The sequence below is a fragment of the Streptomyces cellostaticus genome (assembly GCF_023630175.1).
GTDB lineage: Bacteria > Actinomycetota > Actinomycetes > Streptomycetales > Streptomycetaceae > Streptomyces > Streptomyces cellostaticus_A.
In genome coordinates this window covers 56,716-103,297 of record NZ_JALLIN010000028.1, presented here as the reverse complement: position 1 = coordinate 103,297, position 46,582 = coordinate 56,716, and the positions used below count along the sequence as shown (strand labels likewise).

General features: G+C 73.5%; 47 protein-coding genes, 1 other RNA gene and 1 pseudogene (1 of these 49 cut by a window edge). 25 read left to right on the top strand and 24 right to left on the bottom strand.

Going from position 1 to position 46,582, the window contains the following annotated elements; translation table 11 throughout:
* The first annotated feature begins 612 nt into the window (after positions 1-612).
* Positions 613-963: a type II toxin-antitoxin system Phd/YefM family antitoxin gene (locus MXD57_RS19350; protein ID WP_250402785.1), complete on the top strand. Its 351-nt coding sequence runs from the start codon at positions 613-615 to the stop codon at positions 961-963.
* A gap of 58 nt (positions 964-1,021) precedes the next feature.
* Here the strand turns inward: MXD57_RS19350 and MXD57_RS19345 are convergent, their stop codons facing one another.
* The 5 genes from MXD57_RS19345 to MXD57_RS19325 form a co-directional block, all read right to left on the bottom strand.
* The gene (locus tag MXD57_RS19345; RefSeq protein WP_250402784.1) at positions 1,022-1,207 is read right to left on the bottom strand and encodes a DUF4190 domain-containing protein; all 186 of its coding nucleotides are present in this window, start codon (positions 1,205-1,207) and stop codon (positions 1,022-1,024) included.
* A 411-nt stretch (positions 1,208-1,618) separates the two neighbouring features.
* Complete coding sequence (locus MXD57_RS19340) at positions 1,619-1,987, bottom strand: hypothetical protein (RefSeq protein WP_250402783.1); 369 nt, start codon at positions 1,985-1,987, stop codon at positions 1,619-1,621.
* Positions 1,988-2,287: 300 nt separating this feature from the next.
* The gene (locus MXD57_RS19335) at positions 2,288-2,638 is read right to left on the bottom strand and encodes a hypothetical protein (protein WP_250402782.1); all 351 of its coding nucleotides are present in this window, start codon (positions 2,636-2,638) and stop codon (positions 2,288-2,290) included.
* Between the two features lie 90 nt (positions 2,639-2,728).
* A complete protein-coding gene (locus tag MXD57_RS19330) occupies positions 2,729-3,385 on the bottom strand; it encodes a hypothetical protein (protein WP_250402781.1) in 657 nt (218 codons plus the stop codon).
* Between the two features lie 30 nt (positions 3,386-3,415).
* A complete protein-coding gene (locus MXD57_RS19325) occupies positions 3,416-3,967 on the bottom strand; it encodes an ATP-binding protein (RefSeq protein ID WP_250402780.1) in 552 nt (183 codons plus the stop codon).
* A gap of 406 nt (positions 3,968-4,373) precedes the next feature.
* Here MXD57_RS19325 and MXD57_RS19320 point away from each other — a divergent pair, with 406 nt between their 5' ends.
* On the top strand, positions 4,374-5,357 hold the full coding sequence (locus MXD57_RS19320; RefSeq protein ID WP_250402779.1) for a hypothetical protein: 984 nt from the start codon (positions 4,374-4,376) through the stop codon (positions 5,355-5,357).
* A gap of 321 nt (positions 5,358-5,678) precedes the next feature.
* Here MXD57_RS19320 and rnpB read toward each other — a convergent pair.
* The 3 genes from rnpB to MXD57_RS19305 all read right to left on the bottom strand — a co-directional run bounded on the left by rnpB (position 5,679) and on the right by MXD57_RS19305 (position 7,899).
* Positions 5,679-6,083: RNase P RNA component class A (rnpB, locus tag MXD57_RS19315), an RNA gene on the bottom strand.
* Positions 6,084-6,146: 63 nt separating this feature from the next.
* Positions 6,147-6,404: a Uma2 family endonuclease gene (locus MXD57_RS19310; protein WP_374114725.1), complete on the bottom strand. Its 258-nt coding sequence runs from the start codon at positions 6,402-6,404 to the stop codon at positions 6,147-6,149.
* 64 nt (positions 6,405-6,468) lie between these two features.
* Complete coding sequence (locus MXD57_RS19305; protein ID WP_250402778.1) at positions 6,469-7,899, bottom strand: RNB domain-containing ribonuclease; 1,431 nt, start codon at positions 7,897-7,899, stop codon at positions 6,469-6,471.
* 73 nt (positions 7,900-7,972) lie between these two features.
* Here MXD57_RS19305 and yaaA point away from each other — a divergent pair, with 73 nt between their 5' ends.
* Together yaaA and MXD57_RS19295 are read left to right on the top strand one after the other, a co-directional pair.
* Entirely contained in the window at positions 7,973-8,755 is a 783-nt protein-coding gene (yaaA, locus tag MXD57_RS19300) for a peroxide stress protein YaaA (RefSeq protein WP_250402777.1), read from the top strand.
* Between the two features lie 22 nt (positions 8,756-8,777).
* Positions 8,778-9,128: pseudogene (locus MXD57_RS19295) on the top strand (hypothetical protein); the annotation flags it as partial.
* On the opposite strand, the gene MXD57_RS19290 reads toward MXD57_RS19295, so the two are convergent.
* From MXD57_RS19290 to MXD57_RS19280, 3 genes are read right to left on the bottom strand one after another with little or no spacing between them, the layout of a single operon-like run.
* The gene (locus MXD57_RS19290; protein ID WP_250402776.1) at positions 9,068-10,339 is read right to left on the bottom strand and encodes a bifunctional RNase H/acid phosphatase; all 1,272 of its coding nucleotides are present in this window, start codon (positions 10,337-10,339) and stop codon (positions 9,068-9,070) included. The pseudogene MXD57_RS19295 and the gene MXD57_RS19290 overlap by 61 nt on opposite strands.
* An 11-nt stretch (positions 10,340-10,350) precedes the next feature.
* Positions 10,351-11,094: a zinc ribbon domain-containing protein gene (locus tag MXD57_RS19285; protein ID WP_250402791.1), complete on the bottom strand. Its 744-nt coding sequence runs from the start codon at positions 11,092-11,094 to the stop codon at positions 10,351-10,353.
* Positions 11,091-12,008 carry a Nif3-like dinuclear metal center hexameric protein gene (locus MXD57_RS19280; protein ID WP_250402775.1) on the bottom strand — a complete coding sequence of 306 codons (918 nt, stop codon included), beginning with the start codon at positions 12,006-12,008 and terminating at the stop codon, positions 11,091-11,093. The genes MXD57_RS19285 and MXD57_RS19280 overlap by 4 nt, the downstream gene beginning before the upstream one ends.
* Before the next feature lie 187 nt (positions 12,009-12,195).
* On the opposite strand from MXD57_RS19280, the gene MXD57_RS19275 reads away from it, so the two are divergent.
* Complete coding sequence (locus MXD57_RS19275; RefSeq protein WP_250402774.1) at positions 12,196-13,413, top strand: hypothetical protein; 1,218 nt, start codon at positions 12,196-12,198, stop codon at positions 13,411-13,413.
* Positions 13,414-13,508: 95 nt separating this feature from the next.
* Positions 13,509-13,667: a hypothetical protein gene (locus tag MXD57_RS19270; protein ID WP_250402773.1), complete on the top strand. Its 159-nt coding sequence runs from the start codon at positions 13,509-13,511 to the stop codon at positions 13,665-13,667.
* A 361-nt stretch (positions 13,668-14,028) separates the two neighbouring features.
* Here MXD57_RS19270 and MXD57_RS19265 read toward each other — a convergent pair whose 3' ends face one another.
* Both MXD57_RS19265 and MXD57_RS19260 read right to left on the bottom strand, forming a co-directional pair.
* Complete coding sequence (locus MXD57_RS19265; protein ID WP_250402772.1) at positions 14,029-14,943, bottom strand: NADP-dependent oxidoreductase; 915 nt, start codon at positions 14,941-14,943, stop codon at positions 14,029-14,031.
* A 41-nt stretch (positions 14,944-14,984) separates the two neighbouring features.
* Entirely contained in the window at positions 14,985-16,055 is a 1,071-nt protein-coding gene (locus tag MXD57_RS19260) for an alkene reductase (protein ID WP_250402771.1), read from the bottom strand.
* A 247-nt stretch (positions 16,056-16,302) separates the two neighbouring features.
* On the opposite strand from MXD57_RS19260, the gene MXD57_RS19255 reads away from it, so the two are divergent.
* The 5 genes from MXD57_RS19255 to MXD57_RS19235 all read left to right on the top strand — a co-directional run bounded on the left by MXD57_RS19255 (position 16,303) and on the right by MXD57_RS19235 (position 21,688).
* On the top strand, positions 16,303-16,839 hold the full coding sequence (locus MXD57_RS19255) for a MarR family winged helix-turn-helix transcriptional regulator (RefSeq protein ID WP_250402770.1): 537 nt from the start codon (positions 16,303-16,305) through the stop codon (positions 16,837-16,839).
* Between the two features lie 180 nt (positions 16,840-17,019).
* On the top strand, positions 17,020-18,753 hold the full coding sequence (locus tag MXD57_RS19250) for an MFS transporter (RefSeq protein WP_250402769.1): 1,734 nt from the start codon (positions 17,020-17,022) through the stop codon (positions 18,751-18,753).
* A 181-nt stretch (positions 18,754-18,934) separates the two neighbouring features.
* Positions 18,935-19,585, top strand: coding sequence for a class I SAM-dependent methyltransferase (locus tag MXD57_RS19245; protein WP_250402768.1), 651 nt, complete (start codon positions 18,935-18,937; stop codon positions 19,583-19,585).
* Between the two features lie 166 nt (positions 19,586-19,751).
* On the top strand, positions 19,752-20,720 hold the full coding sequence (locus MXD57_RS19240; protein ID WP_250402767.1) for an N-acetylmuramoyl-L-alanine amidase: 969 nt from the start codon (positions 19,752-19,754) through the stop codon (positions 20,718-20,720).
* Between the two features lie 161 nt (positions 20,721-20,881).
* Positions 20,882-21,688, top strand: a complete 807-nt coding sequence (locus tag MXD57_RS19235) for a hypothetical protein (protein ID WP_250402766.1) — start codon at positions 20,882-20,884, stop codon at positions 21,686-21,688.
* 333 nt (positions 21,689-22,021) lie between these two features.
* Here the strand turns inward: MXD57_RS19235 and MXD57_RS19230 are convergent, their stop codons facing one another.
* The 3 genes from MXD57_RS19230 to MXD57_RS19220 are packed head-to-tail and all read right to left on the bottom strand — an operon-like array spanning position 22,022 to position 25,238.
* On the bottom strand, positions 22,022-23,092 hold the full coding sequence (locus tag MXD57_RS19230) for a prenyltransferase (protein ID WP_250402765.1): 1,071 nt from the start codon (positions 23,090-23,092) through the stop codon (positions 22,022-22,024).
* A complete protein-coding gene (locus tag MXD57_RS19225; protein ID WP_250402764.1) occupies positions 23,089-23,841 on the bottom strand; it encodes a class I SAM-dependent methyltransferase in 753 nt (250 codons plus the stop codon). The genes MXD57_RS19230 and MXD57_RS19225 overlap by 4 nt, the downstream gene beginning before the upstream one ends.
* The gene (locus MXD57_RS19220; protein ID WP_250402763.1) at positions 23,835-25,238 is read right to left on the bottom strand and encodes a glycosyltransferase family 4 protein; all 1,404 of its coding nucleotides are present in this window, start codon (positions 25,236-25,238) and stop codon (positions 23,835-23,837) included. The genes MXD57_RS19225 and MXD57_RS19220 overlap by 7 nt, the downstream gene beginning before the upstream one ends.
* Before the next feature lie 220 nt (positions 25,239-25,458).
* Between MXD57_RS19220 and MXD57_RS19215 the strand changes: the two genes are divergently transcribed.
* The 10 genes from MXD57_RS19215 to MXD57_RS19170 all read left to right on the top strand — a co-directional run bounded on the left by MXD57_RS19215 (position 25,459) and on the right by MXD57_RS19170 (position 36,448).
* The gene (locus MXD57_RS19215; protein WP_250402762.1) at positions 25,459-26,142 is read left to right on the top strand and encodes a TetR family transcriptional regulator; all 684 of its coding nucleotides are present in this window, start codon (positions 25,459-25,461) and stop codon (positions 26,140-26,142) included.
* Between the two features lie 334 nt (positions 26,143-26,476).
* Positions 26,477-27,706, top strand: coding sequence for a prenyltransferase/squalene oxidase repeat-containing protein (locus MXD57_RS19210; RefSeq protein ID WP_250402761.1), 1,230 nt, complete (start codon positions 26,477-26,479; stop codon positions 27,704-27,706).
* Positions 27,703-28,359 (top strand): SCO2322 family protein, encoded by a 657-nt coding sequence (locus MXD57_RS19205; RefSeq protein WP_250402760.1) that lies wholly within the window; start codon positions 27,703-27,705, stop codon positions 28,357-28,359. The genes MXD57_RS19210 and MXD57_RS19205 overlap by 4 nt, the downstream gene beginning before the upstream one ends.
* A gap of 244 nt (positions 28,360-28,603) precedes the next feature.
* Positions 28,604-29,641, top strand: coding sequence for an energy-coupling factor transporter transmembrane component T (locus MXD57_RS19200; RefSeq protein WP_374114726.1), 1,038 nt, complete (start codon positions 28,604-28,606; stop codon positions 29,639-29,641).
* A complete protein-coding gene (locus tag MXD57_RS19195) occupies positions 29,638-31,476 on the top strand; it encodes an ABC transporter ATP-binding protein (RefSeq protein ID WP_250402758.1) in 1,839 nt (612 codons plus the stop codon). The genes MXD57_RS19200 and MXD57_RS19195 overlap by 4 nt, the downstream gene beginning before the upstream one ends.
* Complete coding sequence (locus MXD57_RS19190; RefSeq protein WP_250402757.1) at positions 31,473-32,324, top strand: ECF transporter S component; 852 nt, start codon at positions 31,473-31,475, stop codon at positions 32,322-32,324. Before MXD57_RS19195 ends, MXD57_RS19190 begins: the two co-directional genes overlap by 4 nt.
* A gap of 337 nt (positions 32,325-32,661) precedes the next feature.
* Positions 32,662-33,075 (top strand): transglycosylase SLT domain-containing protein, encoded by a 414-nt coding sequence (locus MXD57_RS19185; RefSeq protein WP_250402756.1) that lies wholly within the window; start codon positions 32,662-32,664, stop codon positions 33,073-33,075.
* 157 nt (positions 33,076-33,232) lie between these two features.
* Positions 33,233-33,919, top strand: a complete 687-nt coding sequence (locus MXD57_RS19180) for a YoaK family protein (RefSeq protein ID WP_250402755.1) — start codon at positions 33,233-33,235, stop codon at positions 33,917-33,919.
* Between the two features lie 306 nt (positions 33,920-34,225).
* Entirely contained in the window at positions 34,226-35,599 is a 1,374-nt protein-coding gene (gene proP / locus MXD57_RS19175; protein ID WP_284505801.1) for a glycine betaine/L-proline transporter ProP, read from the top strand.
* Positions 35,600-35,779: 180 nt separating this feature from the next.
* Complete coding sequence (locus MXD57_RS19170) at positions 35,780-36,448, top strand: O-methyltransferase (RefSeq protein ID WP_250402753.1); 669 nt, start codon at positions 35,780-35,782, stop codon at positions 36,446-36,448.
* A 31-nt stretch (positions 36,449-36,479) separates the two neighbouring features.
* On the opposite strand, the gene MXD57_RS19165 is transcribed toward MXD57_RS19170, so the two are convergent.
* Entirely contained in the window at positions 36,480-36,872 is a 393-nt protein-coding gene (locus MXD57_RS19165; RefSeq protein ID WP_250402752.1) for a hypothetical protein, read from the bottom strand.
* Positions 36,873-37,006: 134 nt separating this feature from the next.
* On the opposite strand from MXD57_RS19165, the gene MXD57_RS19160 reads away from it, so the two are divergent.
* On the top strand, positions 37,007-37,441 hold the full coding sequence (locus tag MXD57_RS19160; protein ID WP_250402751.1) for a J-domain-containing protein: 435 nt from the start codon (positions 37,007-37,009) through the stop codon (positions 37,439-37,441).
* 254 nt (positions 37,442-37,695) lie between these two features.
* Here the strand turns inward: MXD57_RS19160 and MXD57_RS19155 are convergent, their stop codons facing one another.
* Positions 37,696-38,664, bottom strand: a complete 969-nt coding sequence (locus MXD57_RS19155) for a hypothetical protein (protein ID WP_250402750.1) — start codon at positions 38,662-38,664, stop codon at positions 37,696-37,698.
* Positions 38,665-38,666: 2 nt separating this feature from the next.
* On the bottom strand, positions 38,667-39,338 hold the full coding sequence (locus MXD57_RS19150) for a hypothetical protein (protein ID WP_250402749.1): 672 nt from the start codon (positions 39,336-39,338) through the stop codon (positions 38,667-38,669).
* Positions 39,339-39,486: 148 nt separating this feature from the next.
* Between MXD57_RS19150 and MXD57_RS19145 the strand changes: the two genes are divergently transcribed.
* Positions 39,487-40,059, top strand: coding sequence for a GNAT family N-acetyltransferase (locus tag MXD57_RS19145; RefSeq protein ID WP_250402748.1), 573 nt, complete (start codon positions 39,487-39,489; stop codon positions 40,057-40,059).
* Here MXD57_RS19145 and MXD57_RS19140 read toward each other — a convergent pair.
* Complete coding sequence (locus tag MXD57_RS19140) at positions 39,983-42,022, bottom strand: MFS transporter (protein ID WP_250402747.1); 2,040 nt, start codon at positions 42,020-42,022, stop codon at positions 39,983-39,985. The genes MXD57_RS19145 and MXD57_RS19140 overlap by 77 nt on opposite strands.
* A 149-nt stretch (positions 42,023-42,171) precedes the next feature.
* Here MXD57_RS19140 and MXD57_RS19135 point away from each other — a divergent pair, with 149 nt between their 5' ends.
* Positions 42,172-43,101, top strand: a complete 930-nt coding sequence (locus MXD57_RS19135; RefSeq protein WP_250402746.1) for a peptidoglycan-binding domain-containing protein — start codon at positions 42,172-42,174, stop codon at positions 43,099-43,101.
* Between the two features lie 53 nt (positions 43,102-43,154).
* On the opposite strand, the gene MXD57_RS19130 is transcribed toward MXD57_RS19135, so the two are convergent.
* Both MXD57_RS19130 and MXD57_RS19125 read right to left on the bottom strand, forming a co-directional pair.
* Positions 43,155-43,823 carry an HAD-IA family hydrolase gene (locus MXD57_RS19130; protein ID WP_250402745.1) on the bottom strand — a complete coding sequence of 223 codons (669 nt, stop codon included), beginning with the start codon at positions 43,821-43,823 and terminating at the stop codon, positions 43,155-43,157.
* A gap of 181 nt (positions 43,824-44,004) precedes the next feature.
* The gene (locus MXD57_RS19125) at positions 44,005-44,586 is read right to left on the bottom strand and encodes a TMEM165/GDT1 family protein (RefSeq protein WP_250402744.1); all 582 of its coding nucleotides are present in this window, start codon (positions 44,584-44,586) and stop codon (positions 44,005-44,007) included.
* 373 nt (positions 44,587-44,959) lie between these two features.
* On the opposite strand from MXD57_RS19125, the gene MXD57_RS19120 reads away from it, so the two are divergent.
* Entirely contained in the window at positions 44,960-45,604 is a 645-nt protein-coding gene (locus MXD57_RS19120; RefSeq protein WP_250402743.1) for an HNH endonuclease family protein, read from the top strand.
* A 107-nt stretch (positions 45,605-45,711) separates the two neighbouring features.
* Here the strand turns inward: MXD57_RS19120 and MXD57_RS19115 are convergent, their stop codons facing one another.
* Both MXD57_RS19115 and MXD57_RS19110 read right to left on the bottom strand, forming a co-directional pair.
* A complete protein-coding gene (locus MXD57_RS19115) occupies positions 45,712-46,323 on the bottom strand; it encodes a DedA family protein (RefSeq protein WP_250402742.1) in 612 nt (203 codons plus the stop codon).
* Positions 46,324-46,545: 222 nt separating this feature from the next.
* Positions 46,546-46,582 carry the 3' end of a DoxX family protein gene (locus MXD57_RS19110; protein WP_250402741.1) on the bottom strand. The gene runs 416 nt beyond the window's last position, so the window shows 37 of its 453 coding nt (coding positions 417-453); its start codon lies off the right edge, out of view; the stop codon is at positions 46,546-46,548.

Sequence of the window (46,582 nt, the reverse complement as noted above, 5' to 3'; positions counted from 1 at the left end):
CCATGTCCTTGTTGCACCCAGAACGGGGCAGGGGCGGCGCCCGCCGTCATACGCAGGGGCGTGTCGCGAATGGCTGGTACGGGATGGCTTCGGCCCCGGCCTCGGCCTTGGAAGGAGCTCTGCTGTGCCGCCGTTCGAGCAGCCCGGCCAGCGCGTGACGGGCCTAGACCGCCGAAAGATCAGAGAGGGCCTCCGACGCAGGTCAGAGGCCCTTTCCAAGGCAAAGCCGCTGGTGGCGGCAGACGAGTCGGGCTGTACGCCGGGGAGAGCCACCGCGACGCTATGACCTGCACAAACGTACAGAGAGGGCGTTGCCGTGGCTACCTTGATGGCTCCGCACGGGGGCTTCGTCGTTCTCGGAGAGGCAGGTTCCGGTGGCCACTGAGGCGGACAACATCACCGCCGACAGGGAGATCACCGAACTCAACCGGCGCGATCTGCCGGTAGTCCGCCTCGACCCGCCGACATCGGAGAGGACGTCGCAGTCTCGGTTGGTGGCAGCCTCCGGGACGGGGGTGAAGATACCTCCCAGGCCGCCCGACGCGGGACACTCACCGGAATCCGTACTAGAATCTGTACAGAATCAAGCCTCTATATGGGTACGGTGACAACATGGTGATCCCTGAGGTCGTGACCGTCAGCGACGCGCGCGCGGGACTGTCGCAGATCCTGGCTGACCTGTCGGAGTCCGGCGCGGATGCCGACCCGGTCCTGATCGGCGCCCACCGCAAGCCCCAGGGCGTCCTGCTGTCCGTCGAGGCCTACGAGGCGCTGAGCGGCCGGGCGGCACGACGTGCGGCCGTCGCCTCGGCCACCGGCTCCATCGAGGCCGAAGGGCTCCACGCCTCCGAGGCCTCCGACCGCGATACCGAGGCGTACGTGAAGGGCGACGTCGACGCGGACACCCTGGTCGCCCGCGCGATCGCCCGCCACCGACAGGCTTCGGAGCGGCGGGCAGGGTGAACGATCCATACGCCATGCCCAACGGCGTGCTGCGCAACAAGCTCGGCATCACCGACCATCAGCTGCTCGCGGCAGCACCGGAAACCGAGATCCCGGCAATCGCGAGACCCTTGCCCCGCTGCCCTTTTCTAGAAATCTGCAGCAACGCGACGATGCCGAATATCAGCCCCAGCGGAGCGAGGCACAGCAGCGACGTCACCAACGCGGTGACCGCGAACGGATTCAGAGCTGGAGGCGCAGGCATGGGATTCCACTGCTGCCCCGGCCCCGGTGGCTGATACGGATACGGTGGCGGCGGAGGAACTGACACGGGATCTCAACCTCTTTCTCAACGTTTTAGGTGTCCTGACGGGACGAAGCCCGGTAGATCGGATAGAGAGTTGAACCGACGATGACGAGGAGTGCCGCAACAGCCTGGGACACCACCCCATTACCGCCGCCCTCGCTATGGACGCGCGGATAGGACCCGATACGCTTCTTCACCTGGGAAGTGCCTGCGACGGTGGCAGGAACAAGGACCTCGACAATCCTAATTGTTGCTGGGCAGAGGCACTTTTCGCTTACCTGGCCACCCGTCGGACAACCGGTTCATGAAAGCGCGAGGCCAACCGGTAACCCCCAACGCGCCCCCGTCGGAGGCTGTGCCCAGCCCGATTCAGCGGACAGTGGATCGCCCACGACGTGAGCGCACGACGGCGATGCAGAAGGCCGCGGTCAGAGCCAGTGCGCCTCCCGCCGTGAGCGCCGTCGGCTCGAACGCGGAGCCCGGTACGCGCCGGTCCGTCGGGGCGACCTTGCCGGCCGGGTCGAAGAGCATGGTGAACCGGTCGCCTTCCCTGCTGGAGGCGTCGCAGCTCGCCCAGACCTCGACGGCGACCGGCGTACCGTCCGGGAGGGCCACCGAACAGGAGTAGTTGGAGTAGTTCCGGCTTTCGTAGGCATGCTCGTGCACGGCGGAGACGACCACGGTCCGGTGCTCGCCACGCACTGCGAGCACGGCCTCGGCGTGAAACTCGGCACCCACCAGGCGAGGATCCCGCCAAGGACCGCGACGGTACCCACCAGCGCGCCCCCTGCCTTCAGCCCGAGCAGATACACCACGAGCAGCAGCGTCACCGCAGCACCTCCCCACAGACCCGCCGCCCGGTGACCGGTCAGCACCCCGCCGACCGCGCAGGCCACCACGAGCCCAGCGCCCTGGGCTCCCAGCAGAGCCCCGCGCGCTACCAGGGTTTTCGGCGCATCGGTGAGGTTCTCCGGCCCCCACAGCCCGGCTATTGACACGATGCCGCCCTTCGCCATGCGGGCACCTCATAGCCGGAAGTCACCTGTCTCGTGCCTTCATCCATCGCTTCACCGTGTCATAGATCGTGTACAGGGCCAGCGCCACAGCGCAGGGAATCGCAACCACCGCAAACCCCACCAGCACCTGCCGACTCACGCCGAGATCGAGCAACAGGAACCAGATCAGCAGACCGAAGCCGCCAAGGGTGACCGTCCGTCCGAGCACGAAGGTCTGCCGCCGGATTTCCTCCGGCGAGTATGCGACTTTTGGATATATGTTCTGCAGCCGAAATATGGAGTCTCCGATACCCCATGGATTGAACACGCCCAGCAAGCCGCCAAGGATGAGGAGGGCTGGCACCAGGGGAAAAGGCCCGAGATGAAGCGACATTTGCATTCCTCGTAATCATGTCCGCGGGGCGGGCAGACAGGATTCCCGCCCGCCCCGCGAAGGTTCACAACGTGTGCTTACCCACCCGTATCAGTGCACGCGCGAGCAGCTCAAAGAGCCACCGACGTCCAGCCCAGGAGTCGTCACACCGAAGGAGAAGGAGCCAACGGGATCACCGTTGCTGTTCCTCACGACGCTCAGCACCAGAAGGCTGGTGCCATCCTCGCGGCAGTCACTATAGGTGTTGACGGCCTGGCTATAGCCACCGGTGAAGATGGCGACCGAGCCGTCTATACCCAGGCCCGAACCGCGAACCTGGTCCCAGCTGTCAGCATTGCTGGTTTCCGTTGTCAGCGAGACACCCCACCCCGGCGAGGTGACGTCGACGCTGTCCGATCCGATCCAGGCCAAGTCGAACCCGCCGTCGGTCCGCATGACGCCCAAGCAACCGGAAACGCTCCCGCCGAAGCCGGCTCCGGCCCCTCCACCGACACACACGGACTTCGTGTTTCCGTATCCCGTCATGTCGTAAATCAAGTCGGAGCCCGGAGTTCCACCGCCCAAGGCCTGGTCGAGCAGACCGCCGAGGACCCGCCCGAGGACTGAGCGATCTGCCCCCGATCCTGCCTTGGTGGGGAGATCGACGTCACAGCTGAACTTCACGCTGTGTAGCTGAAATGGCAGGACAGTGGGAATCGAAGTGGCCACGGCGAACTGGCCGCCCGAGCACCAGAGGTTCGGAAACATCCCCTCCGAATGTCCGGCATCGATACGCCTTCAGGCCGCTTGGTACTCGGCTCGTGCTCGTGCACCCACTATCGGCAAGGGCTTCGCCAGCACCGGAGGGACGTTGCCTGTGCAGCTGGCCATCGCCTGCTCAGGCGGGACTTCACAACGCGAGGTCGCCATGGTCATGGTCGCTTCTGCTGAGGATGGCACTTCCAGTTCGAACCAGATCGTCTTCCCCGCAACGCAGGATTGCGAGCCCCACTCTGTTGCCAGTGCAGCAACAAGGCAGGGACCACGCCCGTGCTCGTCCGCAGGCAGAGCCTGTGAGAGAGCCACCGGCGTGGGATCGATATCGGTGACTTCCACACGGAGCCGCTCTCCGGTCCACCGTACGCGCACCGCGCACGCGGCCTTCGTGTGCGTGACCGAGTTCGCGACCAGCTCTCCGGTGAGCAGCTTCAAGTCGTCGGTCAGTTCCTCGCCCAATTCCAGCCCAAGCCGCCGAGCACGGTCCGCGACGCGGTCTCCTGCTGCCGACACCTCCTCGACCCGAGGCGGGACGGTGAACGCGTAGGGCGATTCCTCAAACGGGCGCGACATAGCTGGAACCTCTCAACGGGCAGGAGCTAGGGCGTCAACGCGATCTCCTGTAAGTGAACGGATCGCTCGCCGACCTCACCGGGCAGCCCTGCAGGGCAACCGGGAGATCAGGTAAAGCCCGGACTGGCGGATGACCACCATGAGCCACAGACCGTCCGACTCCCTATTCCTCCGGTGATATCACCGTCGCGATGTCAATGAGACTGCGCCAGCCATTCGCCCAAGGCCGCGACGACCGAACTCTTTCCCCACTCGTCGAACGCACGGATCTGCTCGTCCTCCGGTAGCGCGGCCAGCGTCGTGGCTACGCCGTTCGGCGAGGTAGTGGCTGCTACCAGTTGGACTGGCCCGGACCCGTACTAGAAATCTGTCGCACAGGGAGGATGGGTTCCCCCACTCTTGCAGAATGCCGAACATCGTCACCCCGCGCCTGCAGTACAACTCCACAGCGGTACGTCCGCGCTGGGGCGACCTTCCACATGCCGTCCGGCAGCTGATCTCACGGCACTTGGGTGGTGTGGTGGACGCAGAGCCAAGTGCGGGGAGCGGCTTCACCAGTGGGTTTGCCGCGGTTGCCCACGGAAGCAGCGGCACGCAGTTCATCAAGGCGGTCAACGGCGGAGAGAACGCTGTGATCGCCGACTGTTACCGGAGGGAGGCGTTGATCAACCAGGCACTGCCCCCGGAGGTTCCGGCTCCCCGCTTGCAGTGGATCGAGGAGCAGGACGAATGGGTTGTCCTTGGCTTCGACGCGGTCGATGGCGGGCACATGCCCGCCGAACCCTGGCAGTCCAACGACCTGAACGCCACCCTGGACACCTACGCCGCCGCGGCGGAGGCGCTCGCCGTGGCTTCGCCACAAATACTGGAACTCGGTCTCAAGCCGATCGACGCCGAGGGCGACTTCACCGACTGGCGCGACCTGCAAGCCGGCAGGACCAGGCCGGAGCTTCTGCCTGCATGGACGCCGCTCGGGCTCACGCCGCAGCTGGCTGAGCTGGAGGGCCAATGGCGAATGGCCACAGCGGGCACCGCCGTCTTGCACCACGACCTGCGCCAGGACAACGTACTCAGCGATACCCGCGGCGGCGCGTGGATCTGCGACTGGAACTGGCCGTGTGTCGGGGCCAGTTGGTTCGACCTGGTCCTCCTCTTGGCCACCGCGTTCGCTGACGGTCACGACGCCACGACTCTGTTCGCGGCGCATCCTACCGCCCTCGGGGTCGCCGACGAGCAGCTCGATGCCGCCCTCGCCGCGCTCTCTGGCTTCTTCCTGGTCTCCGGTGCACAGCCTCCGGCGGACTGGTCACCGCATCTTCGCCAGCATCAGACATGGTGCGGCGAAGTCACTCTGCGATGGCTGTCCGACCGGCGCAGCTGGTCGTTCTGACTGCGTCCATAAACCCGATGTGGGGTCTGTACGGTGTCCGGCTCCGCTGCCGCCCGTCCGTCGACTCCCCGTAGGCGCGCGCTCGGCTAGGCACGCAGCTGCCCGCGCTCGGCCTCCTGCTCCGGACCTACGCCGAGGATTCGGTGCAGCTCAGAGGCTTCGCCCGCCCCTCCGCTCCAGGGACTTTTCAGGGACTTTCAGCGCTGTCTGAGGGACTCCCGAGGGACTTTTCGCGGCCTAACACGGCAAGCCCTTGAAAGATCGGAAAGGGCCTCCGACGCAGGTCGGAGGCCCTTTCCGAGGCAAAGCCGCAGGTAGCGGCAGACGAGTCGGGCTGTACGCCGGGTTCTGTTCCCCGGGGTCCTCGCGGGCCCCGGGGCGACGGCCATCCATCTAGGGCCGGTGTTGCCACCGGCCTCGTGCGGTCTACCCGCGGACTCGGGCGGGCAGCCCTCGAACGTCCGCGCAGAGCGCTTTTCACGGCGCTCCTTTTGACCTTGCTCCAGGTGGGGTTTACCTAGCTGCCCAGGTCACCCTGGGCACTGGTGGTCTCTTACACCACCGTTTCACCCTTACCGAGGGCCGAGGCCCCCGGCGGTCTGCTTTCTGTGGCACTGTCCCGCGGGTCACCCCGGGTGGCCGTTAGCCACCACCCTGCCCTGTGGAGCCCGGACGTTCCTCGGGAAGCCCCTCGCGGGAACTTCACGCGGCCGCCCGCCCGGCTCGTCTGCCGTGCCGACCATGGTACCGGGCGTGTGGGGGCACCCGGTCCCGCCCATGGCTCTCCGGTCAGAGGAACTCCGAGGTCTCGAGGTCGAGCGCGAAGGACTCCGGGAGGGCCGGGGGCCTGCCGAACGGCAGCGTGCAGTGCCGGCGGTAGTCGTCGCTCCCCGGCTCGCCGAACAGGGTGAGCGAGGAGGCCTCACGGTCGACCAGCAGGTACAGGGGGATGCCGGCGCGCGCAGGGCGGCGGCGCCGCGCCCCGCGGTCGGTCCCGGGTCTGGTGGACGTCACCTCCAGGACCATGGCGACACCGTCACAGCGCATCCACGGTTCCGCGCCCCGGTACAGGCGCAGGCCCGTTCGCCCGGCGAGCAGGTTCGGCGGGTGCTCACGCGGGAGCGAAGAGGACCTTCCCCCGGCCCGGTTCCGCCCGGGTGAGGCGGACCCGGAGCCGCTCGCCGAGGGGGAGGCCGGCGCCCTCGACGCGGCCGGTGACGGCCGGGGACTCCAGTTGCACGGTGCCGGCGTCCGGGTGGTCGGCCAGGTCGATCACCACGCCCTCGAAGACGTCTCCGACGCGGTCCTCCAGCAGGGCGGCCTCGACGAGGTCGACGCACTCGCGTTTGACCGCGGCCGCGCGGCGGGCGCCGTCGGCCATCCGCCGGGGCAGGGTGCCGAGTGCCTCGCGCACCCAGGCGGGCGGGGCTTCCCCGGCGACCGCCGAGAGGCAGATCTCCGAGGCGTAGCGGTCGGCCAGGCGGTGCAGCGGGGCCGTGCAGTGGGCGTAGGGGGCGGCCACCGCGGCGTGGCTGGTGATCGGGGGCAGGTCGCCGTTCCGGAACACCGTGTAGCCGGCGCCGCGCAGCAGGGTGGTGCACTCCTGGAGGAAGGCCGCGTCGTGCGGTTGACGCGGGTCGAGGGTGCGCAGCAGCGCCGCGTACGAGACGTGGTGCGGCCAGTCCACGCGCAGGGCGGTGGCGGTACGGCGCAGCCTGGCCGCCGCGCCGTCCGGCGCGGCGGGGACGGTGCGCAGGACTCCGGTGCCGGTGGCGAGCATCAGGTCGGCGGCGGCCATTCCGGCCAGCAGGGAGAGCTGGGCGTTCCAGCCCTCGGCGGGCAGCGGGGCGCGGTAGGTCAGCAGGCGGGTGTGGTCCCGCTCGGTGATCTCCTGCTCGGGGACGTGGAGCGAGATGCCGCCGCGCTCGGCCTCCAGCCGTTGCCTGGCCCGGCCGATCTCCCTGAGCAGGGCCACCGGTTCCTCCGCCGTGCCGCCGTCGATCTGCCGCTGGACGCCGGCGGGGTCGAGCCCGGCGCGGCTGCGGACCAGGGCCCGGTGCACGTCGACGGCGACGGTCCGGCCCTCCGCGTCCAGGTCGACCGTCCACAGCACGGCCGGCCGGGTCCGGTCGGGCAGCAGGCTCGCGGCGCCCTCGCCGAGCACGGTGGGGTGCAGCGGGACCCTCACGTCGGGGAAGCAGAGGGTGTTCACCCGCCGGTGCGTCTCCGCGTCCAGCCCTCCGCCGGGTACGACGAAGGCGGCGACGTCGGCGATGGCGTACCTGACCCGGTATCCGGTGCCCCGCCGGGACAGGTGCACCGCCTGGTCCAGGTCGGTGGAGGAGGCCGGGGCGAGGGTGAAGAAGGGCAGCTCCGTGGCGTCGTGCCAGGGCGGCAAGGGGTTCTTCGCCGCGCGCTCGGCCTCCTCCCCCACCTCGGGCGGGAAGTCCTCCGGTACGCCGAGTTCGGCGCGGAGGGCGACGAGGGCGGCCCGCAGCGGGGCCTCGGCGGCGCCGGTCAGCCGGATCGTGCGGCGGGGCATGTGACGAGCGTAGGGCGAGGGGGCGTGCGCAGCACCCCGTACGCTGGCGCTGAACCGATGCGAAGGAGTACGCGTGCTTGTCCTGCTGCCGCCCTCGGAGGGAAAGGCGCCCTCGGGCCGTGGCGCCCCGCTGAAGCCCGAGTCGCTGTCCCTGCCGGGGCTGACCGGGGCACGGGAGGCGGTGCTGGCGGAACTCGTGGAGCTGTGTGCCGCCGACGAGGAGAAGGCACGCGAGGTGCTCGGGCTCAGCGAGGGGCTGCGCGGCGAGGTGGCGAAGAACGCCGGGTTGCGCACGGCCGGCGCCCGGCCCGCCGGGGAGATCTACACCGGTGTGCTGTACGACGCCCTCGACCTGGCCTCGCTCGACGCGGCGGCGAAGAAGCGGGCGGCGCGCTCGCTGCTGGTCTTCTCGGGGCTGTGGGGAGCGGTGCGGGTGACGGACCGCATCCCCTCCTACCGCTGCTCGATGGGCGTGAAGCTGCCGGGGCTCGGCGCGCTGGCGGGGCACTGGCGGGCGCCGATGGCCGAGGTGCTGCCCGAGGCGGCCGGCCGGGGCCTGGTGCTCGACCTGCGTTCCGCGGCGTACGCGGCGGCCTGGAAGCCGAGGGGTGAGGTCGCCGGGCGGACCGCGACCGTGCGGGTGCTGCACGCGCCGACCCGGAAGGTGGTCAGCCACTTCAACAAGGCCACGAAGGGCCGGATCGTGCGGAGCCTGCTGTCGGCAGGGGCCGCGCCGAAGGACCCCGCCGAGCTGGTGGCGGCGCTGCGGGACCTCGGGTACGCGGTGGAGGCGGAGGCTCCGGGCGGCGCGGGGAAGCCGTGGGCGCTGGACGTGCTGGTGGACGAGGTCCACTGAGCGCACCCCACTCCTGAGATCGTTGCCCGGCGTGTCCACCGCGTCGGAGGTCGTGGCGCTGCTGGAACACGGGGTGCGGGGGATGGAGTTCTTCCCGGCCCGGGCCGCAGGGGGCACCGCCTATCCCGGGTCGCCGGCCGGGCCGTTGCCGCAGGCCCGGTTCTGCCCGACGGGCGGGACGGGTCCGGCGACCGCGCCCGGGTACCCGTCCCTGCCCGACGTCGGCCGTGTGGGCGGGAGCCGGACGGTCCCGGCGGACGCGGTGGCCGCCGGGGACCGGGGGCGGGTGGAGGACCCGGGGCGCGGCGGGGCTCAGGGACGCAGGTGCGACGTGTCGTTGAACAGCCGCACGCTCGCGTTGCCGTCCGCGTAGTAGGCCACCGCGGACAGGGACGCGGCGGAGAGTTCCATGCGGAACAGCGACTTCGGCGGGGCGCCCAGCGCGAGCCGGATCAGCGTCTTGATGGGCGTGACGTGGGTGACCAGCAGGACGGTGCGGCCGGCGTGGGCCGCGGCCAGCCTGTCCCGGGTGGCCGCGATCCGGGTGGCGGTCTCCGCGAAGCTCTCGCCGCCGCCGGTGGGACGGGCCTCGGGGTCCCCGAGCCAGGCGTTCAGGTCGTCCGGGTGACGCTCGCGGACCTCACCGAAGGTGAGGCCCTCCCAGGCCCCGAAGTCCGTCTCCCTGAGCCCTTCGTCGACCGACACCTCCAGGCCGAGGCGGGCGGCGACGACGCGCGCGGTCTCCCGGGTGCGGGCGAGCGGTGAGGCCACGACGGCCTGGACGGTGCCGCGCCTCGCCAGCGCGGCGGCGACCCGCTGGGCCTGCTCCCTCCCGACGCCGGAGAGGGAGGGGTCGGTGCCGCCGCTGCCGGAGAAGCGCTTCTGGGGGGTGAGGGGTGTTTCGCCGTGCCGGAGGAGGACGAACGTCGCGGGGGTGCCGAGATCGGGGGCGGCGCTCCAGCCGGGTGCCTGCGACTGCGCGGCGGGGCCGGAAGGCTCACGGCCGGTGGAGCCGGGGGGCTGCCCGGAGTCGGGAGGCCGCCGCTCGGAACCGGGGGGCTGCTGCCCGGCGGTGCCGGACGGCGCGGCCGTGCCCGCCGCTGGCTCCGCGGGACCCGTCGCCCCGCGCATCGCCTCGGCTTCGACGTCGTCGCCGGCCGCGGACCACTGCTCGCCTCGCGCGCCCGCGTCCATGGCCTCGTTGGCAAGGCGGTCGGCGTGGGTGTTCCGGGCACGGGGGATCCACTCGTAGGTGACCCGGCCGGGCGGGAAGACACGGTTCGCCTCCGCCGCCAGGGGCTTCATGTCCGGGTGCTTGACCTTCCAGCGGCCCGACATCTGCTCGACGACCAGCTTGGAGTCCATCCGGACGTGCACCCGGGCGGCGGGGTCCAGGGCGTGCGCGGCGCGGAGGCCGGCGAGGAGGCCCCGGTACTCGGCGACGTTGTTCGTGGCGACGCCGAGGTACTCGGCCGTCTCGGCCAGGGTCTCCCCCGTCACCGCGTCGCTCACCACGGCGCCGTACCCGGCGGGCCCCGGGTTGCCCCGCGACCCGCCGTCCGCCTCGACGATGAACTCCCGCACCGCGCCGGCTCCTACAGACCCGACTCGGCGGTGCGCACCAGGATCCGGCGGCAGTTCTCGCAGCGGACCACCGTGTCCGCGGCCGCGCCGCGGATCTCGTTCAGTTCGGTGATCGCCAGCTCCTGGCGGCAGCCCTGGCAGGTGCGGGCGTACAGCTTGGCCGCGCCGATGCCGCCCTGCTGCTCGCGCAGCTTGTCGTAGAGCTTCAGCAGGTCGGCGGGGACGGACCCGGCGACGACCTCGCGCTCCTTGGTGACGGAGGCGGCCTCGCCGTCGATCTCCTCGAAGGCGGCGTCCCGGCGGCCGGTCGCGTCGTCGATCTTCGCCTGGACGGAGCCGGCCCGCTCGGACAGCTCAGCGACCCGCTCCTGCGCGGACTCGCGGCGCTCCATGACCTCCAGGACGACGTCCTCCAGGTCCCCCTGGCGCTTGGCGAGGGAGACGATCTCGTGCTGGAGGTTGGACAGGTCCTTGGGCGAGGTGACCGCGCCGGAGTCCAGGCGCTGCTGGTCGCGGGCGGCGCGCTGGCGCACCTGGTCCACGTCCTGCTCGGCCTTGGTCTGCTCGCGGGCGGTGTCGCTCTCCTCGGTCTGCGCGGCCACCAGCAGGTCGCGCACCTGCGTGAGGTCCTTGTTCAGCGACTCGATCTCGGCGTGCTCGGGCAGCGACTTCCGCTTGTGCGCGAGCTGCTGGAGGCGGACGTCCAGGGCCTGGACGTCGAGGAGTCGGATCTGGTCGGCGGGCGCGGCGTTCAGTTGGGGGCTCCCGTGGAATCGGAAGGGGCGCGGGAAGCGCTCGGTGGAAGGGTGGTGGTGGGCGACGGGTGGGCGGTGACGGTGGACGCCGCGTGGGCGGTCCAGGGGTCGGTGACCGTCCTGGAGACGTGGACCCTGAGGTCCCAGCCGTGACGGTCGGAGATCTCGTCGAGCTGGGCTGCGGCCAGCTCGCACCAGGGCCACTCGGTGGCCCAGTGCGCCGCGTCGAGCAGCGCGAGAGGACTGTGGGCGACGGACGCCGTGAATTCCGAGGCCGGGTGGTGGCGCAGGTCCGCGGTGAGGAAGGCGTCCACGCCGGCGGCGCGGACCTGGTCGAAGAGGCTGTCGCCGGAACCACCGCTGACGGCGACGGCGCGGACGACGGCCTCGGGGTCGCCGGCCACCCGGATGCCCTGCGCGGTGGCCGGCAGCCGCTCGGCGGCCAGCGCGGCCAGCTCGCGCACGGTGAGCGGGCGGTCGGGTTCGCAGACCCGGCCCAGGCCCCGGCGGCCCGCCGGGTCGGTCGGGTCCGGCACGAGGGGGCGTACGACCCGCAGGCCGAGCGCGCCGGCCAGGGCGTCGGAGACACCGGGGTCGGCGGTGTCCGCGTTGGTGTGCGCCACGTGCAGCGCGATGTCGTTCTTGATCAGCGTGTGCACGACGCGGCCCTTGAAGGTGGACGCCGCGACCGTGGTCGTCCCGCGCAGATAGAGCGGGTGATGGGTGACCAGCAGGTCGGCGCCGAGCCTCACCGCCTCGTCGACGGTCTCCCGCACGGGGTCGACGGCGAACAGGACCCGGGTGACCTCCTGATCGGGGTCGCCCACCACCGTGCCGACCGCGTCCCAGGACTCGGCCCGCTCGGCGGGCCACAGGTTCTCCAGCGCGGCGATGACTTCAGACAGACGGGGCACGGGGAAAAGGCTACCTGGCCCTTCCGCGCGGACGTACCGCCTCCGCCCCGGCCGGACCGCTCAGCACAGAGGCCGCCGCACCCTCGGCTGAATCGCTTCTGCGCCACCCGTATGTGTGAAGCCGCTGTCCAGCGGCTCCCCGCCCGCGCGTACGAAAACTAGCTTCGTCGCCGGAGGTGACCGAACGATGACGGCCTGTGCGATCGAACTCCCCTCGACCGACCTGTCCGGCGAGGACGACGGTGCGCCGCGGACGGGGTGCGCCATCACGGCGGACGGCATGTACGCCGCCCGCCTCGCGCCGGACGGTGACTCCTGGTTCCCGGAGCGCTGGACACTGGACGGCCCGGAGCCGTACGCGGTGCCGCTGCCCGGCCACCAGCCGGAGGAGCCCGGTACCCAGGTGCAGCCGATGGGCGACGGACGGGTGCTGGTCCACCGGCGGGTGGCGGAGTACCGGCACACCTTCTGCCTGGTGTACCCGACCGGACCGGGCACCGGCGAGCTGCCGCTGGGCGCGGTGGAGTGCCCGGAGCCCGGCACCCGGCTCACCCTGCTGCCCCCGGCGCCGGGCGGCGCCCGGGCGTACGCCCTGGCCGTCGGCCCCCGGGCCACGGCGGTGTGGCTGGTGGCGGGGGGCGCGCTGGGGCCCGAGCGGCTGGCCGAGGTCCCCGGGCGCTGCTCGGGCGGGGTCTGGCTGGACCGTGCCGGACGGCTGCTCGCGCTGGACCGGGAACTGGACGGACGCACCAAGACGGTCGTGGTGGACCTGGGGCGCGACGGTGAGGTGTGGCCCCTGCTGCAGATCACGGACGGCAGCGACGACCGGCTGCTGCTGGCCGATCCGGACAGCGGGCTGCTGGTCATCTCCTCGGACGCGCCCTCCCCGGGGCGGGAACGGCTGGGCTGGGGTGTCCTGGGCAGCACGCTGCCGGTGCGCTTCCCGAACTGCCTGCGTGTCCCGGACTGCTCGGTGACGCCGTTCGCGATCCAGCCGGGGCAGGTGCTGATGCCGGAGAGCTGCGCGGTGGCGCTGCGCTTCGAGGGGCCGCGCGGCGGCTGGGTCGGGACCTGGCGGCCGGCCGAGCGGCGGGTAAGTCATCTCCCGGCCCCGCGGGGGTGGTTGACCGGGTGCGGGCTGTGGACGCCGGCCGGGGTGCTGCGGCTTCCGTACGCCACGGGAGAGGTCCCGTGCGGCGTGGCGGAGCTGACGGCGCCCCGGGGGGAGGCGCGGGCGACGGTCCCCGGGACGCCGGTCCGGGACGGCACGGCCGCCGGGGTGCCGGAGGCGCCGGAGACGCTGGAGGCGACCCCGCGGACGCCGGTACCGGAACCCCCGGAACCGGTGGCGGTCCGTCCGGTGCCGTTGCGGGAGGCACCGCTCGGACGTCATGTAACGAACTAGTGCCGGTCGGCGTGCCCGTCTGGATCCGGCCGTGGGTGGGTTGGTTACACTCGCCCGGCTGAAAAAAGATCATGTTGACGGGGTGAATTCTTCCGATGAGCGACACCAGCACGACTCAGCCGCTGTCTGCCGACTCTCAGGACGCGGCCGGCCATGGCCGGCACCGGGGCCCGGTCGCGGCCCAGGACGGGGACACCGCTCCGCGCGGGCGTCACCGCAAGCCGGCCGAGGAGACCGCCGAGGCGGCTGCCTGACGGCAACGGATGAAGAGAGGGGCTCCCCGCCGGACGGCGGGGAGCCCCTCTCTTCGTTCCTCGGGGATGCCCGGCTCTCGTTCGCTCCTCGGGGATGCCCGGGCCTCCGGGATGCTCGGCGTACGACCGCATGCGGGTCGCCGCGACGCCGAGCAGGCGGTCGGCCGCCGTGCCGGGCGAGGAAGCCGGTGATGGGGTCCTGCCATTCCTCGGGGCGTTCCACGGGTGGTGGAGACGACCGGGGTGGGCGCCCTGATGTGCGGCAGGTCGTCGCGGACGCCGGTCGTGGGTGACGGGACCGGCATCGCACGGTGCGCGCTGCCGCCTCGCCCGCCCGGGCGGGCGAGGCGGCAGCGGGGAGTCAGGGCAGCAGGACGGCCTTGCCCCGGTTGCGGTGGGCTTCGAGGTCGGCGTGCGCGGCGGCGGCCTGCTCGAGCGGGTAGGTCCGCCAGACGGGCAGGGTGAGGGTGCCGTCGGCGGCCGACCGGGCCAGCCGCGGCAGAGCCTCATCCGCCTGACCGGCGGCGTCGGCGCCGCCGGCGCTGAAGCGGACGCCGTACCGCTCGGCGGACAGGTCGGCGATGGTGACGACGCGGGCGCTGTCCCCGGTCAGGTCGACGGAGTCGGCGAGGACGCCGGCGCCGGAGGCGTCGAGGACGAAGTCGACGCCCTGGGGCGCGGCCGCCCTCACCCGCGGCGCCCAGCCGTCGCCGTAGCGCACGGTGGTGGCTCCGAGCGCGGTGACCCGCTCGATGTCGTGCTCGCCGGCCGTCGCGACGACGGTGACGCCGCGGGCGACGGCCAACTGCACCGCGATCACGCCCACGCTGCCGCCGGCACCGTGGACGAGCAGAGTCCGCCCCTCGCCCACGCCCAGCTCGGCGAGGACGCGGAACGCGGTCCGGCCCACCGTCACCAGGGATGCGGCGACCTCCCAGGACAGCGCCGCGGGCTTGGCGACCGGCCGCTCCAGCAGCGCGTACTCGCTGTAGCCGCCGCCCGTGGTGGCGCCCAGGACCTCATCGCCGACGGCCGCGTCGGCTCCCTCGCCGACCGCGTCGACGACACCGGCCGCGTCCAGCCCGAGGATCGCGGGGAAGCGCACCGGCATGGCGCCGGCCATCAGGCCGGAGCGGATCTTCGTGTCGAGCGGGTTCACGGAGGCGGCGCGCACCCGGATCCGGACCTGGCCCGGGCCGGGCTCCGGGACGGTGACCTCGGACAGACGCAGCACCTCGGGCGCGCCGTACTCGGAGAGAGTGATCGCTTTGGACATCGGGGACTCCCAAGGCAGAAGGGGGTTGACGGGGTCGCCGTTCAGGCGGTGAGGGTGGGGTAGTCGGTGTAGCCGCGGTGGTCGCCGCCGTAGAAGGTGGACTGGTCCGGGGCGTTGAAGGGGCCGCCGGCGGCGAGACGCCGGGGCAGGTCGGGATTGGCGAGGAACAGGGCCCCGTAGGCCACCATGTCCGCGCTCCCGTCCTCGATCAGCTTCAGCGCGTCCGGGCCGGTGGCGTCGGGGTGGGTGAACGGATTGAGGACGAACGTGCCGGGCCATGCCGTGCGCAGCCGCGACGTCAGCTCGGCGTCGGGGCCCTCCATCAGGTGCAGGTAGGCGAGATCCAGACCGGCGATCCGGTCCAGCAGCGCCCCGTGGACCTCGCCCGGGTCGTCCTCGACGATGTCGTTGTACGGGTTCCCGGGCGAGATCCGCAGACCGACCCGCCGACCGCCGATCGCCTCGGCCACGGCCGTGACGACCTCGACGGCGAACCGGATCCGGCCCTCGGTGCCGGCGCCCCAGGCGTCGGTGCGCAGGTTGGTGTTGTCCGCGAGGAACTGGTGGATCAGGTAGCCGTTGGCGCCGTGGATCTCCACCCCGTCGAACCCGGCCTCGACGGCGTTGCGCGCGGCGTTCGCGAAGTCGGCGACGGTCCGCCGGATCTCCGCCTCGTCCAGTTCCCTCGGCGTCACGAAGTCCTTCGGACCCTGGTGGGTGAAGACCCGGCCCCGGGCGGCCACCGCCGACGGCGCCACCGGCACCAGGCCGTCGGGCAGCAGGCTCGGGTGACCGATCCGGCCGGTGTGCATCAACTGGGCGAACATCACCCCGCCCGCACGGTGCACGGCGTCGGTCACCGTCCGCCATGCCCGCACCTGCCCGGGCGTGTGCAGACCGGGGGTGTCGGGGTAGCCCTGGCCGACCACCGAGGGCTGGACGCCCTCGGTGACGATCAGCCCCGCGCCGGCCCGCTGCGCGTAGTACCTCGCCATCAGCTCCGTCGGCTCCGCATCGGGCCCGAAGGCGCGGCTGCGGGTCATCGGCGCCATCACGACGCGGTTCGCGAGGCGGGTGCCGCCCAGGACGATCGGATCGAAAGCAGTGGTCATGAGTCGCTCCCTCGGACAAGTGGCGCTCCCGGGCCGGTCGCCCCGGCCCGCGCTCAAGGTTTTCCTGTCTGAACAAGTAAATCACTTGTCCGAACAGTAAACGCCACCGATCCGCCTTCCGGGCCGGAAAGTGAAGCAAGTAACAGCTTCTCTGGCTGGTGCAACGCACCAATCGACAGAGGAGGCGATCACCGGAGCCCTACCGAGAGGTAGAGTTCTCCTGTCCAAGCAGGAGAGTGAGGAAGCGATGACCGAGCCCGCAGCCGAAGCCGAGCAGGACCCCGAGGTGACGGCGCAGGAAGCCACCGTGCCGGTACCGGGCGCGGCCCGCGGCGGACCGATCAGCCACGCGATCTTCCGGCTGGCCCGCCTGCACCGCATGTTCGCGGGACAGCTGCTGCGCCGCATCGGCCTGCACCCGGGCCAGGAGCTGGTCATGATGCACCTGTGGGAACTCGGCCCCCAGCGCCAGATCGACCTGGTGCGGCTCATGGACTCCGACGCCGCCACCATGACCCGCACGGTCCGCCGCCTCGAACAGGCCGGCTTCGTGCGCCGCCGCCCCTCGCCCACCGACAGGCGCGCCTCACTGATCGAACCCACCACGGCCAGCCATGCCCTGCGCCGGGAGGTGGAACAGGTCTGGAGCCGGCTCGAGGACATCTCGACCGCCGGTCTCTCCGGCGCCGAGTGCGCCGACGCCCTCGCCACCCTGGAACGCCTGGAGCAGAACCTCGTACGAGCCGCCACCCCGCCCCCGGAGCCGGACGCGCGGCCCCAGTAGGACGCCCACGCCCACGCCCACCCCCACCCCCACGCCGCCGAAGCGTCCACCCGGACCCTTGACGGCAGGTCAGAAACCCATGGGTGGGTCAAGAATTCATTAGAGGCCCGAAGCAACGGAATAGTTGCCCGCGCATACGAGGTTTACCCGGCACTCATGTCACCCGGGAGGCCGAACTCAATGACGCACACGACGACCGACCAGCCCGGCCGGAGGGCGAGCGGGGCCCTGGTCCCGGTGCTCGCCTTCGCGGGCATCGTGGTCGCGGTGATGCAGACCCTGCTGGTGCCGGTCATCAAGGACCTGCCGCAACTGCTGGCCACCGCACCCAGCAACGCCACCTGGGTCCTCACCTCGACCCTGCTGTCCGGCGCCGTGGCCACCCCGATCATGGGCCGGCTCGGCGACCTCTACGGCAAGCGCCGCATGCTGGTGCTCAGCCTCGCCGTGATGGTGGCGGGCGCCCTGGTCAGCGCGGTCACCAGCACACTGCTCACCATGATCGTCGGCCGGACCCTGCAGGGCTTCGCCATGGGCGCGATCCCGCTGGGCATCGGTCTCATGCGGGACATGCTGCCGCGCGAGCGGCTCGGCTCGGCCATGGCGCTGATGAGCTCCTCGATCGGCGTCGGCGGCGGCCTCGCCCTGCCCGCCGCCGCCCTGGTCGCGCAGCACACCGACTGGCACGCCCTGTTCTACGGCGCGGCCGGGCTCGGCGCGCTCGCCATCGCCCTCACCCTGCTCGTCGTGCCCGAGTCCCCGGTGCGCGCCAAGGGCTCCTTCGACCTGCTCGGCGCGCTCGGCCTGTCCGCCGGCCTGGTGCTGCTCCTGCTGCCCGTCACCAAGGGCAGCGACTGGGGCTGGTCCTCCGGTACGACGCTCGGCCTGTTCGGATCCTCCGTCGCCGTGTTCGTCCTGTGGGGCCTGTACGAGCTGCGCCTGCAGGCGCCCCTGGTCGACCTGCGCACCACCGCCCGCCGCGAGGTGCTGCTCACCAACCTGGCCTCGATCATGGTCGGCGTCAGCTTCTACGTCGTCTCGCTGGTCCTGCCCCAGCTCCTGCAGTTGCCCAGCGCCACCGGCTACGGCCTGGGCCGGTCCATGGTGGTCGCGGGTCTGTGCGTGGCCCCGCTGGGCCTGACGATGATGTTCACCGCGCCGGTGTACGCCCGCCTGTCGGCCCGCTTCGGCCCGCGGACCACCCTCATCATCGGCCTGCTGATCATCGGCATCGGATACGGCGGCGGCCTCGGCCTGATGGACGCGGCCTGGCAGACGATCGTCACCTCGGTCGTCCTCGGCGCCGGCATCGGCCTCGCCTACTCGTCCCTGCCCGCCCTGATCGTCGGCGCGGTCCCGGCCTCGGAGACCGGCGCCGCCAACGGGCTCAACACCCTGATGCGGTCCATCGGCACCTCCGTCTCCAGCGCCGTCATCGGCATGGTGCTGGCCAACACGGCGAACGACGTGGGCGGTGTCGCGATCCCCACCATGCACGGCTTCCGCGTCTCCTTCCTCATCGCCACGGCCGCCGTCGCGGTGGGCCTGCTGCTCGCGGTGTTCCTGCCCCGGACGCCCCGCCCGGCCCAGCACACCCAACTGCGCGCGAGCAGCGAGGAGGAGGCCGGCATCCGGCACGCGGAGGAGGTCCTGCGCGGCTTCCGCGGCCGGGTGCTGGACGCCGCCGGCGCCCCGGTCGCCCGCGCCAAGGTCACCCTGATCGACCGTCGGGGCCGCCAGGCGGGGGCCACCCTCTCCGGGGAGGACGGCTCCTACGCCCTGGCGGTCCCCGCCGAAGGACCGTACGTGCTGGCCGCCAGGGCCGCCGGGCACGGGCCGCTCGCCTCGGCCGCGACGCACACCGGTGACGACCACCCCGTCGACCTGGACCTGCCCCTGCCGGCCGGGGCCTGACCCGGCTCCCGGCCCGGACGCCCGCAGGGCCCCGGACACCCGGAGGCACACATGCGCACCCCCTGTCGCAGGCCGGCAGGGGGTGCGGCAGCATGGGGCGCCCGGAAGGCCCCACGCCCGGTGCGACCGGGCCCGACCGCACCGGGTACGACCGAACCGAGTACGACCGAGAGGAATCCCCATGCCCGCGGCACCCAAGCCCGAGATCCTGGCCGCGTTCGAGGCGGCGAAGGGGTTCATGCCCGCGGACGAGGGGCTGGCGCTGTACGCGGCCGCGGCCGAGGCCGGGCGGCTCGGGCTGCCGCTGCTGGAGGTCGGCACCTACTGCGGGCGGTCCACCGTCCTGCTCGCGGACGCGGCACGCGAGGCCGGCGTCACCGCGCTGACCGTGGACCACCACCGGGGCAGCGAGGAGCAGCAGCCGGGCTGGGACTACCACGACCCGGAGACCGTCGACCCCGAGGTCGGCCTGATGGACACGCTGCCCGCCTTCCGCCGCACCCTGCACCGGGCGGGCCTGGAGGAGCACGTGGTCGCCCTCGTCGGCCGCTCCCCGCGGATCGCCGCGATCTGGAACGCCCCGCTCGGTCTCGTCTTCGTCGACGGCGGCCACACCGACGAGCACGCCACCGCCGACTACGAGGGCTGGGCTCCGCACGTCGCCGACGGCGGGCTCCTCGTCATCCACGACGTCTTCCCGCACCCCGAGGACGAGTTCACCGGGCAGGCGCCGTACCGGATCTACCTGCGGGCCCTGGAATCGGGCGCGTTCACCGAGACGGACGCGACCGGATCGCTGCGCGTGCTGCGGCGGACCGGCCCCGGGATCTGACCCCGGCACGGTTCCCGGCGCCGCCGGACCGCCCGCCGGGACCCCGCCGCCCCTCGGGGACGTCCCGCACGGCCGCGGGGTCCGCTCCGTCGGCTCACGCCGCGGACGCCGGCCCGGCACGCCCGCCTGCGACCCGATCCGCCGGACAGGCCCTAAGGTGGCAGGCGTGTCGTACGCAGGACCGGACATCGATCCCCCGCGACCGCGCCGGCCCCGGCGCGGACCGCTGACCGTCGCGCTCGCCGCCCTGGTGCCCGGCGCACTGCTCGGCTGGCTCGTGTACGCGGCGGCGGGCGGTTCGGGCGGGTCCTCCGGCGGCGCGGGCTCCGCCTCGCCCGCCGCCTCCTCGGGGCCCGCGTCCGCACCGTCGGCCGCGTCCCCGCGGGCCGGTGACTCCGCCGCGGACGCCAAGGATCCCGGCCCGCCGACGGGTGGTTCGGCGCCCGCCGCCGCCTCCGGCACGCTCAAGGGCAAGGTCGTCGTCATCGACCCGGGTCACAACCCCGGCAACCTCCGGCACCCCACCGAGATCAACCGTCAGGTGGACATCGGCACGAACCGCAAGGAGTGCGACACCACCGGCACCTCCACCAACTCCGGTTACCCGGAGGCCCGGTTCACGCTGGACGTCGCACACCGGCTGCGCACCCTGCTGGAACGGCAGGGCGCCACCGTGAAACTGACGCACGACGGCGACTCCCCGCCCTGGGGCCCGTGCGTCGACGAACGGGCCCGCATCGGCAACACGGCGCGCGCCGACGCGGCCGTCTCCATCCACGCGGACGGCTCGGCGCAGGGAAACCGCGGCTTCCACGTCATCCTCCCCGCGTCCGTGCACGCGGGCGGCGCCGACACCCGCCCCGTCGTCGGTCCCTCCGAGGACCTGGGCACCCGCATCGCGGGCCGCTACCTGCGGCTCACCGGCGAGCCGCCCGCCAACTACGTCGGTGACGGCACCGGCCTCGTGACACGGAAGGACCTGGGCGGTCTCAATCTGTCAACGGTTCCCAAGGTGTTCATCGAGTGCGGCAACATGCGCGATACCAAGGACGCGTCGCTGCTCACCAACGGCGCATGGCGGCAGAAGGCGGCGCAGGGAATCTCTGAGGGAATCGTGAGTTTCCTGCGCGGGTAGCGGTCGGCGGGGCCATCCGGGCGGACAGTGCGATCGTGCGGACGATAGTGTCGTCCCTACCATGAGGGGCCACCCCTGCGCTTCACACCGGGACCTGGAAACGACTTGGTGACGGCGACGCCTCCTCCGACGACGAGACGACCTACGAAGGACCTGCTGAAGTGAATATCCGCTCCCTCACTCGAGGCGACGGCGTGGTGATCGGAGCAGCGGTGTTGCTGTTCATCGCGTCGTTCCTCGACACGTTCGACAAGTCCGGCAATGGCGCCCCGAACGCCTGGGACAACCTCGGCCTGGTGATGAGCATGTACGTCGGCGGCATCGCCGGCGCGGTCCTGATCGTCGTCGCGCGGGCGCTGCCGCAGCCGCGGAAGGTCATCGGGCTCGAACTCGGTCAGGTCGGCGTCGTGCTGGCGGTCTTCGCGGCATGGACCTCGTTCTGGACCATCGTCGATCCGCTGGGTTCGTTCAGCGACAGCTTCCAGAGCCTGGACGTCGGCGCGGGCTCCGGCCTCGTCCTCGGTCTCATCGCCGCTCTGCTGCTGGCCGCCGCCGCCATCGCCACTCCCCTGGTCCCGGCCCTGCAGGCCGCGCTGATCCCGGCGCCCAAGCCGGCCGCCCCGCAGCCCTACGGCGCCCAGCCGCCCGGCGGTTACGGCTACCCCGGCGCCCAGCAGCAGCCGGGTCAGCCCTACGGCGCCCAGCCCCAGCCGGGCCAGCCGTACGGGCAGGCCGCCGCTCAGGCCGCCCCGGCGCCGCAGCCGGCCGGCGGGGACTTCTCGCCGTTCTGGTTCGCCGTGCCGGCGACCCGCCCGCTGTTCGCCGAGGACGGCAGCGCCCCGATCGCCGAACTGGCGCCCGGTACCTGGTACCTCGCCGTCGAGCAGCGCGGTGGCGCGCTGGTCGCGCAGACCCAGGACGGCCGCCGCGGCGTCCTGCAGGACACCTCGGGGATCCAGCGCGGCTGAACCGCCGCCCGCACCCCGGGCACGGCCCCTCGCCCTTCCGGGCGGGGGGCCGTCGCCGTGCGTACGGCCCGCCCCGAGGCGGTGGCTGACACACCGTCACCCACGGGCGGGCGGGGCGCAGCAGGCCGCGAGGACCGCGGCGGCGTGGCGGACGGGTACGGGCGCGGTGTCCTCACGTGGAGGTGTCGCGTGCGGTCCGCGCGCTCCGTGGAGCCGCGTGACCTCACGCACCTCATCCGAAACAAGGACGCCTTCCGCCGCACCCGCGCGTCACGGCCCGGCCCGACTCGGTACGCCCGGCGTCCCAGCGGCGGCTCGGCGTGCCGTCGGCCGTCAGGTGCAGCAGTCGGGGTCGAGTCCGGACGGCAGGTGCTCCCCGCCGAAGACCGCGCAGGTGGCGTCGTGGCCGCCCAGCGCGGCGACGGCCAGCAGCAGCGAGCCCGCCGTCCAGGTGGTGAGCTCGCGGGGCCATATGGCGTCGTCGTCGAAGACGTAACCCGTCCAGTACAGGCCGCTCTCCGCGTCCCGCAGGTGCCGCACCGACTGCAGGATCTCCAGCGCCCGGTCGGACTCGCCCATCGCCCACAGGGCCAGCGCGAGTTCGCAGGACTCGCCGCCGGTCACCCAGGCGTTGGGGACGACGCAGCGCACACCCAGGTCCGGGACGACGAAGCGGTCCCAGTCGGCCGCTATGCGCTCCTTGGCCTCGGTTCCGGTGAGCGCGCCGCCGAGGACCGGGTAGTACCAGTCCATCGAGTAGCGGTCCTTGTCGAGGAAGCGCTCGGGATGCCGGCGGATGGCGTGGCGCAGTGCCCCGGCCGCCAGCTCCCAGTCCGGCTGGGGCTCCTCGCGCTGCTCGGCGATGGCCAGGGCGCAGCGCAGGGCGTGGTGCACGGAGGAGCTGCCGGTGAGCAGGGCGTCGGCCGTGGGGGTGCCGTCCTCGTCCCGGCGCCAGCCGATCTGGCCGCCGGCCTGCTGCAGCCGCAGGACCCACTCGACCGCCGCGTACACGCTGGGCCACATGCGGTCCAGGAACGTGTCGTCGCCGGTGGACAGGTAGTGGTGCCAGACGCCCACGGCCAGGTAGGCGACGAAGTTGGACTCGCGGCCGCGGTCGGTGACGTCGTCGTGGGCGCCGTCGGCGTAGGCGGCGTACCAGGAGCCGTCCTCGTTCTGGTGGGCGGCGAGCCAGTCGTACGCCCGCTCGGCGGCCGCGTGCTCGCCGGCCGCGTCCAGGGCCATCGCGGCCTCGGTGTGGTCCCACGGGTCCAGGTGGTGCCCGCGGAACCAGGGGATCGCGCCGTCCTCCCGCTGCACGGCGAGGATGCCGCGGACGGTGGCGGCGGCCTGCTCGGCGGTGAGGACCCCGGGCAGGACGAGGTGTTCTGTCCGGGGGGTGGTCACTTGGCGGCCGCCTCGGAGGTCTCGTCCACCCGCGGGAGGTGGGGCTTGGTGGCGTAGACGACGAAGCTCTTGCCGATGACCGGGTTCAGCGCGCGCTCGGCGATCCGGGTGGCGAGCGGCTTCTTCATGATGTCCCAGACCAGCAGCTTGTGGTACGCCCGTACCGGCAGCGCCTTGTCGTTGTCCACGCCGAACGCGCACTTCAGCCACCAGTAGGGCGAGTGCAGGGCGTGCGCGTGGTGGCTGCCGTACGGCCGCAGGCCGGCCTCGCGGACCTTGCCCAGCAGCTCGTCGGCCCGGTAGATGCGGATGTGGCCGCCCTCGACCTCGTGGTAGGCGTCGGACAGCGCCCAGCAGACCTTCTCCGGGCCGTAGCGGGGCACGGTGACGGCGATGCGTCCGCCGGGCCGCAGCACCCGCACCATCTCGGCGAGGACGCCCTTGTCGTCGGGGATGTGCTCCATCACCTCGGAGATGATGACGACGTCGAAGGACTCGTCCGGGAAGGGCAGCGCGAGGGCGTCGCCCTCCATGGCGGTGGCGGTGGCGCCGGCCGGTGCCTCACCGGCCTCCTTCATGGCCGCGAACCACTTGGCGACCTCGCGGATCTCCTCGGCGTTCTGGTCCAGGGCCACGACCTGCGCGCCGCGCCGGTAGCACTCGAAGGCGTGCCGGCCGGCCCCGCAGCCGAGGTCCAGGACACGGTCGCCGGGGGCGAGCGGGAACCGGGAGAAGTCGACGGTCAGCACGTGGCCCTGCTTTCGCGGTCGGAGGTTGCGCGGTCGGAGGCGAGTGGTTCGCGGAGGAGGGCGGCACCGGGCCGGTCCTGGGCGCCGGTGCGGCCGCCCTGGCCGGCGATGGCCTCCCGGTAGCGGGCCACCGTTCCCTCGGCGGCCCGGGCCCAGGTGAAGCGGCTCAGTACCCGCTCGCGGCCGGCGCGGCCGAGGCGCTCACGCAGCCCGGGGTCGCCGAGCAGCCGGACGAGTCCGGCGGCGAGGGCGCCCGCGTCGCCGGGCGGCACGGCCAGGCAGGTCTCGCCGTCGCGTCCGGCGACCTCCGGGATGGCGCCGCCGGTGGTGGCGACCAGGGGGGTGCCGGTGGCCATGGCCTCGGCGGCGGGCAGCGAGAAACCCTCGTAGAGCGAGGGCACGCAGGCGACTTCGGCCGAGCGGATCAGGTCGACCAGTTCCGCGTCGGAGATGCCCTTGACGAACTCGACGGCGCCGTCGAGGCCGTAGCGCTCGATCGCCTGGGCGACGGGGCCCTCCGTGGGGCGCTTGCCGACGACGACGAGGTGGGCGGCCGGGTGTTCGGTGCGGGCCTTGGCGAGGGCCTCCACCAGGAAGACCAGTCCCTTGAGGGGGACGTCGGCGCTGGAGGTGGTGACGATCCGGCCGGGCACCTCGGCGACGGCGGGATTCGGCGCGAAGAGGCCGGTGTCGGCGCCGATGTGGACCACGTGGACGCGGTCGTCGCGGACCCCGAGGTGGTCGACGATCTCCTGGCGGGAGCTGCCGGAGACGGTGAGTACCGAGGGCAGGCGGCGGGCGACGCGCTTCTGCATCCGGGTGAAGGCGTACCAGCGGCGCACGGACAGCCGGCGCCGCCGGCTGCCGGCCGCGTCGAGCTCCAACTGCCGGTCGACGGTGATGGGGTGGTGGATCGTGGTGACCAGGGGGGCGCCGATGTCGCCCAGCAGGCCGTAGCCGAGGGTCTGGTTGTCGTGCACGACGTCGAACTCGCCGCGGCGGGCGCGCAGATGGCGGCGGGCGCGCAGGGAGAAGGTGAGCGGCTCGGGGAAGCCACCGGTCCACATGGTGCCGACCTCGACGGCGTCGATCCAGTCCCGGTACTCGCCCCGCCCGGGGGTGCGGAAGGGGTCGGGCTGGCGGTAGAGGTCGAGACTGGGCAGCTCGGTGAGGCTCAGGCCGTCGTGCCCCTCGTCGAGCACGGGATAGGGCTGGGCGCCGATGACCTCGACGCGGTGGCCGAGGCGGGCCAGCTCGCGGGAGAGGTGCCGGACGTAGACGCCCTGGCCGCCGCAGAACGGGTTCCCCTTATAGGTGAGGAGCGCGATGCGCAGCGGCGGTCCGCCGTCCGCCGCCAGCTCCGGTCGGGGCCCCGCCTGACTGGCCTCAGCGGTCACTCCGGGCCCCCTTCTCCGTGCACTTTCCCGCGACACTACGACGGGACGGTAATCTAGAACAAGTTCCAGACTTGATCGTTCAAGAGGCTCTGAATCTACCGGCAGGTAGGTGCCCTGGCAGCAGTGGATCGGGTGATTCACGCCACGGCGCGAACCCCCGCCATGCCGGATGATCACGTGCCCTACAGAAGCCCTCACCGACTGTCACGGAGCGGGACCCATGCCTGCGGAAACCGAGCTGGAAGCCGGGAGTGTCCGGCCCCCCATGGCACCGCTGACCGAGCGGCAGGAGGCGCGCCGCCGACGGATCCTGCACGCGAGCGCGCAACTGGCGAGCCGGGGCGGTTTCGACGCGGTGCAGATGCGGGAGGTCGCCGAGACCTCGCAGGTGGCCCTCGGCACCCTGTACCGGTACTTCCCGTCGAAGGTGCACCTGCTGGTCGCCACCATGCAGGACCAGCTCGAGCACATGCACGGCACGCTCCGCAAGAAGCCCCCGCCGGGCGACTCGCCGGCCGAGCGGGTCGCGGAGACCCTGATGCGGGCGTTCCGGGCCCTGCAGCGCGAGCCACAACTGGCGGACGCGATGGTCCGCGCCCTCACCTTCGCCGACCGCAGCGTCTCCCCCGAGGTCGACCAGGTCTCCCGCCAGACCACGGCGATCATCCTGGACGCGACGGGCCTGGACCACCCGACCCCGGAGCAGCTCTCCGCGGTCCGCGTCATAGAGCACACCTGGCACTCGGCCCTGATCACGTGGCTCTCGGGCCGCGCCTCCATCGCCCAGGTCGGGGTCGACATCGAAACCGTGAGCCGGCTGATGGACCTGACGGATCCGCAGCCACGCCCGCGGGCGGGCCGAGGGGGCCTCCCGGGGCCGCTCCGCGGTGGCGGTACCCCGTGACCCCGCTCACCGGGCCCGTGTGCGCACAGCCACTCATCGACCCCCGCCGGCCTGCCGGTAAAGTGGCGGCGTCGTCATCACACCCGTACGGGGGAAAGCCGGTGCAATTCCGGCGCTGCCCCTTCCCCAATCCTCGACTTCGCTCGAACCGGGGACACCCCGATCCGTGAACCGTTCGCCACCCGACGGTGAGCCGGACCACCCTGTACGGGCGTTGACCGGCTCACGTGCGCGGCGACCCGTCGCGCGCGGCACCGTCGAGGTTTACGGGGCCGAGCCGCCCGGGGGTCTCCCGTGCGCTGCCGGCCCCCCGCAGGAGAGGCAGTCGCCGACCATGAACGTCCGCCGCAGTGCCGCGGCTCTCGCCGCCATAGGCGTGCTGGCCGCCGCCGCGCCCGCCACGGCCGCCGACACGTCCCCCTCCGCCTCGCCCGAGGTGGCGGTCCCGACCGGGTTGTTCGGCAAGTCCGACCCGACGTACGACGGTGTGTGGCGCCAGTCCCTCGCCCTGCTCGCCCAGCGCACCCTCGGCTACCGGCCCGCGGCCGCGGCCGTGGACTGGCTGGTGGGGCAGCAGTGCGACAAGGGCGGTTTCGCCGCGTTCCGGGCGGACACGGCCAAGCCCTGTGAGGGCAAGGGCGGCGCCCAGCCCGACACCAACAGCACGGCCGCCGCCGTCCAGGCCCTGCAGGCGCTCGGCGGACACGACGCCGAGGCGCACCGCGCCCTGGACTGGCTGAAGGACGCGCAGAACAAGGACGGCGGCTGGGGCTACACGCCGGGCAGTCCCAGCGACACCAACTCCACCTCGGTCGTCATCGGCGCCTTCGCCGGGGCCGGGCAGGACCCGGGCGAGCTGCGCGCCGCCAAGGGCACCCCGTACGAACTGCTGAGCGCACAGGCACTCGCCTGCGACGAGGACGGCGGCGGCGCCCTCGCCTACCAGCCGGACAAGAAGGGACGCCTGGTCGCCAACGCGGACGCCACGGCGGCCGGCGTGCTGGGCGCCCTCGGCAAGGGGTTCGTCAACGCGCCCGCCGAGGCCCGCGCCAAGGCGCCCGCCTGCTCCTCCTCCGGCCGGGCCACCGAGGCCCGCGTCGCGGACAACGCCGCCGCGTACCTCGCGCACGCCGTCGCCGCCTCCGGCCACCTCGAGTCGGCGCTGCCCGGCGCCGAGGACCAGCCCGACTACGGCAACACCGCGGACGCGGTCGTCGCGCTCGCGGCGGACGGCTGGAGCACGCAGGCGAAGAAGCCGTACGCCTGGCTGGAGAAGAATGCGGCGGGCTGGGCCCGGCAGAGCGGCCCGGCCGCCTACGCCCAGCTCATCCTCGCCGCGCACGCGGTCGGTGCCGACGCGCGGCACTTCGGCGGCACCGATCTGGTGCGCTCGCTGAACGCCACCGGCCCGGCGCCGCGCGCGGCCGCCCACAAGGAGGAGTCCGGCGAGCGGGCCGGGGACGAGTCGAACACCGGTGTCTGGTGGATCGTCGGCGTCGGTCTCGTGGCCGGCATCGGCATCGGCTTCCTGCTCAGCGGCCGCCGGAAGAAGCAGCAGCCGTGACCGTCGTCCGCCGCGCCGCCGCCCTGCTCCTCGCCGCGTCCGCCGTGCCGGCCGGTGCGGTGCAGGCGCAGGCCGCCGGGTACCGCTACTGGTCGTTCTGGGAGCGGACCGGCGGGCACTGGTCGTACGCCACCGAGGGTCCCTCGACCGCCCGCCCCGACGACGGGGCCGTCCAGGGCTTCCGCTTCGCGGTGAGCGAGGACTCCCAGGACGCGACCCGGCCGCGCGGCACGGCGGACTTCGCCACGATCTGCGCCGGCACGCCCGCGAAGGCGGGCACGAAGCGGGTGGCCCTCGTCCTCGACTTCGGCACCCCGGCGGACGCCCCCTCCGGCGAGACCCCGCCCGGGCGGCGCACGGCCTGCGCCCGGGTCTCCGGCGACGCGACGACGGCCGAGGCGCTGGCCTCGGCCGCGAAGCCCCTGCGCTACGACACCAACGCCCTGCTGTGCGCGATCGCCGGATATCCGCACACGGGATGCGGGGAGCAGGTGTCGGCGAAGGAGCAGCCGGCGGGGAAGCCGGCGAAGGCCGCGAGGAACCCGGAGCCGGACGGCGGTCCCTCGCTGGGGCTGCCGATCGGGGTGGGCGTGGTCGCGGTGCTGGCCGGGGCGGCGGTGTGGCAGTCCCGGCGGCGGCGCGGGAATGCGTAGCCGGAACGGCGCTGCCGGCGCGCCCGCCGCGGGGGCGGGCGGGCCCGCCGGCACGGGCACGGGCGTCCGTGCCGGTGCGCGGGCACGGGGTCGTGACGCGGCGGGGGCGGGCGCTCCCGCCGCGCCCCCGGGCGGGCGTGCCACCGGGCGGCCGGGCGCCGGCCCGTCCCGTGAGCGGGGGGCGGAAGCCGCTCCCGCCCCGCCCCGGCGCGGCCGCGCGTCGCTGCACCCCGGCGCCTGGTGGCTGTGGTCCCTCGGCCTCGGCACCGCCGCCACCCGCACCACCAACCCCCTGCTCCTCGCCCTGCTCATCGCCGCGGCGGGCTATGTGGTGGCCACCCACCGCTCCGCCTCCCCCTGGTCCCGCTCCTACGCCGCCTTCGCCAAACTCGCCGTCGCCGTGCTCCTCGTCCGCCTCGCCTTCACCGTCGCCCTCGGCTCCCCCGTCCCCGGCACCCATGTGCTGCTCACCCTCCCCGAGATCCCGCTCCCGCACTGGGCCCAGGGCATCCGGCTCGGCGGCCGGGTCACCGCGGAGGCGCTGCTCTTCGCCGGCTACAACGGGCTGAAGCTGGCCACCCTGCTCATCTGCGTCGGTGCCGCCAACGCCCTCGCCAGCCCGGCCCGGCTGCTGAAGTCCCTGCCCGGCGCGCTGTACGAGGTGGGCGTGGCCGTGGTCGTCGCGCTCACCTTCGCGCCCCACCTCATCGCCGACGTCCAGCGCCTGCGCGCCGCCCGCCGGCTGCGCGGCCGTCCGGACCGGGGCGTTCGGGGCCTGCTGCAGGTCGGACTGCCGGTGCTGGAGGGGGCGTTGGAACGTTCGGTGGCACTGGCCGCGGCGATGGACGCCCGCGGCTACGGCCGGACCGCGCAGGTCCCGGCCCGGGTGCGCCGTACGACGACCGCGCTCACCCTGGGCGGGCTGCTCGGCGTGTGCGCGGGAACGTACGGGCTGCTGACCGCGGAGGGCGGCACGTACGGGGTGCCGGTGCTGTGCGCGGGGGCCGCCGCCGCGCTGGCCGGCCTGCGCCTGGGCGGCCGCCGCTCCCCGCGCACCCGGTACCGGCCGGATCCCTGGGGGGTGCGGGCGTGGCTGGTCGCGGGCTCGGGGGCCGGGGTCGCCGCGCTGCTCACGCTCGCCGCCGTGCGCGATCCGGACGCGCTGCACCCGGGAGTGGTCCCGCTGGTGGCACCCACCCTCCCCCTGTGGCCGGCCGCGGCCGTACTGCTCGCGCTGCTGCCCGCCTTCGTCGTACCGAAGCCCGTCGAGGAGCCGTCGTGATCCGCTTCGAGGATGTCAGCGTCACCTACGAGGGCGCCGGCGAACCGACCGTCCGGGGCGTGGACTTCGAGGTGCCCGAGGGTGAACTCGTGCTGCTCGTCGGCCCGTCCGGGGTCGGCAAGTCGACCGTGCTGGGCGCGGTCAGCGGGCTGGTGCCGCACTTCACCGGAGGAACCCTGCGCGGACGGGTCACCGTGGCCGGCCGGGACACCCGCACCCACCAGCCGCGCGAACTCGCCGACGTGGTCGGCACGGTGGGCCAGGATCCGCTCGCGCACTTCGTGACGGACACGGTGGAGGAGGAACTCGCCTACGGCATGGAGTCGCTGGGGCTCGCCGCGGAGGTGATGCGGCGCCGGGTGGAGGAGACCCTGGACCTGCTGGGCCTCGCCGACCTGCGCGACCGCCCCATCGGCACGCTCTCGGGGGGCCAGCGGCAGCGGGTCGCCATCGGCTCGGTCCTCACCCCGCACCCCCGGGTCCTGGTCCTCGACGAGCCGACCTCGGCGCTCGACCCGGCCGCGGCGGAGGAGGTGCTGGCGGTGCTGCAGCGCCTGGTCCACGACCTCGGCACGACGGTGCTGCTGGCCGAGCACCGGCTGGAGCGGGTGGTCCAGTACGCCGACCGGGTCGTCCTGCTCCCCGCCCCCGGCGCCGCCCCGCGCTGCGGGGACCCGGCCGAGGTGATGGCCGTGTCCCCGGTGTACCCGCCGGTGGTGGGCCTGGGACGGCTGGCGGGCTGGTCGCCGCTGCCCCTGACGGTCCGGGACGCCCGCCGCCGGGCCGCCGGTCTGCGCGACCGCCTCGCCCACCGGCCCCTCGGCGAGGAGCGGCCGGCCGCCTCCCCGGCGTCCGAGCCACCGACCGGCCGCGCCCTGCCGGGCACAGCGTCCGGCTCCACCACCCCGGCCGGGCAGGCCGATCCGGCCGGGGCCGGCACCGCCTCGCCCGGGCCCACCGGCCCGGCTCCCGCGGCCGCGCCCGGAGCGCCCGCCGCCCGGCTCCCCTCCCCCCGGCTGCCCTCCCCGCGGCGCGGCCTCTTCCGGCGGAACTCCGCGGCCCTCGCCCCGCCCTCCGCGGTCCCGCGGGTGGCCGAGGTCCGGGGCCTGGCGGTCCGGCGGGGGCCGGTCACCGCGCTGCGGCACGTCGATCTGTGTGTGGCGCGGGGCGAGACGGTCGCGCTGATGGGGCGCAACGGTGCCGGGAAGTCCACTCTGCTCGGCTCCCTGGTCGGCCTGGTGGAGCCCACCGCCGGCTCGGTGCTCGTGGGCGGGGCCGTCCCGCACCGCACCCCGCCCCGGGACCTCGTCCGCCGGGTCGGCCTGGTCCCGCAGGAGCCGCGGGACCTGCTGTACGCGGACACGGTGGCCGCCGAGTGCACGGCCGCCGACCGGGACGCGGGCGCCGAGCCGGGCACCTGCCGGGCCCTGGTGTCCGAGCTGCTGCCCGGCATCACCGACGGCATCCACCCCCGGGACCTGTCCGAGGGCCAGCGTCTGGCCCTCGCCCTGGCGGTCGTGCTGACCGCCCGCCCGCCGCTGCTCCTGCTCGACGAGCCGACGCGCGGCCTGGACTACGCGGCCAAGGCCCGGCTGGTCGCCGTGCTGCGCGCGCTGGCCGCCGAGGGGCACGCCATCGTCCTCGCCACCCACGACGTGGAACTGGCGGCGGAGATCGCGCACCGGGTGGTGCTGCTCTCCGACGGCGAGGTGATCGCCGACGGCGCCACGGCGGAGATCGTGGTCGCGTCGCCGTCCTTCGCCCCGCAGGTGACCAAGATCCTCGCCCCGCAGCGCTGGCTGACCGTGTCCGGGGTCCGGGAGGCCCTCGCGTGAACCCCTCTCCCGCCGACCGCCCGGCCCACGCCCCCCGCCCCGTCCGGGCCGTGCGCCTCGGCCCGCGCTCCCTCGCCGCACTGGGTCTGGTCAGCGCGGTCGGGGTGGTGGCCTTCTTCTGGCCCTTCCTCGCACCGCCCGCCTCCGGGCTGAGCGCGCACGCCGAGGACGCGCCCTGGCTGTTCGCCGGACTGCTGCTGCTGATGATCGCGGTCGTGGCGGCGACGATCTCCGAGTCCGGCCTCGGCCCCAAGGCGGTCGCGACGCTGGGCGTACTCGCCGCCACCGGCGCGGCGCTGCGCCCGGTGGGCGCGGGGACGGCGGGGATCGAGCCGATGTTCTTCCTGATGGTGCTCAGCGGCCGGGTGCTCGGCCCGGGCTTCGGTTTCGTCCTGGGCTCGGTGACGATGTTCGCCTCCGCGCTGCTCACCGGCGGGGTCGGGCCGTGGCTGCCGTTCCAGATGCTGGCGATGGGCTGGTTCACCATGGGCGCCGGGCTGCTGCCGGGGCGGGAGCGGCTGCGGGGCCGGGCCGAACCGCTGCTGCTGGCCGCCTACGGCTTCTGCGCCGCCTTCGCCTACGGCACGGTCATGAACCTGGCCGGCTGGCCCTTCATGGGCTCCGGCACCTCGAACATCGCCTTCGACGCGCACGCCACGGTCTCCGCCAACCTGGCCCGGTTCGCCGCCTACTGCCTGGCCACCTCGCTCGGCTGGGACCTGGGACGGGCGCTGTGCACGGTCGTGCTGACCCTCGCGCTCGGTCCGGTACTGCTGCGCGCGCTGCGCCGGGCCACACGGCGCGCCGCCTTCGAGACCGCGGTCACGTTCGACGCACCCGCTGGGTGAGGACCCGTATCCGGACTGTGGCGCCTCCGGTGAGGCACCCCACATGACGCAGGTCACCTACGATCCGGCATCGTACTTCGATTTGTCCGATACGTCCCACCCTGCACCCCGCCTGACCTGCACTGCGAGACGCCGGCCACAGGGGTGCGAAAGCCCGCCGTTCCGGCCACAACTAGTAAAAGGGGTCATTGCGGACACCTCTCGGGCCTGTTTCTCTGGTCGACGTCGCCAGGCGCCACCGCCCGAGAGGGCCGGGGCGCCGACGTACGCGGCCCCCGCATGACGGGCGGCTCCGGCATACGGGCGATCCCCCCGTCCCCGACGCAAGAGGTTCTCCGTGTCCGTCTCCCTCATCCGCCGCATCGCCTCCCCGAAGAAGGCCCTCACGACCGTCGCCCTGGCCGCCGCCACGGCCGGCATGGCGATGTCCGCGACGCCTGCCCAGGCCGCCACCGACACGGCCTCGTCCGCCCGGACGATCGCGCACAGGATGATCCCGGACGACGCGCAGTACAACGCCTTCAGCAAGATCGTCGAGCACGAGAGCGGCTGGAACCCCAGCGCCACCAACAGCTCCTCCGGCGCCTACGGCCTGGTGCAGGCCCTGCCCGGTTCGAAGATGGCCTCCGCCGGCTCCGACTGGAAGACCAACCCGGCCACCCAGATCAAGTGGGGCCTGGACTACATGAACTCCCGCTACGGCAGCCCCGTGAAGGCCTGGACCTTCTGGCAGGCCAACGGCTGGTACTGAGCCACCCGAGCCGTCCGCACCGCACCCTCGCCCACGACCGGCGAGGGTGCGCGCGCATGTCCGCGCGTTGCGCGGCGCCTCACGGAGGGCGCCCGCCGGCCGGTGGACCATGGTGGGCCTGGCACCAGCCCTGTCCGTCCGGCCGACCGGAGGAAGCATGACCACGCCGCCACCGCCCGCCCCGGAGCCGGAGACACGGGGAGTGCGGCTGGTGGCCGTACTGCTGACGCTGACCGTGGTGAGCGGTCTGATCGACGCGGTGAGCTATCTGGGCCTGGGCCGGGTGTTCACGGCCAACATGACGGGCAACGTGGTGGTCCTGGGCTTCGCCGCCGCGGGCGCCCCCGGGTTCTCGGTCCCGCTCACGGCGACCTCCCTGACCTGCTTCCTGTGCGGCGCCGTGGCCGGCGGCCGGGCGGCGGCACGCTTCGGCGGCGGCCCCCGGCGCGGGTGGGCCCGCCGGATCCTGGCGGCCGAGGCGGTACTGCTCGGCGGGGCGGCCGGGGTCGCCTTCGCCTGGCCGGACACGAGCGGCACCCGGTACGCGCTGATCGCCCTGACCGCCTTCGCGCTGGGCCTGCGCAACGCGACCGTCCGCAAACTGGGCATCCCCGACCTCACCACCACGGTCCTGACCATGACCCTGACCGGCCTGGCGTCCGAGTCCCGGCTGGGCGACGCCACCGGCCACCGCTCCCCGCGCCGCACGGCCGCGGTGGTCGCCATGGTCGCGGGCGCCTGCGCGGGCGCCTGGCTCGTCCTCCACCAGGGCCTGGCCGTCCCCCTGCTGATCGCGGCCGCGATGTCGGGCGTGCTGGCGATGGTGGCGTCGGGCCGGGAGTGAGCTCCCGGTACCGGCGCGAGGACACCCGGCCACCGGACCTCCCGCCTCCACCCGTCCGGCGGCCGGGCGGCACGGCTCCGGTTGCCCCGACCCGGCGCGACAAGGGTCACAGCGCCGGGCCCGCGCACGCCGGTCCGACCGGACAGGAGTGCCTGCATACACGCCCTTTGGCCGCACTGTGCATCGACTCGCACACACGACGTAAGAGGGTGAATTCCGGCTATCGTCGCTTTTCGGCCTGTTGTCCGACACCGCCGTCGCCCGGGCCCCGTCCCTGTTCCCGACGAAAGGTGGGTGAGCCCCGTTTTGGCGACCGCCACCGCAGTCCCCCCGCGCCCGAAGACCACGCGGACCGCGCAGGCCCGCACCGACGTCACCGTCACCGACTCCGCCATGGTGAAGCGCGCCGTGAAGGCGGCCGCGCTCGGCAACGCCATGGAATGGTTCGACTTCGGCGTCTACAGCTACATCGCGGTCACCCTGGGCAAGGTCTTCTTCCCGTCCGGCAACCCGACCGCACAGCTCCTGTCGACGTTCGGCGCCTTCGCCGCGGCCTTCCTGGTCCGCCCGCTGGGCGGCATGGTCTTCGGCCCGCTGGGCGACCGCGTGGGGCGCCAGAAGGTCCTCGCCCTCACCATGATCATGATGGCGGCGGGCACGTTCGCGATCGGCCTGATCCCGTCGTACGCCTCGATCGGCGTGGGCGCGCCGCTGCTGCTCCTGGCCGCCCGCCTGGTGCAGGGCTTCTCCACCGGCGGCGAGTACGCGGGCGCGTCGACGTTCATCGCGGAGTACGCCCCGGACAAGCGGCGCGGCTTCTTCGGGAGCTGGCTGGAGTTCGGCACGCTGGCCGGCTACATCGGCGGCGCCGGCCTCGTCACCCTCATGACGGCCCTGCTGTCCACGCACGACCTGCTGGCCTGGGGCTGGCGGATCCCGTTCCTGATCGCGGGCCCGATGGGCATCATCGGCCTGTACCTGCGGATGCGCCTCGAGGAGACCCCGGCCTTCGCGGCCGAGGTGGAGAAGGCCGAGGCCTCCCGGACCCGGGTGCCGCTGCGCGAGATGGTCTCGGGCCAGTGGAAGGCGCTGCTGCTGTGCATGGGACTGGTGCTGGTCTTCAACGTCACCGACTACATGCTGCTGTCGTACATGCCGAGCTACCTGACCAGTGAGCTGAAGTACGACGAGACCCACGGGCTGCTGGTCGTGCTCGGCGTGATGGTCCTGATGATGGTCGTCCAGCCGTTCGCGGGCGCGCTGAGCGACCGGGTCGGCCGCCGTCCGGTGATCGCCGCGGGTTGCGCGGGCTTCCTGCTGCTGTCCGTCCCGGCCGTACTGCTGATCCGCCAGGGCAGCCTGCTCGCGGTGGCGCTGGGCATGGGCGCGCTGGGCCTGCTGCTGGTCTGCTTCACCGCCGCCATGCCGGCCGCGCTGCCCGCGCTCTTCCCGACCCGGGTCCGCTACGGCTCCCTGTCGATCGGCTTCAACGTGTCGGTGTCCCTCTTCGGCGGTACGACGCCGCTGGTGGTCACGGCGCTGATCGGCGCCACCGGCAACATGATGATGCCCGCGTACTACATGATGGCCGCGGCCGTCGTGGGCGGGTTCGCCGTCTGGCGCATGTCCGAGTCGGCCGGCCGCCCGCTGCCGGGTTCGGCCCCCTCGGTGGCGCGGTAGACGTCACGCACCTTCGACCGGCCCCCGGAGCGCGAGCGCCCGGGAGCCGGTCGGGTCCGGGGCGCGGAACCCCGCCGTCGCTCCTCCCGTCGGCGCCCGGCGGCTGAGACGATGCAGGGGCAAGGCCCCAGGAGCCCCGGGAAGAGACTCGGGCGGACACTCGGGAAAGGCAGCAGACGCATGAGCTCGCAGCTCTGGGACGACGTCGACTTCTACTTCAGCAGCCATCTCGCACCGGAGGACGATGCGCTCCAGGCGGCCCTGCGCGACAGCGAGGCCGCCGGGCTGCCGCACATCAGCGTGACGGCCACCCAGGGCAAGTTCCTCCAGCTCCTCGCGGAGGTCCAGGGCGCCCGGACCGTCCTGGAGATCGGCACGCTCGGCGGCTACAGCACCATCTGGCTGGCCCGCGCCCTGCCGGCCGACGGCAGGCTGATCTCACTGGAGTACAGCGCCAAGCACGCCGAGGTGGCGACCCGCAACATCGCCCGGGCCGGTCTGGAGCGGATCGCGGAGGTACGGGTGGGCCCGGCCCTGGAGTCGCTGCCCAAACTCGCCGACGAGAACCCCGCCCCCTTCGACCTGGTCTTCATCGACGCCGACAAGGCCAACAACGCCCACTACGTGGAGTGGGCGCTGCGGCTGAGCAGCGCGGGCAGCCTCATCGTGCTGGACAACGTGGTGCGCGGCGGGCGGGTCGTCGACGCCGACAGCAAGGAGCCGGACGTGGTCGGCACCCGCGAGGCCATCGAGCTGATCGCCGCCCACCCCCGGCTGAGCGGCACGGCGGTGCAGACGGTGGGCAGCAAGGGGTACGACGGGTTCGCGGTGGCCCGGGTGCTGGGCTGAGCCACCCCGCCGGCGGCGTCCGCCCCGGGGCTCAGACCTCGTGGTGGAAGCCGACGTTGACGCTGCGCGGCGCGGTGCGGTCCTGGACGACGACCTCGCCGGCGCCGCCGCGCGGCAGCGTCACGGCGGCGCCGTAGGCGACCGTCTGCGCGTACTCACCGACGATCAGCCGTACCTCGGCGGACGGCTCGGCCTGCGAGCCGCGCAGCCAGCAGAGCTGCCAGGCGCCGTCGGGGCCGTACCGGAACTCCAGGTGGACGCGGGAGACGAACAGCCAGTCCTCGGGGGTGACCAGCCGGCACACGGACGCGTCCCGCCCCACTCGCAGCACGGCGCCCGGCTCGCTGGGCGCGTCGGCCATCGTCATGCCGGCGGTGGCGCCCGTGTCCGCCCCGGAGACGGTGGCCATGGTCAGTTCGAGCACGTGCGTTCCCCCTGGAGATGCTGCGACGTCGAAGGAGCGGCGACATCGGAGACGTCCTTGCGCGGTGGCCGGATTGCCGCACCGCCGCCGCATGATAAAACGCCCGGCCGGGCGGCGTCCGGCACAATGGGCTCATGACCGAGCGAAAGCCACCGGGTGTTCCGTTCGAGTCCTGGGTCGACAAGCAGATCCGGGACGCGCAGGGGCGCGGTGAGTTCGAACGGCTGCCGGGCGCGGGTGAGCCGCTGCCCGCCGACCTCGACTCCACGTACGACGAACTGTGGTGGGTCAAGCGGAAGATGGCCCGCGAGGGCCTCGCGGTGCTGCCGCCGGCGCTGGCCCTGCGCAAGGAGGCGGAGGACGCGCTCGTCGCCGCCTACGCGGCGCCCACGGAGCGCATGGTCCGGAAGATCATCACCGACGTCAACGTGAAGATCCGCGACATGATGTTCAAGCCGCCGCCGGGACCGTTCCTGGGCAAGAAGCCGTACGACGTCGAGGAGGTCGTACGCGAGTGGCGGCAGCGCAGACTGACCACCACGCGCGCCGAACCGGGTCCGGCGGGCTGAGCCGGGTCCGGGGCGGGCGCCCCGGTTCAGGGCCTGTCCGGCGGACCGGCGCGCGGAAGCGGGGCAGGGCGCGTCCATCTGCGGCGCTGTCGTCGGTTGCCGGCGCTTCGCGCCGGTGCCCTCCTCCACGCCGCGGTTGGACGCACCCTGCCCCGCTCACCCGCGTCGACCGGGTCCTGCCGCCCGCCTGCGGTCCGCTCCGCCGGCCGCCGGTGCCGTGACCGGAAGGACTCACCGGCCGGCGGCGTCCGGCACTAGAGGTGGAGCAGCCGGTCGGCCAGTTCGCGGTAGTCCCGCAGGGCGAGGCGCAGTTGCTCGGTGTCCGTCTCGTGCCGCGCCGGGTCGCTCCCCTCGCCGCTCTCCCAGGACGTGCGCAGCGTCCGGCGGCGCCGGGTGACGGCCTCGCCGAACCGCGCGGCTATCTCCTCCAGCGTCCGGTCGGCCTCCTCGACGGCCGTCCGAGGCTCCTCCACGAACCCGGCGAGCGTCTGGCGTAGCTGTGCCTCCCACTTCTCCGCCTCCTCGGTCGCGAGGAGCGGGGCGTGGCCGCCGGAGCCCTTGCCCTCGGTACCGGGCCGACCGGTGTCGCCGGTCCGGGCCGCGGTGGACCCGGGGTGCCCCGTGTCCACCCCCCGGCCCGAGGCCGTCGCCGCCCCGCGCCCCGGGGCCCCGTGCGGGGCCGGCACCGCCCCACCGTCGCCGGTCGTCCGCTCGCCCGGTGCGGAGGCGCCGGGCGTCCCCGCACCGCGTGCGCCCGTACCGGACTCGCTCCGGTCCGCCGCGCCCGCGCCTTCGTCGACGCCGGTGCCGGGGGTGCCGGTCCGGGCGGTGTCCGTACCGCGGGTGCCGGGTCCGTCCGTACCCGCCCCCCGGGTGCCGGTCCTCGCGTCGCGCATCGCGCCGGTGTCCGTCCCGGCTCCGGTGCCGGCCGCGCCCGCTCCAGCCGCCCCCGTCGTCCCGGCGGGGGTCGTGCCCGGGTGGGCCTCCGCGCCGCGCGGCGGCGTGCGGCCGTCTCCCGTCAGCTCCTCCCGGCCGGCGCCGGGCTCACCGTGGAGCGAGCCCGCTCCGCCCTCGGGGCGGTGCACCGACTCGCCCCGCGCCGGCTCGCCCACGGGGCGTTCACCGACCGGGCGCCGGTCGTCGGGGTGCCGCCCGGCACCGGTGGCGTCGTCCTCGGCCGGGTACCCCTCGGCACCCGCCGCCGCGTCCCTGTTCACGGCCATGGTCAGACTCCCCTCGGGTGGCTCTTGCCGAACATGCCCGGCTTGCCGGACGACTGGTGCCGGGTGTCGTCAGCCGTCGCGGCCGTGACCTCGGAGCGGTGGCCGGTCGCCCGGGCCGAGTCGCGCATCAGGTCGTCGAAGAGGGCGCGCGCGTCCATCAGCGCGGTGCGCAGCTCCTCGGTTCCGGCCGCGGACTCGCCCGCCCCGCCGACCGGACCGGCCTGGCCCACCCGGTGCACCCGCCGGTAGCCCTCGACGTGCTGGGCGTGGTGCACGGACAGCGCGGCGAGCTGCTCCTCGTAGCGCCCGCCGTCCGGGTAGCCACGGAAGGCGGCGAGATCCGACAGCAGCCGGTCGGCCTCGGCGACCGCCTCTCGCGGCGCCTCCACGAACCGCTCCTGCACGGCGGTCCAGCGAGCGCTGTACTGCTCGCGCTCGGCGGGCTCCAGGGGCCGCTCGCGCAGCTTGCCGTGGCGCTCCAGACGCTCGGTCAGCTCGCGCTCGGCGGCCTTGGCGTCGCCGTCGTGCCGGGCCACGGTCCGCTGGTACTCGGGCCCGAAGCGCTGCTTCAGGTCCGGTCCGCCCTGCCGGCCGCGGCCGCGCGTTATCAGGGTGGCGGCCAGGACCAGGGCCGCCACGACCACGATCACAGCGATGATCATGCCTGTTGACATGGTTGCCTTCCGGAATCGGACCGGCCCCGCTGGCCGGCTCTCCTTCCGTGTGACCCGGAAGTCGGCGCACAAACGGTGGCCCACCGGCGCAGCGGCGCACGCATATCCGGTTGCGCCCGCTGCCCGCCGACGGCGCACAATCCCCGGCATGACGTGGATGATCGCCCCGGAACGTTACGACTCCCCGGCCGCCGTCGCGCTGTGGCGGGCGTACTACACGGAGGTCAGCGACCGCTGGTACCTGCTGCACGAGGGACGCCGCACCGCGCCGGAGGAGCTGGAACGGGGGATCGCCGCCCACGCCGGCGCCGAACTCGCACCGCCCAGCGGGCAGTTGCTGCTCGGCCGGTACGACGGCGAGCCGGCCGGCTCGGCGGGCGTACGGCTGCTGGCCCCGGACACCGCCGAACTCACACGGGTGTTCGTGCTCGACGGGATGCGCGGCCGGGGCGGGGCGGCGCTCCTGGTCGCCGCCGCCGAGGAGGCCGCCCGTGCCCTCGGCGCCACGGCGCTGGTCCTGGACACCCGTGCCGACCTGGTCGAGGCCCGCGCCCTGTACGCCCGGCTCGGCTACTCGGAGACGGGGCCCCACAACGACGACCGGTACGCCGAGCACTGGTTCCGCAAGGAACTGCCGGGCCCCGTCAACGACGGCCGAGCACCGCGCCGTCGGCCGGCCGCTCGCCCTCCGCGCCGCACAGTTCGCCGGTCAGGTCCTTGACGAGCCGGGTGAGGTCCGTGGACCGGCCGGGGACCCACCAGTCGCCGAGCAGTTCGGCCAGGGACTTCTCCCGGGCCGCGGCGAGCCGTTCGGCGACCTCGCGGCCGGCCGCGGTCAGCACCAGGTCCAGGCCCTCCCGCTCGGCCAGGCGGCGCTCCTCGACCTGCCGGGCGGCCGCAAGGACCGTCCGCAGCGGCACGGGACCGCGCTCGGCGAGCACTCCGGGCTCCACCGAGCCGTACCTGCGGATGCGCAGCAGCAGCCAGCTCGCGGCGGGCAGCAGGTCGTACCCGGCCCGCTCGGTGATGTCCCGGTAGACCTCGCGGCGTCCCTCGCGGCTGCCGAGCACGGACAGCGCGCGGCTCACCTCGTCGCCCGAGGAGCGCTCGACCGGGTTCGGCGGGATGGTCTCGGAGGCGTCCGGCGCGGTGACCGAGCCGCGCAGCCGGTCCTCCTTCAGGAACCACGCCAGGACGAAACCGAGGGCGGCGACGGGGGCGGCGTACAGGAACACGTCGGTGATGGCGGACGCGTACGCGTGCAGGGCCGCCGGGCGCAGCGGGGGCGGCAGCGCGGTGATGCCGCGCGGATCGGCCTTCAGGGCGTCGGGGGTGGCGCCGGGGGGCAGCCGGACGCCGCGGAAGGCGTCGGCGAGCCCGTCGGCGAGGCGGCTCGCGAACACGGTGCCGAAGACGGCGACCCCGAAGGAGGCGCCGATGGAGCGGAAGAAGGTGACGCCGGAGGTGGCGACGCCCAGATCCTCGTACGACACCGCGTTCTGCACGATGAGGACCAGGACCTGCAGGACCAGGCCGAGGCCCAGGCCGAAGACGAAGAAGTAGGCGCTCATCTCGGTGGCCGGGCTGTCCTCGTCCAGCCGGTGCAGCAGGAGCAGGCCGACGGCGGTGACGCCGGTGCCGGCGACGGGGAACACCTTCCAGCGGCCGGTGCGGCTGACGATCTGCCCGGAGGCGGTGGAGGACAGCAGCAGGCCGATCACCATCGGCAGCATGTGGACACCGGACATCGTCGGGGAGATCCCGTGCACGACCTGGAGGAAGGTCGGCAGGTAGGTCATCGCGCCGAACATGGCGAAGCCGACGATGAAGCCGATGACGGCGGCGAGGGTGAAGGTGCGCAGGCGGAACAGCTTGAGCGGCAGGACCGGTTCGGCGGCCCGGCGCTCCACCGCGACGAAGGCGGCGGCGAGCACGGCGCCGAGCACCACGAGCCCGATGATCTGCGGCGAACCCCAGCCCCAGGTCGTGCCGCCGAGGGAGGCGACCAGCACCAGGCAGGTGGCGACCGAGGCGATCAGCGCGGTGCCGAGGTAGTCGATGACGTGCCGGGCGGCCCGGCGCGGGATGTGCAGGGCGGTGGCGATCACGGCCAGGGCGACGACACCGACGGGCAGGTTGACGTAGAACACCCAGCGCCAGCTCAGCTGTTCGGTGAGCAGCCCGCCGAGGAGCGGCCCGAGCACACTGGTGGCACCGAACACCGCACCGAACAGCCCCTGGTAGCGCCCGCGTTCCCGGGGCGGCACGATGTCGCCGACGATCGCCATCGACAGCACCAGCAGTCCCCCGCCACCGAGCCCCTGCACGGCCCGGAACGCGATGAGCTGCGGCATGTCCTGCGCCATTCCGCACAGCGCGGATCCGACGAGGAAGACGACGATCGCGGTCTGGAACAGCTTCTTGCGCCCGTACTGGTCGCCGAGCTTGCCCCAGAGCGGGGTCGCGGCGGTGGAGGCCAGCAGGTAGGCGGTGACGACCCAGGACAGGTGCTCGAGCCCGCCGAGGTCGCTGACGATCGTGGGCAGCGCGGTCGCCACGATGGTCTGGTCGAGTGCGGCCAGCAGCAGCCCGAGCAGCAGGGCCCCGATCGAGACGAGCGCGTTGCCGGAGACGTGTTCGGCGGCCGCCGCGTCCTTCGCCGTGCCGTGCGTGTCCAGGGCCATGGAGACCTCCCGGCGCTCGATGCGCCCCTTCCATCCTGGGCGGTGTCACCGCTTATGGCCCGTTGAGGTCTGTGGTTGTCCCATTGAGTCCTGTGGTGGTGGAGGAAATATGCATATCCTCTGAAGTTCTCAAGGGGACGGGGGAGCACATGCCGGAGTCGAGCGGCCACACCTGCCCGGAGTGCGGTGCGCCCAGGGGGCCGGACCACACCCCGTCGTGCGCCTGCACGGCGCGGGCGTCCGAGGCCCTGCGCGAGACACGCACGGCCGAGACGGCCGCGGCGGAGGACTTCGACGCACTGCGCGTACGGCCCTACGTGGGGGTGGGGGGCCCGGACGGCTCGGCAGGGCCGCCGGAGGCGGAGCAGGAGGCCCCCTCCACCGGTGCGTCCGCGGTGGACGGCGACCGGGCGGGCGCTCCGGCGGCGGAGGCCGGCGCCGCAGCGCCCGGTCCCGGCACGCGGGAGTTACCGCCCTCCGGGGACGTGGGCGCGGAGCCGTTCCCGGCCCCGGCCGCGTCCGCGACCACCGGCCGCGCCCGCCGGCGCCGTACCGCGCTGCTGTGCGTGGCGGGCGCCGGCGCGGTGGTGGCCGCCGTGAGTCTCGCGGGCGGGCTGCTCTCCTACCAGGAACCGACGCGGGACCGGTCGGCGCCGGAGGTACGGGAGAGCCTGCCGGAGGAGGCCCCGGTGTCGCCGGGCTCCGCCTTCTCGCCGGGGCCCGCGTCCCCGTCCGCCGTCCGCCTGCCGACCTCCACGCCGTCCGCGCCCGGGGCGGCGGCCACTGCCCCGGCGTCCCGCGGCGCCTCCCGTCCGGCCCCCTCGGGAACGGCGCCGAACAGCCCCTCCCCGACCGCCACGCCACTGGCCCTGCGCCGCGGCGACCAGGGCCTGGAGGTCGTCGACCTGCAGGCCCGGCTGAGCGCGCTGAACCTCTACCCCGACCACATCGACGGCGTGTACACCCGCCCGGTCGAGGACGCCGTGCGCACGTACCAGCGCGCCCGCGGCGTACGCGGCGACACACCCGGGGTCTACGGCGCGGCGACCCGCGCGCGGCTGGAGTCGGAGACCTGGTAGCCGCGGGACGGGGCCGCGTCCGCCGGGTCCGGGCGCCCGGGGCCGGGCGCGGCTCAGGCCAGGTGCAGCCGGACCGTGCCGTCCCCGGCGGGTTCCACCCGCACCCCGGTCAGGTCCGGCACCACCACGTCCGGCGCGTGCGAGGCGGACCGCGCCCCCACGCCGACCACCCGCATCCCCGCGGCCCGTCCGGCCGCCACGCCGGCCCCGGAGTCCTCGAGGACGACGCAGTCGGCCGGGTCGACGCCCAGCTCCGCCGCGCCCTTCAGGAACCCCTCGGGGTTGGGCTTGCTCGCCCCCACCGACTCCGCGGTGACGCGCACCTCGGGCAGCGGCAGTCCCGCCGCGGCCATGCGGGCGGTGGACAGGGCGACGTCGGCGGAGGTCACCAGGGCGTGCGGCACCCCGCCCAGGGAGGCGAGGAAGGCACCGGCGCCGGGAACCTCGACCACGCCGTCCATGTCGGCGGTCTCCTCGGCGAGCATGCGGGCGTTGTCGGCGAGATTGCGCTCGACCGGCCGCCCGGGCAGCAGCACCGCCATCGAGGCGTGCCCCTGCCGCCCGTGCACGACCTTCATCACCTCGTCGCCGTCCAGTCCGTGACGCCCGGCCCAGCGCCGCCAGACGCGCTCGACCACGGCGTCGGAGTCGACCAGGGTGCCGTCCATGTCGAGCAGGAGGGCGCGGGCGGTGAGGACGGCGGGCGTCGTGGTGGCCGGCATCGGCGGCTCCTCCTGGTAGGGGCGCCCCGGGATACGGAACGACAGGGCGGGGCGGGGACGGAAGACGAAAGGGCCCCGCCCGCCGGTCAGGGAGAACGGACGGGAGCCCCTTTGTTCCCTCACGGTACAAAACATGTCGCGGTACCGCCACCGCCACCGCGGGTGTGCACCGTCCGTTCGCTCAGCCGGCGATGGCCTCGTACAGACTCCACACGCCCAGGCCCAGCATCAGCAGCGCCGCGATCCGCGCGATCAGCCGCAGCGGCACCCGCTTCATCAGGGCCTTCCCGCCCACGATGCCGAGCCCCGCGACGGCCCACAGGCCGAGGACCGCGCCGAGGCCGACGGAGAGCGGGTCGTCGTAGCGGGCGGCGAGGTTGGCGGTCATGATCTGGGTGAGATCGCCGAACTCGGCGACCAGGATGAGCATGAAGCCGGTGCCGGCGACCTTCCAGAAGGACTGGTCGGCGGGCTTCTTGATCTCCTCCTCGCCCTCGTCCCTCTTCAGCAGCAGCACCGCCGCACCGGCGAGGAAGAGCGCACCGGTGAGCGCGTGCACGATCCGCTGCGGGAGCAGGGTCAGCACGCTGCCGGCGGCGACGGCGAGCACGACGTGCAGCAGAAAGGCGGCGGCGACACCCGCGAAGACGTACGAGGCGCGGTAGCGGGTGCCGAGGACGAGCCCGGCGAGCGCGGTCTTGTCCGGCAGTTCGGCGAGGAAGACGACGCCGAAGACGAGCGCCGTCACGGTGATGCTGATCAAGGTCCCTCAATCGGTCGGGGCTGCCCCACCGAGAGCTCTGCACCTCACAAAGGACACCTCGGCACGGCAGCGCACTCGGCGCCCGCGCCTCGGGGCACGGGCGTGCACTGCTTGCCGAAGGTCTCGCCGGCGGTCCCCGCGGGGCCGCCTCCGGGCGCCGGCTCAGGCTCGCTGAGCAGTATGTCGACGGTCCGGCGAAGGGCTACTCCCCTTCTGCGCCGTCCATCGTACGGGATCGAAAGTTCGACCTCGAACCTTGTCGTGTCATGCACGCGACATTAGCTTCTAACCGAGCGCTCACCGAACGGCAACACGGCAGCGCGAGCATTCCCACGCCCGCGCTCCAACACCCCCACCCCACAAGGGAGTTCGCATGCCCCGGTTCTACGCGCGTCGACGGCTGAGCATACTCGCCGCCCTCAGCGCACTGATGGGATCCGTCGCCCTCCTCGACGCGCCGAGCGCCTCCGCCGCCCTGCCCACGCCGGTCAGCGGCGCCACCGCCCGCAGCTACCTCTCCCAGCTCACCGTGGCCACCGAGAACCGCACCGGCTACAACCGCGACCTGTTCCCCCACTGGATCACCATCAGCGGCACCTGCAACACCCGCGAGACGGTCCTGAAGCGGGACGGCACGAACGTCGTCACCAACTCCTCCTGCGCCGCCACCAGCGGCAGTTGGTACTCCCCCTACGACGGCGCCACCTGGACCGCCGCCTCCGACGTCGACATCGACCACCTCGTGCCGCTGGCCGAGGCCTGGGACTCCGGCGCGAGCAAGTGGACCACCGCCCAACGGCAGGCCTTCGCCAACGACCTGACCCGCCCGCAGCTCATCGCCGTCACCGACAACGTCAACCAGGCCAAGGGCGACCAGGACCCGGCCACCTGGATGCCGTCGCGCACCGCGTACCGCTGCACGTACGTCCGCGCCTGGGTGCAGGTGAAGTACTACTACGACCTGTCGGTCGACTCGGCGGAGAAGTCCGCGCTGACGAACTACCTGGCGAGCTGCTGACCGCCCCCCTCCCCCCACAGCCCTCTCCGGCCGCCGCGCACCGGCGTCCGGGGAGGGCGGCGGTACGCGAGCCCCGGGGAGCACCGCGGCGGCCGGCGGCCGGACCGCTACGCCGGACGCCGCCGCACCAGGAACCCGGCCGCCGCACCCGCGCCGACCAGCGCGGCCACCGAGACGCCGGTGGCCAGCCAGGTGGCACCCAGCCAGCGGGCGCCGAAGTAGCCGAGGGCGACGCTGTAGGCGGCCCAGGACAGCCCGGCCAGCGCGGACCAGGGGACGAAGTCGCGGGCCCGGCGGTGCGCCGCACCCGCGCAGAAGGACACCACCGAGCGGCCGGCCGGCGCGAACCGGGCGAGCACCACCAGGGCCCCGCCGCCCCGGGACAGGGCCTCGCCGAGACGTTCCTGCGCGACCGTCAGCCGCCTGGACCGGCCTATCGCCCGGTCCAGGCGCTCGCCGCCCCGCCAGGCGAGCCGGTAGGCGGCGACGTCACCGAGGAGCGAGGCGGTCGCGGCGGAGAGGATCAGGGCGAGTATGTCCGGCACCTCGTGCGGGACCTGCCCCGTCGCGGCACCCGAGCCGGCGGCCGCCGCCGTGGCCGCGGTGATGACGAGGACACCGCTCGGCAGCACCGGCAGGAAGACGTCGAGCAGCACCGACAGGGCCACCATGACGTAGATCCACGGGCCGGCGGCCAGCGACCCCAGGCTCTCCCACACGACTGCTCCCCGTTCCCCCGTGACTCCCCCCATGACAGCCATACAGCGTACGCCGCGGGTGTGACAGGAGGTTCCCAGGGGCGCACGTGATCGTCACCCTGTTTTTCGGGCCCTTCACACCCGGCGAGCCCGACGGCGCCCCGCCCCGCGCGGGAGCGGGGTGGGGCGCCGTTTTCCGTATGCCCTGCCCGGGCACCTTGATGCAGTGCCCCGGCGATCGGGTCAGGCCGCCATCGGCGCCTGTTCGGTGCGGGACCTC

Bases quoted from the DNA above. Each gene is read 5' to 3' on its own strand.
- MXD57_RS19150 (WP_250402749.1), bottom strand. From the start codon at position 39,338: ATGTCAACAGGCATGATCATCGCTGTGATCGTGGTCGTGGCGGCCCTG.
- MXD57_RS19265 (WP_250402772.1), bottom strand. From the start codon at position 14,943: ATGTCCAAAGCGATCACTCTCTCCGAGTACGGCGCGCCCGAGGTGCTG.
- MXD57_RS19320 (WP_250402779.1), top strand. From the start codon at position 4,374: ATGCCGAACATCGTCACCCCGCGCCTGCAGTACAACTCCACAGCGGTA.
- MXD57_RS19155 (WP_250402750.1), bottom strand. From the start codon at position 38,664: ATGGCCGTGAACAGGGACGCGGCGGCGGGTGCCGAGGGGTACCCGGCC.
- MXD57_RS19350 (WP_250402785.1), top strand. From the start codon at position 613: ATGGTGATCCCTGAGGTCGTGACCGTCAGCGACGCGCGCGCGGGACTG.
- MXD57_RS19255 (WP_250402770.1), top strand. From the start codon at position 16,303: ATGACCGAGCCCGCAGCCGAAGCCGAGCAGGACCCCGAGGTGACGGCG.
- MXD57_RS19345 (WP_250402784.1), bottom strand. From the start codon at position 1,207: ATGCCTGCGCCTCCAGCTCTGAATCCGTTCGCGGTCACCGCGTTGGTG.
- MXD57_RS19305 (WP_250402778.1), bottom strand. From the start codon at position 7,899: ATGCCCCGCCGCACGATCCGGCTGACCGGCGCCGCCGAGGCCCCGCTG.
- MXD57_RS19135 (WP_250402746.1), top strand. From the start codon at position 42,172: ATGCCGGAGTCGAGCGGCCACACCTGCCCGGAGTGCGGTGCGCCCAGG.
- MXD57_RS19120 (WP_250402743.1), top strand. From the start codon at position 44,960: ATGCCCCGGTTCTACGCGCGTCGACGGCTGAGCATACTCGCCGCCCTC.
- MXD57_RS19330 (WP_250402781.1), bottom strand. From the start codon at position 3,385: ATGTTTCCGAACCTCTGGTGCTCGGGCGGCCAGTTCGCCGTGGCCACT.
- MXD57_RS19245 (WP_250402768.1), top strand. From the start codon at position 18,935: ATGCCCGCGGCACCCAAGCCCGAGATCCTGGCCGCGTTCGAGGCGGCG.
- MXD57_RS19310 (WP_374114725.1), bottom strand. From the start codon at position 6,404: ATGCGCTGTGACGGTGTCGCCATGGTCCTGGAGGTGACGTCCACCAGA.
- MXD57_RS19160 (WP_250402751.1), top strand. From the start codon at position 37,007: ATGACCGAGCGAAAGCCACCGGGTGTTCCGTTCGAGTCCTGGGTCGAC.
- MXD57_RS19260 (WP_250402771.1), bottom strand. From the start codon at position 16,055: ATGACCACTGCTTTCGATCCGATCGTCCTGGGCGGCACCCGCCTCGCG.
- MXD57_RS19215 (WP_250402762.1), top strand. From the start codon at position 25,459: ATGCCTGCGGAAACCGAGCTGGAAGCCGGGAGTGTCCGGCCCCCCATG.
- MXD57_RS19250 (WP_250402769.1), top strand. From the start codon at position 17,020: ATGACGCACACGACGACCGACCAGCCCGGCCGGAGGGCGAGCGGGGCC.
- MXD57_RS19145 (WP_250402748.1), top strand. From the start codon at position 39,487: ATGACGTGGATGATCGCCCCGGAACGTTACGACTCCCCGGCCGCCGTC.
- MXD57_RS19130 (WP_250402745.1), bottom strand. From the start codon at position 43,823: ATGCCGGCCACCACGACGCCCGCCGTCCTCACCGCCCGCGCCCTCCTG.
- MXD57_RS19210 (WP_250402761.1), top strand. From the start codon at position 26,477: ATGAACGTCCGCCGCAGTGCCGCGGCTCTCGCCGCCATAGGCGTGCTG.
- MXD57_RS19270 (WP_250402773.1), top strand. From the start codon at position 13,509: ATGAGCGACACCAGCACGACTCAGCCGCTGTCTGCCGACTCTCAGGAC.
- MXD57_RS19140 (WP_250402747.1), bottom strand. From the start codon at position 42,022: ATGGCCCTGGACACGCACGGCACGGCGAAGGACGCGGCGGCCGCCGAA.
- MXD57_RS19275 (WP_250402774.1), top strand. From the start codon at position 12,196: ATGACGGCCTGTGCGATCGAACTCCCCTCGACCGACCTGTCCGGCGAG.
- MXD57_RS19170 (WP_250402753.1), top strand. From the start codon at position 35,780: ATGAGCTCGCAGCTCTGGGACGACGTCGACTTCTACTTCAGCAGCCAT.
- MXD57_RS19325 (WP_250402780.1), bottom strand. From the start codon at position 3,967: ATGTCGCGCCCGTTTGAGGAATCGCCCTACGCGTTCACCGTCCCGCCT.
- MXD57_RS19335 (WP_250402782.1), bottom strand. From the start codon at position 2,638: ATGTCGCTTCATCTCGGGCCTTTTCCCCTGGTGCCAGCCCTCCTCATC.
- MXD57_RS19180 (WP_250402755.1), top strand. From the start codon at position 33,233: ATGACCACGCCGCCACCGCCCGCCCCGGAGCCGGAGACACGGGGAGTG.